This is a genomic window from Stomatobaculum longum (assembly GCA_000242235.1).
Classification (GTDB): Bacteria; Bacillota; Clostridia; order Lachnospirales; family Lachnospiraceae; genus Moryella; species Moryella longum.
In genome coordinates this window covers 430,052-487,722 of sequence record JH590861.1, presented here as the reverse complement: position 1 = coordinate 487,722, position 57,671 = coordinate 430,052, and the positions used below count along the sequence as shown (strand labels likewise).

The 57,671-nt window shown below is 55.8% G+C and carries 49 protein-coding genes (2 of these 49 running past the window's edge); 44 read left to right on the top strand and 5 right to left on the bottom strand.

The annotated features are described in order from the left end of the window. From HMPREF9623_RS02110 to HMPREF9623_RS02070, 11 genes are all read left to right on the top strand, one after another. Positions 1 to 1,479 carry the 3' portion of a KAP family P-loop NTPase fold protein gene (locus HMPREF9623_RS02110; RefSeq protein ID WP_009532243.1) on the top strand. It extends 288 nt beyond the left edge of the window, so 1,479 of the gene's 1,767 nt are visible here — the last part of the coding sequence; its start codon lies beyond the left edge, outside the window; it ends in the stop codon at positions 1,477 to 1,479. A 105-nt stretch (positions 1,480 to 1,584) separates the two neighbouring features. After that, positions 1,585 to 1,893: a hypothetical protein gene (locus tag HMPREF9623_RS02105; RefSeq protein ID WP_195891203.1), complete on the top strand. Its 309-nt coding sequence runs from the start codon at positions 1,585 to 1,587 to the stop codon at positions 1,891 to 1,893. Between the two features lie 273 nt (positions 1,894 to 2,166). After that, entirely contained in the window at positions 2,167 to 2,352 is a 186-nt protein-coding gene (locus HMPREF9623_RS12225; protein ID WP_083826742.1) for a GNAT family N-acetyltransferase, read from the top strand. A gap of 296 nt (positions 2,353 to 2,648) precedes the next feature. Next, positions 2,649 to 3,200, top strand: coding sequence for a GNAT family N-acetyltransferase (locus HMPREF9623_RS02100; protein WP_009532241.1), 552 nt, complete (start codon positions 2,649 to 2,651; stop codon positions 3,198 to 3,200). A 236-nt stretch (positions 3,201 to 3,436) separates the two neighbouring features. After that, positions 3,437 to 5,527, top strand: coding sequence for a DUF3825 domain-containing protein (locus HMPREF9623_RS02095; protein WP_009532240.1), 2,091 nt, complete (start codon positions 3,437 to 3,439; stop codon positions 5,525 to 5,527). Beyond that, complete coding sequence (locus HMPREF9623_RS11410) at positions 5,511 to 5,678, top strand: SH3 domain-containing protein (protein WP_154646087.1); 168 nt, start codon at positions 5,511 to 5,513, stop codon at positions 5,676 to 5,678. The genes HMPREF9623_RS02095 and HMPREF9623_RS11410 overlap by 17 nt, the downstream gene beginning before the upstream one ends. Positions 5,679 to 5,681: 3 nt before the next feature. Next, a complete protein-coding gene (locus HMPREF9623_RS10765) occupies positions 5,682 to 7,196 on the top strand; it encodes a tetratricopeptide repeat protein (RefSeq protein ID WP_009532239.1) in 1,515 nt (504 codons plus the stop codon). A 403-nt stretch (positions 7,197 to 7,599) separates the two neighbouring features. Continuing rightward, a complete protein-coding gene (locus HMPREF9623_RS02085) occupies positions 7,600 to 9,495 on the top strand; it encodes a DNA-directed RNA polymerase subunit alpha C-terminal domain-containing protein (RefSeq protein WP_009532238.1) in 1,896 nt (631 codons plus the stop codon). Between the two features lie 165 nt (positions 9,496 to 9,660). Next, a complete protein-coding gene (locus HMPREF9623_RS02080) occupies positions 9,661 to 11,025 on the top strand; it encodes an aldehyde dehydrogenase family protein (protein WP_009532237.1) in 1,365 nt (454 codons plus the stop codon). A gap of 199 nt (positions 11,026 to 11,224) precedes the next feature. Beyond that, positions 11,225 to 12,070: an MBL fold metallo-hydrolase gene (locus HMPREF9623_RS02075; RefSeq protein ID WP_009532236.1), complete on the top strand. Its 846-nt coding sequence runs from the start codon at positions 11,225 to 11,227 to the stop codon at positions 12,068 to 12,070. Between the two features lie 155 nt (positions 12,071 to 12,225). Next, the gene (locus HMPREF9623_RS02070) at positions 12,226 to 13,461 is read left to right on the top strand and encodes an OmpA family protein (protein ID WP_009532235.1); all 1,236 of its coding nucleotides are present in this window, start codon (positions 12,226 to 12,228) and stop codon (positions 13,459 to 13,461) included. A gap of 18 nt (positions 13,462 to 13,479) precedes the next feature. Here HMPREF9623_RS02070 and HMPREF9623_RS02065 read toward each other — a convergent pair whose 3' ends face one another. After that, positions 13,480 to 14,106: an HD domain-containing protein gene (locus HMPREF9623_RS02065; protein WP_009532234.1), complete on the bottom strand. Its 627-nt coding sequence runs from the start codon at positions 14,104 to 14,106 to the stop codon at positions 13,480 to 13,482. 217 nt (positions 14,107 to 14,323) lie between these two features. On the opposite strand from HMPREF9623_RS02065, the gene HMPREF9623_RS02060 reads away from it, so the two are divergent. Next, positions 14,324 to 15,895 (top strand): metal ABC transporter solute-binding protein, Zn/Mn family, encoded by a 1,572-nt coding sequence (locus HMPREF9623_RS02060; RefSeq protein ID WP_009532233.1) that lies wholly within the window; start codon positions 14,324 to 14,326, stop codon positions 15,893 to 15,895. Between the two features lie 87 nt (positions 15,896 to 15,982). Here HMPREF9623_RS02060 and HMPREF9623_RS02055 read toward each other — a convergent pair whose 3' ends face one another. Both HMPREF9623_RS02055 and HMPREF9623_RS02050 read right to left on the bottom strand, forming a co-directional pair. Continuing rightward, complete coding sequence (locus tag HMPREF9623_RS02055; RefSeq protein ID WP_009532232.1) at positions 15,983 to 18,118, bottom strand: glutamine synthetase III family protein; 2,136 nt, start codon at positions 18,116 to 18,118, stop codon at positions 15,983 to 15,985. Between the two features lie 124 nt (positions 18,119 to 18,242). Next, positions 18,243 to 19,295 carry a S66 family peptidase gene (locus HMPREF9623_RS02050; RefSeq protein WP_009532231.1) on the bottom strand — a complete coding sequence of 351 codons (1,053 nt, stop codon included), beginning with the start codon at positions 19,293 to 19,295 and terminating at the stop codon, positions 18,243 to 18,245. A 167-nt stretch (positions 19,296 to 19,462) separates the two neighbouring features. Between HMPREF9623_RS02050 and HMPREF9623_RS02045 the strand changes: the two genes are divergently transcribed. The 4 genes from HMPREF9623_RS02045 (at position 19,463) to HMPREF9623_RS02035 (ending at position 22,819) form a co-directional block, all read left to right on the top strand. After that, entirely contained in the window at positions 19,463 to 19,972 is a 510-nt protein-coding gene (locus tag HMPREF9623_RS02045) for an SF0329 family protein (RefSeq protein WP_009532230.1), read from the top strand. Next, positions 19,969 to 21,243, top strand: coding sequence for a 2-hydroxycarboxylate transporter family protein (locus HMPREF9623_RS02040; protein ID WP_009532229.1), 1,275 nt, complete (start codon positions 19,969 to 19,971; stop codon positions 21,241 to 21,243). Before HMPREF9623_RS02045 ends, HMPREF9623_RS02040 begins: the two co-directional genes overlap by 4 nt. Positions 21,244 to 21,390: 147 nt before the next feature. Beyond that, a complete protein-coding gene (locus HMPREF9623_RS10760) occupies positions 21,391 to 22,056 on the top strand; it encodes a hypothetical protein (protein ID WP_009532228.1) in 666 nt (221 codons plus the stop codon). Next, complete coding sequence (locus HMPREF9623_RS02035; RefSeq protein WP_154646086.1) at positions 21,986 to 22,819, top strand: SPL family radical SAM protein; 834 nt, start codon at positions 21,986 to 21,988, stop codon at positions 22,817 to 22,819. The genes HMPREF9623_RS10760 and HMPREF9623_RS02035 overlap by 71 nt, the downstream gene beginning before the upstream one ends. Before the next feature lie 6 nt (positions 22,820 to 22,825). Here HMPREF9623_RS02035 and ymfI read toward each other — a convergent pair whose 3' ends face one another. Continuing rightward, positions 22,826 to 23,593: an elongation factor P 5-aminopentanone reductase gene (gene ymfI / locus HMPREF9623_RS02030; RefSeq protein WP_009532226.1), complete on the bottom strand. Its 768-nt coding sequence runs from the start codon at positions 23,591 to 23,593 to the stop codon at positions 22,826 to 22,828. Positions 23,594 to 23,726: 133 nt separating this feature from the next. Here ymfI and trxB point away from each other — a divergent pair, with 133 nt between their 5' ends. From trxB to HMPREF9623_RS01905, 26 genes are all read left to right on the top strand, one after another. Continuing rightward, complete coding sequence (gene trxB, locus HMPREF9623_RS02025; RefSeq protein ID WP_009532225.1) at positions 23,727 to 24,647, top strand: thioredoxin-disulfide reductase; 921 nt, start codon at positions 23,727 to 23,729, stop codon at positions 24,645 to 24,647. A 17-nt stretch (positions 24,648 to 24,664) separates the two neighbouring features. Further along, positions 24,665 to 25,390, top strand: a complete 726-nt coding sequence (locus tag HMPREF9623_RS02020) for a ribonuclease domain-containing protein (protein ID WP_242822149.1) — start codon at positions 24,665 to 24,667, stop codon at positions 25,388 to 25,390. A 21-nt stretch (positions 25,391 to 25,411) separates the two neighbouring features. Beyond that, positions 25,412 to 27,130, top strand: coding sequence for a single-stranded-DNA-specific exonuclease RecJ (gene recJ, locus HMPREF9623_RS02015; RefSeq protein ID WP_009532223.1), 1,719 nt, complete (start codon positions 25,412 to 25,414; stop codon positions 27,128 to 27,130). A 45-nt stretch (positions 27,131 to 27,175) separates the two neighbouring features. Beyond that, positions 27,176 to 27,700: an adenine phosphoribosyltransferase gene (locus HMPREF9623_RS02010; protein WP_009532222.1), complete on the top strand. Its 525-nt coding sequence runs from the start codon at positions 27,176 to 27,178 to the stop codon at positions 27,698 to 27,700. A 90-nt stretch (positions 27,701 to 27,790) separates the two neighbouring features. Further along, positions 27,791 to 28,315 carry a cob(I)yrinic acid a,c-diamide adenosyltransferase gene (locus HMPREF9623_RS02005; RefSeq protein ID WP_009532221.1) on the top strand — a complete coding sequence of 175 codons (525 nt, stop codon included), beginning with the start codon at positions 27,791 to 27,793 and terminating at the stop codon, positions 28,313 to 28,315. Continuing rightward, a complete protein-coding gene (cbiD, locus tag HMPREF9623_RS02000) occupies positions 28,312 to 29,526 on the top strand; it encodes a cobalt-precorrin-5B (C(1))-methyltransferase CbiD (protein ID WP_009532220.1) in 1,215 nt (404 codons plus the stop codon). Before HMPREF9623_RS02005 ends, cbiD begins: the two co-directional genes overlap by 4 nt. Next, positions 29,523 to 31,778 (top strand): precorrin-6A reductase, encoded by a 2,256-nt coding sequence (gene cobK, locus HMPREF9623_RS10755; RefSeq protein WP_009532219.1) that lies wholly within the window; start codon positions 29,523 to 29,525, stop codon positions 31,776 to 31,778. Before cbiD ends, cobK begins: the two co-directional genes overlap by 4 nt. Then, complete coding sequence (locus tag HMPREF9623_RS01990; protein WP_009532218.1) at positions 31,766 to 33,097, top strand: cobyrinate a,c-diamide synthase; 1,332 nt, start codon at positions 31,766 to 31,768, stop codon at positions 33,095 to 33,097. Before cobK ends, HMPREF9623_RS01990 begins: the two co-directional genes overlap by 13 nt. Then, positions 33,091 to 33,636 carry a bifunctional adenosylcobinamide kinase/adenosylcobinamide-phosphate guanylyltransferase gene (locus HMPREF9623_RS01985; RefSeq protein ID WP_009532217.1) on the top strand — a complete coding sequence of 182 codons (546 nt, stop codon included), beginning with the start codon at positions 33,091 to 33,093 and terminating at the stop codon, positions 33,634 to 33,636. Before HMPREF9623_RS01990 ends, HMPREF9623_RS01985 begins: the two co-directional genes overlap by 7 nt. Continuing rightward, a complete protein-coding gene (locus HMPREF9623_RS01980) occupies positions 33,633 to 34,418 on the top strand; it encodes an adenosylcobinamide-GDP ribazoletransferase (protein ID WP_009532216.1) in 786 nt (261 codons plus the stop codon). Before HMPREF9623_RS01985 ends, HMPREF9623_RS01980 begins: the two co-directional genes overlap by 4 nt. A 90-nt stretch (positions 34,419 to 34,508) precedes the next feature. Next, positions 34,509 to 36,773, top strand: coding sequence for a RelA/SpoT family protein (locus HMPREF9623_RS01975; protein WP_009532215.1), 2,265 nt, complete (start codon positions 34,509 to 34,511; stop codon positions 36,771 to 36,773). Positions 36,774 to 36,776: 3 nt separating this feature from the next. Then, the gene (locus HMPREF9623_RS01970; protein ID WP_009532214.1) at positions 36,777 to 37,418 is read left to right on the top strand and encodes an MBL fold metallo-hydrolase; all 642 of its coding nucleotides are present in this window, start codon (positions 36,777 to 36,779) and stop codon (positions 37,416 to 37,418) included. Between the two features lie 15 nt (positions 37,419 to 37,433). Continuing rightward, positions 37,434 to 38,900, top strand: a complete 1,467-nt coding sequence (hemZ, locus tag HMPREF9623_RS01965; protein ID WP_009532213.1) for a coproporphyrinogen dehydrogenase HemZ — start codon at positions 37,434 to 37,436, stop codon at positions 38,898 to 38,900. Between the two features lie 48 nt (positions 38,901 to 38,948). Further along, positions 38,949 to 40,202 (top strand): histidine--tRNA ligase, encoded by a 1,254-nt coding sequence (gene hisS / locus HMPREF9623_RS01960; RefSeq protein ID WP_009532212.1) that lies wholly within the window; start codon positions 38,949 to 38,951, stop codon positions 40,200 to 40,202. Positions 40,203 to 40,217: 15 nt separating this feature from the next. Then, complete coding sequence (aspS, locus tag HMPREF9623_RS01955; protein WP_009532211.1) at positions 40,218 to 42,005, top strand: aspartate--tRNA ligase; 1,788 nt, start codon at positions 40,218 to 40,220, stop codon at positions 42,003 to 42,005. Beyond that, positions 42,002 to 42,691: a response regulator transcription factor gene (locus tag HMPREF9623_RS01950; RefSeq protein ID WP_009532210.1), complete on the top strand. Its 690-nt coding sequence runs from the start codon at positions 42,002 to 42,004 to the stop codon at positions 42,689 to 42,691. Before aspS ends, HMPREF9623_RS01950 begins: the two co-directional genes overlap by 4 nt. Then, the gene (locus HMPREF9623_RS01945; RefSeq protein ID WP_009532209.1) at positions 42,688 to 44,193 is read left to right on the top strand and encodes a sensor histidine kinase; all 1,506 of its coding nucleotides are present in this window, start codon (positions 42,688 to 42,690) and stop codon (positions 44,191 to 44,193) included. The genes HMPREF9623_RS01950 and HMPREF9623_RS01945 overlap by 4 nt, the downstream gene beginning before the upstream one ends. A gap of 271 nt (positions 44,194 to 44,464) precedes the next feature. After that, a complete protein-coding gene (gene nrdD / locus HMPREF9623_RS01940; protein ID WP_009532208.1) occupies positions 44,465 to 46,699 on the top strand; it encodes an anaerobic ribonucleoside-triphosphate reductase in 2,235 nt (744 codons plus the stop codon). A gap of 17 nt (positions 46,700 to 46,716) precedes the next feature. Beyond that, positions 46,717 to 47,265, top strand: a complete 549-nt coding sequence (nrdG, locus tag HMPREF9623_RS01935) for an anaerobic ribonucleoside-triphosphate reductase activating protein (protein WP_009532207.1) — start codon at positions 46,717 to 46,719, stop codon at positions 47,263 to 47,265. Between the two features lie 111 nt (positions 47,266 to 47,376). Further along, entirely contained in the window at positions 47,377 to 48,225 is an 849-nt protein-coding gene (gene metF / locus HMPREF9623_RS01930; RefSeq protein ID WP_009532206.1) for a methylenetetrahydrofolate reductase [NAD(P)H], read from the top strand. Next, on the top strand, positions 48,225 to 48,884 hold the full coding sequence (locus HMPREF9623_RS01925) for a vitamin B12 dependent-methionine synthase activation domain-containing protein (protein ID WP_009532205.1): 660 nt from the start codon (positions 48,225 to 48,227) through the stop codon (positions 48,882 to 48,884). Before metF ends, HMPREF9623_RS01925 begins: the two co-directional genes overlap by 1 nt. Positions 48,885 to 48,889: 5 nt before the next feature. Continuing rightward, positions 48,890 to 51,343 (top strand): homocysteine S-methyltransferase family protein, encoded by a 2,454-nt coding sequence (locus tag HMPREF9623_RS01920; protein WP_009532204.1) that lies wholly within the window; start codon positions 48,890 to 48,892, stop codon positions 51,341 to 51,343. Between the two features lie 274 nt (positions 51,344 to 51,617). Next, a complete protein-coding gene (locus HMPREF9623_RS01915) occupies positions 51,618 to 51,917 on the top strand; it encodes a transposase (protein WP_009532203.1) in 300 nt (99 codons plus the stop codon). A 544-nt stretch (positions 51,918 to 52,461) separates the two neighbouring features. Continuing rightward, positions 52,462 to 52,860 (top strand): integrase core domain-containing protein, encoded by a 399-nt coding sequence (locus HMPREF9623_RS12220; protein WP_408640634.1) that lies wholly within the window; start codon positions 52,462 to 52,464, stop codon positions 52,858 to 52,860. A 17-nt stretch (positions 52,861 to 52,877) separates the two neighbouring features. Continuing rightward, positions 52,878 to 54,551, top strand: coding sequence for an AIPR family protein (locus HMPREF9623_RS01910; RefSeq protein ID WP_009532202.1), 1,674 nt, complete (start codon positions 52,878 to 52,880; stop codon positions 54,549 to 54,551). 320 nt (positions 54,552 to 54,871) lie between these two features. Beyond that, entirely contained in the window at positions 54,872 to 55,417 is a 546-nt protein-coding gene (locus HMPREF9623_RS01905) for a DUF6609 family protein (protein WP_009532201.1), read from the top strand. Between the two features lie 108 nt (positions 55,418 to 55,525). Here HMPREF9623_RS01905 and upp read toward each other — a convergent pair whose 3' ends face one another. After that, positions 55,526 to 56,155, bottom strand: coding sequence for a uracil phosphoribosyltransferase (upp, locus tag HMPREF9623_RS01900; protein ID WP_009532200.1), 630 nt, complete (start codon positions 56,153 to 56,155; stop codon positions 55,526 to 55,528). Between the two features lie 132 nt (positions 56,156 to 56,287). On the opposite strand from upp, the gene HMPREF9623_RS01895 reads away from it, so the two are divergent. Beyond that, positions 56,288 to 56,719, top strand: coding sequence for a hypothetical protein (locus tag HMPREF9623_RS01895; RefSeq protein ID WP_009532199.1), 432 nt, complete (start codon positions 56,288 to 56,290; stop codon positions 56,717 to 56,719). Beyond that, positions 56,712 to 57,671, top strand: the 5' portion of a protein-coding gene (locus HMPREF9623_RS01890; RefSeq protein WP_009532198.1) for an ABC transporter permease. 9 nt of this gene lie beyond the right edge of the window; the window shows 960 of its 969 coding nt (coding positions 1-960); its start codon is at positions 56,712 to 56,714; the stop codon falls past the right edge of the window. Before HMPREF9623_RS01895 ends, HMPREF9623_RS01890 begins: the two co-directional genes overlap by 8 nt.

Below are 57,671 nucleotides of genomic sequence, written 5' to 3'. Positions count from 1 at the left end.
CTTCAGAACCAAATAGCGATAAAGGGAGACGATGAATTTAAGAAAAAAGTGGGAAAAGCGTTGAGTGATTACGCAGGAGCTTTTGATGCACTTTCCATTATACCGGTACTTGGACCTGGATTTGCCGCACTTTTCAAAACCGTTGCAATTGCGAAGGGAAATTACTTGATGCAAGAGGTTAATCTTGATAAAGCTAGGATGGATTTGGAAGATTGCCTAATTAAATTAGATAGGAAAATCATAGTAATTATTGATGATATCGATCGGCTGACAAACATACAAATTAGAGATGTGTTTCAGCTGGTTAAGCAAGTTGCAGATTTTTCGAATATTATCTACCTCCTTGCTATGGATAGAAAAATTGTTTGTCGTGCACTGAAAGAGGTTCATAATGTTGAAGGAAATGAGTACTTAGAGAAAATTATTCAGGTTTCATTTGAAATACCACCGTTACAGAAGGTGCAAATCAATGAGATCTTATTGGGAAAACTTGCTGAAATTGACGATGGTTTAGTGTGCTGCAATAAAGAAATAGACTATTTTCGAGCTATAAGACATGACTGCATAGAACCGTATATCGATACAGTGAGAGATATTAATAAGGTAGTCAATACATTTCGCTTTAGATACGGTTACTTACGAGAAGAGACTAATTATGTAGACTTGCTGGCAATCACTACACTTGAGGTAATGGAACCAGAGTTATACAAGTGGATTCATAATAATAGAGAAACTCTATGTAGTGGTATGACATATGGCTCCAAAGGAATAATCAAAAATACTACGGATTTGGAGAAACATTACAAAGGAGAGTTTGAAAATATAAGCGTGAATCCTGAAATAACAATTAGATGCCTTTCCACGTTGTTTCCTGCTTTTGAGGCAGCTCTTAATGGCGAACGTGAAGCCGCTTATTCAATCGATTATATCAGAGGAAGACAGAGAATAGCACATTATGAGAAATTTGAAATCTATTTTGCCTTTAACCTCAGTGTAATTAAGGTGACGAGAGCTGAGATTGATTTATTCATGAATAGTCTTGAGTATTCTGATTTGTGGATGGAAGTTGAAGACATATATTTAAGAGGAGATATTGATTGTTTTTTTGATGAACTCGGTCCGCTAGTTGATGAAATTCCTGAACATAGACTAAATCTTATTGCGAGTGTTCTGTTAAGACTACTGAATAAGATTGGGGGAGATTCAAAGAGTACTAAATCTGTTGAGGTTTATTCTGAGAAAGTTGGGAGTATTCTTATTGAAGTTTTGAATAGAGTTGATTGCGATGAAAATCGATGCAATATTATTGTGCGGGGAATTGAGCTGTTTGATATTTGTGGTTTTGGAGCATTATCTGTTGTAATAGATGAAATGGTGCCAATAGAAGGGGAGTTTCGAGATGAAGGACGAAATACAAATATATATAAGAGTGTCATCAACCGAGATGATTTGGGTATAATCAAGAATAAATATGTTTAGAAACTAGAAGGGTGGAGCGATTCCGAAGAACTTTTAAAAATGAATATGTTTGGGCAAGCCTACTATCTTTGGAGGAGAATAGATTACCTGAGCGCAGAAATACATATGCGAAAGTTATTAAGGAAAAATATAGTGAATTCCCTGAGATTTATCTGTGCAATAGCCAATGAATGGACTGCAACAAATGGAGAGGGATGGTGGTTTTCTCAGGAGAGCTATTCGGATTTAATATTACCCAATGTTGTATATGACTATATTGACAAGTTTGACAAGAATCAGATGACTACTTTCTCAAGAACGGAACTGCTTAAATTAGCATCATTCTATTTGAACTATAGTCGGGATGAAATGTACAAGGCAGATAAAGACGAAGCAAGAGAATTAGTTGATGAATGGTTAAGTTATCCACAGTAGATATTAATATTTCTCAAAATTTCTGCTCGTTCTCTATAAGTTGATAAACATAGTTTGGAAGCGTATGGTCGGTTAAACCTGTTGCAATTTGAGCTTAAGAGAGAATCTACCCATGATACAGACCAAGCGCCTTTCTCTTCGCCGAATCATAGCGGAAGATTGGAAGGACATTCAGTCAATACGGGTCAGTGCGGCTAAGTCTGTGTGCGCCCAATATGACAGGCCGAACGATCTGGATGATGCCTCGGTTCACACTCGAGTTGCAGGCTAGATTTGCTTGCGGAGAGTGGCGCCCACATCTTTCTGGCGGTTTGCCTGAAGAACAGGGTGATTGGTTACTTTTCCCTAAATGAACGCGGAGAGGGCTATGAACTAGGCTATTGCTTTCATTCGGATTTCCACGGAAAGGGCTATGCGAGTGAGAGCTTAAGGGCTGTGTTAAGGTTCCTGCGGGACTAGGGCGTTCTGTTTGTTGAGGCGGGGACAGCGCTCCGGAATACGCCTTCGCTGTGCCTGCTGCGTTCACTCGGCTTTGAACTCTGCGGGACAGAGCGGGTCTCCTTTTACCGTGATGCGGAAGGGAAGGATACCTTCTTTGGTGGCGGTATCTTTGTGAATCGTTTGCACCGTGATTTGCGAAAGCTAGAGCTCGAGACCCCATGGTTTCGGGTCTATTCGCATTTGCAACTTGACAAAAAACAGCCTTGGATAAGTTCTTTTCATGGATAGAGGAAGGATAAAGGGGGAAATTTAAGGTGTTTTATAAGGAAAAAGAGTTCAAGCTGAAAGATGGACGTAATGCTTTTCTTCGGAGTCCTTCGGTGGATGATGCGGAAAATATGCTTCAATTCATCATAAAGGCCTCGGGTGAGACAGATTTCCTGATGAAGTTTCCGGAGGAATTTGCCGGGTTTACGCTTGATCAGGAAAAAGCCTTTCTTCGGGCGAACTGTGATAATAAGAGTGGACTGATGATCATCTGCCTTGTAGACGGCAGGATTGCGGGAAGCTGTCAGATTTCTTTTCGTACCGGGGAAAAAGATCGTCACAGGGCTTCCGTTGCGATTGCCCTTCTGCAAGAGTTCTGGAATCTCGGAATCGGAACAAGGATGTTTGAAGAGATGTTTCAAGTAGCCGGAGAGCGTGGCAATGTCCGTCAGATTGAACTTGACTTTATAGAGGGTAACAAGAGGGCAAGGGGGTTATATGAGAAAATGGGATTTCGGATTACAGGGGTAAAGCCGGATGCCATACGCATGAAGGATGGATCGTTTGTGAATGAGTATATGATGGTGAAACGGCTATAACATGGCGGTATCTTAGTACGGTGTTTGGACATTGATTGATGAACGGCAGAGCTCGAAACCTCATGGTTTCGGGCTCTTTTCGCATTTGCAACTTGACGAAAAACGGTTGCGGAAGTATGGTAATTTATGAATATTTTATGAAAAGAAGCAGGTCTTGGTGCGGAAAAGCGGAAGCTCAAAGAGGCGAAACGCACCGCAGAGCGCGCTACTTATCGTTAGGAAGGTGGAAACACAGTATGCATCCGGAAGAAAAAAGAAGATGGGAGCCGCAAATCCGGAAGATCATTCGGGAGCGGCAGGCTTCGGCCTACAATATGGTGGACATTGCGACGCTCGAGCCGCTCTTTGCGGCAGAGGGGCTTCGCTATGCGGACTTCGGTTTTGCGAGCTTTCGGGATTTTTTGAATGAATTCCGGGCAGTTTTAAATCTGGTGGACGGAGCACCTGCGGGCGGTGGGCTTCCCGCAAAATCCTATGTGCAGCTGAAGGATTTTGATACCTCAGAAGCGACAGCGGGCCAGAAAGCGGAAGATTCCGAACAGCCGCCATGTCCTGTCTCGCCGGAAGGCCCCGCACAGCCGGAACTTTCCGCGGAGGAGAAGGCAGCGCTTGCACCGAAGATTCAAGCTGCTTTTCGAAGTGCGGTTTCCAATGAAGGGGGCTGGGTGAACCTCGCGAGTCTCGGTGCCCTGCTCAAAGAAAACGGGGCGGATGCCAAGCAGTTCGGGTTTCAGAAGATTTTTCAGTTTCTTGAGCAGTTTCCGGAACTGCTTGCGGTAAAGCGGGAGCCCACACCGAGCGGCAAGGCCTGGGTCGTCTATGCGAAGCTTCGAGATGCGGCGTCCGCGCTTTCGTCGGAAGGCGCAGGACTTACGCCTATACAGCACACGGTGCGTGCGGATGCGGTACACGCGGTCACTGAACTGTCCGTGCCGCCTGCGGGCACCCGGACAGCGAAGGCAGCCTCGGGAAGCGAAGAAGCATTGCAACCGGAACTCTCTGCGGAAGAGAAAGCGGCGCTCGGCCCGAAGGTTTGCGCGGCGGTTCAGAGTGCTGCTTCGGATGAAGCGGGTTGGGTCAACTTAGCCGGAATCGGGGAAGCGCTCAAGGGAAACGGGATTGATGTGAAGCCGCTCGGCTTTCAGAAGATTTTGCCTTTCCTCGAGCAGTTTCCGGAACTGCTTGCTGTAAAGCGGGAGCCCACGCCAAGCGGCAAGGCCTGGGTTGCCTATGCGCGGCTCAAGGTGGATGACAGAAGAGAGGGAACCGGAAAGACTGCGAGAACATCAGTCAGGCCGCAGTCGTCTTATGTTCCCGTGACAGCGCACAGAACCGTGGAGGGTAAATTCCCGACCAGAGATTCCTGGCTCTTTAACTGGGCCAGAATTCCGAATGCAAAAATCAAAGAACTCGCGGACAAGGCGCTGGAGGAAAAGTGGTATTACGGCGCGGCGAATGCCGCCGAGGCCGAGAATTACCCGATTTTAAAGAACTATCTCGCCTACACCTTCAAGCGGCTTGCAATCGAGGACAAGATTTTATTCGGGAATACCACGGATCCGGAGCACGCCGGGGAAGAGTATGCGGCGTTCAATACGGGACTGGTTGACAAAAAGTACGAGTATATCTACGCGCTCTTTAAAAAGAACACGATGACGCCGCAGCCCTACTGGTATTTGCTTGACTTTGTCGTGGCGGGAGAGCAGTCCGGAAAAACCTTGGCAAGGCTCTTTTATCCGCTGCCGAAGCGCGCCGACTATTTTGAGAACAAGTTTCAGAACATGGTCTATGACACTTCGACGCAGTTGCTCTGCGACTACACACACATCATTGCAGAGCGCATCAGCCGCTTTCCGCTTCGCTTCCTGCAGGAGAATTGCCCGCCTGATATGCTTGAAATCGACGGTGTGAAATTGGAAGAGGTCTATCCGAAGCACGCCAAGGACAGCGAGAGAAAGCGCTATTTCGAACAGCTCGGTGAGCGCATCAACAATACGCCCGTGGTGCTGAATAATTTGAAAAACCGGCTGGAGGCGGCCATTCATCTCACCCTAAAGCGTGTGGAGTGGAATTATAAAACGGCGATTCCGGTGTACTTTCCGACCAGAAATCTCTGCTCACTTTTGTTGCCGCTCTGCCTCTCGGAGGAGGGACAGGTGGATTTGGCGCTTGTGGTCGAGCATTTGCAGTCGGGTGCGTATCAGGGGCAGACCGTGTTGCCGCTTGACCTGGCTTATAACAACAGCCGTCTTCTCACCCGGCCGGACAGCGACTGGCTCCGGACCGACAGCATTCAGTCGAACGGTTCGGATGATGAAGAGGAATAAAGCGGCGAAAGAACCCGCGGTTCCCGCATCGACCGCGGAGAACACGGCGGAAAACGGTTTCTACGAGGTCATTTATAACGGCAGACGCGGCTATGCGCTGGCGCAGTATCTGAGTTACTGTGTGGTTGAAACGTCATTGAAAGGGGGATGAGAGATGAAAAAGCAAAAGCTTGCCGCTGTAGTTCTCGCAGCGGGCGTGGTTCTCGGCGCAGCGGTCTTTGCGGGGTATGAGAGCACGCGCTATACGCGGACGGTGCAGGCGGCCGAACAGGAGTGGCAGCTCGGAGACACGGAAGAAGCAATCCCGATCTATGAAAAGGCAATCCGAATGAAGCCGAAGCGGGCGGAGGCCTATCTCGCGCTCGCGGAGATTTATGAGAGGAACAAGCGGCACGCGGATGCGGTCTCGCTTTTAAAGACCGCCGGTGAGGCGATGTCCGGCAAGACTTCGAAAGATGCGACGCTCATTCAAGAGGCACTGGAACGCTACAATCCCACGGTCAAAGCATCACTTGAATCCGGCAGTTATGAGGATCCGGTGGAGCTCGAACTAACGAGTAAGGGCGTTTCGATACGCTATACCCTTTTGGAAGCGCCCGTGGGCGAGAGCGCGGAAGAGCAGGATTACGAAAAGCCGCTTCGCTTCCGCAGAAACGGAACCTATCGCCTGCAGTGCTATGCGGTCAATCAAAAGGGGGAGGCCGGTGAGCCGGTGGAGCTTAGCTACGTGATTCAGCTCGACCCGGAAAAGTATCATATGAACAGCTGGTACCAAAAGGACAACGGCTGGTACTATAACGACGATACCGGGGTGCCGGTGGTCGGCTGGAGGCAGATTGACGGCAACTGGTATCACTTTGCCGAGGACGGCAAGATGATGACGGGTTGGCTGGAACTCGGTGATAACTTCTACTACCTCGATGAGAACGGTGTCATTGCAAACGGCTGGCGCAATCTGGACGGAAAGTACTATTACTTCCTCGAGGACGGCAGCATGGCGGTGAACCGTTGGGTGGACGGGGATTATTATGTCGGCGCGGACGGCGTTATGCTGGTCTCGACAACGACCCCGGATGGCTATCAGTTGGATGAAAACGGTAAGAAGATTGAGAAGAGCCAAAACGAGAAGGCGGTAGAAGCCTACCGAAACATACTTCTCGACCGGAGTTGGAACGGCAGAAAACTGCCTGGCGGACAGTTCGCGGTTGTGGACATCAACGGCGACGGTGTTTGGGAGTTATTGACGGAGTTGGATACAGGCGGGTATGACGATGCGATTTCCCGAATCTTCTACTACACGGATCATTTAAATCAGTATGCCCTGGATGGAAGCGAGACTTGGGATTGTCTGATGCCTTCTTCACATCGGATTATAATCGGAAGAACGCGTGGGAAGAACAGTACCCGCGTGCTCGGTGTAGGGAGTGACGGGAATTTGACGGTATACGACGACTCCGATATTTTCTGGGGTTACTATGAAAATGCTGCGGATTGGGTGGGCTCGGATCAGGCAAAGAGCATGAGTCAGACAGTTGAAAAATACTATCGTGACGCATGCTACAACATACGCTTTGTTGATATCACAGAGAGTAATGTAGCGCAGTACCTGAGCGGCAACGGTCAGGAGACCGGTACGAGTTTTGCTGCAGACAACTACCTGTCTCGGTAAAGTATGAACTTGTCGAGACGCTTTGCCTGTATGTATTTTTGCATGGCCCTTGACAACGCCTGCTGTAGCGCGTAAAATAAGCTTAAATCATAAAAGTTGAGACCGATGTCTCGACAGAGTGAATAGACGAGTTAACACAGGATTCGTCTACCCATTTTTACTCTGTTGAGGCGTCGGTTTTTTGTTTTGCCTCAAATCCTGTGGCACCTTGACAAGTGAATCCGCAGCTGTTTAGAGCAAGCGCTCGGGGAAGCACGCCGGGATCTGTAATCGCAGAGAGCGTGCCAAGACGCGAAGCCTGACTGACTGCGACCAAGAAACAAAAAATACAAAAGCAAAAACAACAGCAAAGAGACAGCAAGTAGGCAAGAAACGTTTGCATACAGGAAAGTGAGGCAAAGCTATGAAGAATATGAATGATAAGGTGTTCGGTCGTCAGGAAAAGGTTTCGGTGTTTACGCCGCAGCTGCCCGTGGACGGTGAGAGTACCCCGGGTCAGGCGGCGGGTCAGGCGGCAGGGCGTTTTTTGCAGGCTTCGGCGCTGCTCCCGGCGGAGGGCTTTCTCGGGATAGAATTCAGGCCGGAGCGGGGCGTAAAGCAGGAAATTTTCCTGTTTGCGGCGCCGGATACGGCGGTGCGCGATGCGGATTACGGCTGGATTTTTGAGGATTGCGCGGAGGAGGCGCCGACGGCGTCGAAGACGCTCGAAAGCCTCTTTGCGGAGGGGCGCAAGGTATATGCGCTCGCCGAAAGCGTGAGCGGCGGAAGCATAACTTTGGATACAGAGGAGTCTTTGGAGAACGCAAGTCTCTATCGGAAGTATATGGAAGAGCGTTCCCGCGCGGATTTGACCATGCAGTTTTACAAACTCCTCATGAAAGAAGGCGGTCTGCTTCGCATGGTGGCGGGAAGCACAGAGGGAAGGGAGAATTCCGCGTGTACGCGCGGTCGCATTTTCCTGAGTTTTCCGAATGCAATCAGTCTCCGCCTTCGCACTGCGATTTCGCTCGCTTTTCCGGGAACGGTGCTCGAAGAGCTTTCGGAGCATGCGGAGACGGAAGCCTGTGTCAGCGAATCCTATCTCTTTGAGGGGCTGCTCCGTCTCTTTTTACTGCTCTCTGCCATCGAGCGGCGGCAGCAGAGACGGAATCTGGAGGAGGTTCCCGAAGAGTGGAAGGAGCAGGAAAGTTTGGAAGAGGCTGCTTCCAAGATGGAACTGCGGGGCTACTGCTACAATCCGGTTCTCATTGAGGATCTGGAACTCAGCGTGCGCAGTTATACCTGTCTCAAAAAGGCCGGTATTCTTACGGTAGAGCAGCTGAAGCGGCTCAGCGCGGATGAGCTGCGGCGCATCAGAAACATGGGGCGTAAGAGCGTGGCGGAAATTCTGGATAAGCTCGAAGAAATACGGCATCTCCCGGCGGTAAGTATCCTCCCCGAAAAGGATTACTTGGCGGAACTGGACACGCTGATCGGCTTGGAGGAGGTAAAGACACAGGTCAGAAAAATTGCGGCGTTTGCCAAAATGAAAAAGGATTTCGAGGCGCAGGGAAAGAGTAAACTCAGCCTGGCGCTCAACATGGAATTCAGTGGGAATCCTGGCACGGCAAAAACGACAGTGGCGCGCATCCTCGCCGGCGTTCTGAAGCAGATCGGCATTTTGGATAGTTCCGAACTTGTCGAGGTGGGGCGTGCCTCTCTGGTGGCAGGCTATGTGGGACAGACCGCGGAGCGAGTCCGGGATGTGTTCCGGAGCGCCAAGGGGAAGGTTCTCTTTATCGATGAGGCCTACTCCCTGGTCGAGCACTGGGAGGGTGGCTACGGCGATGAGGCAATCAATACCATTGTGCAGGAGATGGAGAACAACCGGGAGGACACGGTTGTGATTTTCGCGGGCTACCCGAAGCAGATGGAGGAGTTCTTTTCGAGAAATCCGGGGCTTCGTTCCCGCGTTCCGTTTCAGCTCAGCTTTCACGACTACGGGGTTGAGGAGCTGCTGAAAATCACTGCCCTGGAGGCAGAGCGGTACGGCTTTGCGCTTGCGCCGGAGGCGGAAGAGGCAATCCGGAAACTTGCGGCGCCGTGTGCAAAAGAACAGGGCTTCGGCAACGGCCGTTTCTGCAGAAACCTGGTCGAAAATGCACTGCTCTCCTATGCACAGCGTGTCTACGGCGCGGAGGAAGGCGATGAGACAAATGCGGCGCAGGACTTTGTATTGCGCGCGGAGGATTTCACCGCGCCGGATGTACAGGCTGCGGCAAAGAAGGCTGTTATCGGATTTCAGCCCTGCGCGGCATAAAAAAGACGCTTTGCTTTTATCGTCGGCGCTGTCATAGCCTGTTGAAAGGCGTATAATAGTTATACAGCGCTTATTCTAAGCAAAGCGAAAGCGATACAGGTATGTGATTGGGAAGAAATCCGAAAAAGGATACGGAATAGCTCGAAAGACGAAAGGAGTCAGCGCATGGGAAGCTTGGCAAAACGGATTGCCGCCCAGCGGGCATTTTTTAACCGGGACAGAACAAAACCCCTTGCGTTTCGGCTTGCGATGCTGGGACGCTTGGAAACGCGGATTCGCGAACAGGAGGATGCCATCCTCGCGGCACTCCGGCTGGATCTCTCGAAATCGCGGGCGGAGGCTTATATGACGGAGCTCGCCTTGGTCTACGGGGAGCTCCGGGAAGCGCGGCGAAAGCTGCGCATTTGGGCAAGAACAGAGCGCGTGCGGGGCAGTCTCGCAAGCTTCCCGGCAAGGAACTTTATCTACCGGGAACCCTACGGCGCAGTGCTGATACTCGCGCCCTGGAACTATCCCTTTTATTTGAGCATTGCGCCCCTCATTGCGGCGATTGCCGCGGGAAACTGCGCAATTGTAAAGTGCTCGGAAGAGAGCGTGCACACTTCGGCGCTCATACGAAAACTTCTGCGGGCGGTATTTCCCGCTTCGTTTGTATACTGCACGGCGCCGGACACGGACCATGAGGAATTGCTCCGTCAGCGCTACGACTACATCTTTTTTACCGGAAGCCCCCGTGTCGGAAAAATTGTCATGCGAGCCGCGAGCGAACATCTGACGCCTGTTACCCTGGAGCTCGGCGGCAAGAGTCCCTGCATTGTCGATGAGAGCGCGGACATAAAGCTTGCGGCGCGGCGCATTGCCTGGGGGAAATTTTTAAACGCCGGTCAGACTTGCATTGCGGTGGACTATGTTCTGGTGCAGCGCCGTGTCAAGGCTGCGCTGGTCCAAGCATTAGCGGCGGAAATCGAGCGGCGCTACCATAAGGCGGAGCAGCGGGAGAGTTATCCGAAAATCATCAACCGCAGGCACTATGAGCGTCTGGTCGGCCTGATTGCTGCGGAGAAAGAGGTAATCGGCGGGGCAATGAACGAGCGCACGGAAAAGATTGCGCCGACCCTCTTGCCGGAGGCGGATTTTGACCACACCTGTATGCAAGAAGAGATCTTCGGGCCCTTGTTGCCGATTATCGCCTATGATGAACTTGAGACGGCAATCGGGGAAATCAAGGCGCGGGAAAAGCCGCTCGCCTGCTATATCTTTACGCGGGACAAGCGGAAGGCGGAGGGGCTCATACGTAAGCTCTCCTTCGGCGGCGGCTGTGTGAACGATGTGCTATTGCAGATCGGGAACCACTGCCTGCCCTTCGGCGGTGTGGGAAACAGCGGTATGGGAGTGTACCACGGAAGATACGGCTTTGAGACCTTCAGCCATATGAAGGCGGTTGTAAAAAACACCGGCTTTCCGGATTTGCCGTTTCGCTATGCCCCTTTTGACGAGGGAAAATGGAAGCTCCTAAAGAAGTTCCTATAAGCGGATGGCGTGAACCGGGGAGTATGAGGCTTTCGTGACGGAATTATTGAAAACGGAACGATAACGGAATGATATGCGCCGGCGTTTGGAAGCGTATGCAGATAAGAAAACGCTGCGTATAGAGATGAGATAAGGTCCTTGGAATTCGAACGAACGAGCGGCGGTATGTGTTCCGCAAGAGCGGTAAAGGAGTGATGATATGTCAAAGAAGTCTACGGCGTTCCAGTACAAGTTTATGCGTTGGATGTACCGGGGTAAGGGGATTTTTAACCCTTTGAACACGGGGTGGATCGATGAGCACCTGGCCTGTGTGCGGGAGTGGATCGCCAATGTGTTTTTCTACCGAAAGGGCGACACGGTGATTATGATCGATGCGGGCTATCATTACGAGCGACTCGAAGAAAAGATGGGCTGGCTCGGCCTAAAGCCGGCGCAAATTTCAAATGTGCTGCTCACCCATCTCGACACCGACCACACGGGCGCGGTCGAGGCGGACGGCGGCGGTCTCTTTCGGAATGCGACCGTGTATCTCGGCGAGATTGAAAACCGGTACTTAACAGGAGAGCGGAAGCGCCGTGTGCTCTACCGGCTCGGCAGCTTGCCCCGCGTTCGGATTCCGAACGAAAAGGTTCTGCTTCGGGACGGACAGGTTTTCACAATCGGCGACATTCAAATTGAGTGCTTTCTGGTGCCGGGACACACCTGGGGGCATATGGTCTACTTGTTGGACGGGCGCTATCTTTTGACCGGCGATGCGATATGGCTCGGCGCGGACGGCGGTTACAGTTTCCTCGCCTCGCTCGCGGAGGATAATCGCCTCGCGGTTCGCGCCCTCGCGGCATTTGAGGCAAAGCTCCGTGCGCGGGGCTTAAGGCCTCTCGTTATCACGGGACACACGGGTTATTCGGCGGATTTGGACTTTGTGTTTGCGCACCGCGACCTCTGCTGCAAGACCTCGGACAAGCGGTATTTTAATCCCGCGGCACCCTACGATGCCTATGATGAAAGCGAGGACACGGAAGCGCGGGCGGTTGTCCCGCTGTAATCCGGCGGCGGATGCTTCCCGGGCGGACAGGTTGTGGCAGAGAAAAGCCCGCAAAACTCTAAGGAAATCGACAGATTTGCCGTCTTTGTGTGAATAGACAGCAGTTTGCGGCTCTGCTATGATAGGCGAATATCAAAGCTTAGGGAGGATCACAGATGAAGAAAACAATGCTCTGCGCGACCGTTCTGGCACTCAGCGTTGCGGCCACAGGCTGCGCATCCGGCAAAAAGACAGAGAGCAGTGCGGCGAGCACTGCGGCTGCGCAGTCCGAGGCCGCTTCGACACAGGCGGCCGGCACTGCGGCCGAGACAACAGCGGCGGCTGCTTCGGACATGGCGGTGCCGGGGTATGCGCCCGGTCAGATTCCGGAGATTCCGGCAATCGTCCTGCCGGAGCTCGGCATTTCGGAGAATCCGGCCGCAAAAATCACGCTCGACAAGACCAAGGCGCTCAGCTCGGTTCCGGGCATTACGGTCACGCCGGTCAGAGTCGAGAACGATCAGATTCAGCGCGGTTCCACGGTTATGCAGCTCGGCAGCAACGGCGAGGGGCAGTATAAAGACGGAAATTTGACCGTGCAGACCGACGGCAACGGTGCGGGGCAGTATGTCGACGCAGAGCGCGGCATCACGATTCAGCGCGACGAGGACGGTGCGGGCCAGTACCTCGACAGTAAGCTCGGCATTTCCCTCCAGGTGGATGATGACGGCGCGGGCAGCTATAAGGATGATCGCTACGGCATCTCGCTGATGGTGGATGACGACGGCGAGGGCCTGTACACAAACACGCAGAACGGGGTCACCGTCACCGCGGACGATGATGCGATGAGCTACCGCGCGGGTAAGGTGCAGATTACACAGAAGAAGGACGGATCGGGCAGCTATTCCGACGCGGAGAGCGGGCTCAAAATCGAGAACGACGGCAAGGGTAAGGCAACCGTCACCAAGGGAACGCAGAAGACAACCGTGGATGCGGCGCCGCTCGGCACATTGCCGCGCCTCCCGCGGCTCGGTGCGGTTCCCGCTGTCCCGAGTCTCGAGGCAAACAGTCTCCTGATTACCCTAGATTCCGGCGTGCTCTTCGATGTCGACAAATACGACATTCGCCCGGAGGCACAAGAGACCTTAAATCAGCTTGCCAAGCTCCTCACGGAGGCAGAGATTACGGCCTTTGAAATTGACGGTCACACGGATTCCAACGCGGACGATGTTTATAATCAGACGCTTTCCGAGAACCGCGCGAATGCGGTCAAGGAGTATTTAAAGACGCAGGGCGTGACTGCGGAAATTACAACGCAGGGCTACGGCGAGAGCCGTCCGGTCGCGACCAACGAGACCGCGGAGGGCAGGCAGCAGAACCGCCGTGTGGAGATTATCATCCCGACGGTATAAGCGGCGGATGAGAGCGGCTCAAAACCACTCATCGTAGAACTCGATGACAAAGTCCCACAGGAAGCACTCGCGTTGTTCAGCTATGGTTTTTGCGGCCTCGGTATTCATGAGGTCTTTTAACGTGAAGAGCTTTTCAAAAAAATGATGCAGAGAACTGCCTTTGTGATTGTGGTAGGCTTCGCTGCCGAGTCCTAAGGCAGGCGCTTCGGTCGGGTCAAACATGGCCCGGCCTCTGGATCCGCCGTAGGCAAAGGTTCTCGCAATGCCGATGGCGCCGAGGGCATCCAGGCGGTCGGCATCCTGTACGATTTTTCCTTCGAGGCTGTCTGGGGCAATGCTGTCCGTGCCGTGGAAGGAGACCTGGGAAATAATAGAAATGATGTTCGCTGTCATCTCTTCGGAGATGGCAGCTTTTTTCAGGATGCGGCGGGTATTCCGGTAGTCATTTCCTGAAAAGAGTTTCGGGTCATCGGCATCGTGGAGGAGAGCGGCGAGAGCCACCAGGGTCTCATCGCAGGGATACGCTTCGGCGAGACGCCGCGCGAGGCGGTACACGCGAAGTGTGTGCCAGTAGTCGTGGCCGCTCGCATCTCCCGCAAAAAGGGTCTTGATTTCTGATTGAACAATTGCAACGGATTCTGTCATAGTAACTCCTGAATTTTGAATGTCTGTCATTGTATACCGGTGGAAGCTGTGTGACAAGTGAGAATGACTGCCGTTTTGTCACAACATACGGGCAAAAATGGTTATAGAAATCTAACAGTTTTTCTTGACATTGCCTTCGTTTCGGGCTAGAATTGCAAACATATTGCAAATGGAAATAGCTTGCAAATATCAACCAAGGGGATAACAGAGGAGGCATATGAAAAAGTTCGGACAGTTTCTTTTGGTCTCCGCGCTTTCGGCAGCATTATTGGCCGGCTGTGGCGGAAGCAAGAAGGCAGAGAGCAGCACGGCGGGAAGCAGCGAGGCGAAGACAGAGAGCACGGTTGCGGGCAGTCAGAAATTAAAGGTTGTCACGACCATTTTCCCGGAGTACGACTGGGCAAAGGCAGTGCTCGGCGACAAGGCGGAGAACGCGGAGCTCACGCTGCTCTTAAAGAACGGCGTGGATTTGCACAGTTTCCAGCCGAGCGCGGAGGATATCGCAAAGATCAGCGAGGCGGATCTCTTCATCTATGTGGGCGGCGAGTCCGACGGCTGGGTTGACGATGCGCTCAAAGAGGCGAAGAACAAGAACATGAAGGTCATCAACCTCATGGAGACCCTCGGCGACAAGGCGAAGGAAGAGGAGATGAAGGAGGGCATGCAGGAGAGCGAAGACGAGCATGACCACGACCACGGCAAGGAAGTCTCTACCTTCGAGGACAGCGAGGTAAAGGACAGAACCCTCGCCGACTGGAAGGGCGACTGGCAGTCCGCTTACCCGCTCGCAAAGAGCGGTGCGCTCGATGCGGCATTCAAGGAGAAGGCCGAGAAGACCGGCAAGATGACTGCCGAGGAGTACAAGGCCTACTATACAAAGGGCTACGAGACGGACATCGCGAAGATCAACATCGACGGCGATACAATCAGCTTTACGGACGAGAGCGGCAAGACCGTGAAGTCCCCGTACAAGTATGTCGGCACTTACATCCAGAACTGGTCCACGGGCACCAAGGCTGCGATGTACCGCTTCGAGGCGGAGGATAAGAATTCCGGCGCGCCGATTTATGTGGAGTTCAATGACCACATGATTGAGCCGGCGACGGCGGAGCACTTCCACATCCGCTTTAGCAACGAGAGCTTCGATGCAATCAAGGATCCCGAGAATTCCTGGCCGACCTTCTATCCGGCGGCGCTGACGGGGGAGGAAGTCGCCGATGAGCTCGCAGGTCACGACCACCACGAGGAGACCGAGTACGACGAGCATGTCTGGCTCTCGCTGAAGAACGCGGAGCTCTATGTGAACAAGATTGCCGAGGATCTCTCCGCGCTCGACACGGCAAATGCAGAGAGTTACAAGAAGAACGCAGAGGCTTACAATAAGGAGCTTTCCGAGCTCGACACGCAGTATGCGGATGTCGTGAAGAACGCTACCAATAAGTATCTGCTCTTTGGCGACCGCTTCCCGTTCCGCTATCTCGTGGACGACTATGGTCTCGACTACAGCGCGGCGTTTGTCGGTTGCTCGGCAGATACCGAGGCGAGCTTTGAGACGGTTCGCTTCCTCGCGGACAAGGTGGACGAGAAGAAGCTCGGCAGCATCCTTGTGATTGAGAATTCCGATCAGAAGATTGCGAACACGATTCAGCAGAACACCAAGGAGAAGAACCAGAAGATTCTGGTCCTCGACTCCATGCAGTCCGTGACCGAGAAGAACATGGCGGACGGCGAGACCTACCTCGGCGTGATGAAAAAGAACCTCGAGGTCCTGAAGCAGGCGCTGCAGTAAAGCGGCTTTGCGCCCGGGAATCGGGAAACAGAACAAAAAGCGGGAGGCACCTGCAAGTTGGCAGGCGCCTCCCGCTTTTATCTATCATTACGGCTCACTGACTTCAAACAGCATGTCGCCGTAGCTCGGGAGCGGCCAGAGATCCTTGTCAATTACGGTCTCGAGCGCATCGGCGCTTTCGCGAAGAATCCGCATGTCCGTGACAATCTGCGTGTGGTAGGCTGCGGCGCGCGCAGCCGGGTCCTGAATGGAGGCGGCGAGATCGGTATCGCTCTGTAACTTCTCGCGGCTTCGCTTCATATCGCTGAGGAGCTCGCTCGCGCGGAGCAGCAAATCCTCCTGCGCGCTCACATCGGCCGCGGAGCAGGCGCTCTTCACCTGATTCACCGAGGTCGCAAGCCGGGTCACATAGTGAATCGCCGCGGGAATCAACTGCTTGCCGGAGATATTGATCATGGCGCGCGCCTCAATGTTGATGCGCTTTGCATAGTTCTCGTAGGCGACAATGCTGCGGCTCTTTAACTCGGTCTCGGAGTAGATGCCGAAGGCAGAGAAGAGTTCCACGGCCTTTTTGCTTGTGAAGGCGGGAATCGCGTCAATCGAGGATTTTAAGTTCGGGAGCCCGCGCCGCGCTGCCTCCTGTACCCACTCCTCGGAGTAGCCGTTGCCGTTGAAGACAATGCGCTGATGCGCAGTTAAGAGTTCGCGTATCAGTTCCCAAGCAGTTTCTTTGACGGAAGAGGCCTGTTCGAGGCGGTCGGCCGCGAGGCGGAACTGCTCGGCGAGTATCGTATTCAGAACAATATTGGCGCTCGCGATGCTGTCGCCAGAGCCGACCATGCGGAACTCGAACTTGTTGCCGGTGAAGGCGAAGGGCGAGGTGCGGTTTCGGTCGGTCACATCGGCGTAGAGATTCGGGAGCGTGTCGACATGGGTCTCGAGGCTCTTTCCGGAGAGCGAGCTGCTCGCTCTGCCGGTCTCGATAATCTGTGCGACAATATCCTCGAGCTGGCTGCCGAGGAAGCAGGAGATGATGGCGGGCGGCGCCTCGTCCGCGCCGAGGCGGTGGTCATTGCCGACATTTGCCGCGGAGAGACGCAGGAGGTCGGCGTGCGTATCCACGGCCGCGAGCACACAGGCGAGCGTCAGGAGAAACAGCTGATTCTCGTGCGGGCGCTTGCCGGGGTTTAAGAGGTTTAAACCGGTGTCGGTCGAGACGGACCAGTTGTTGTGCTTGCCCGAGCCGTTGACACCGGCAAAGGGCTTCTCGTGCAGCAGACATTCGAGCCCGTGGCGACCGGCCTGCTTCTGGAGGATCTCCATGGTCAGCTGGTTGTGGTCGACCGCGAGATTTGCCTCTTCAAAAATCGGCGCGAGCTCGTGCTGGCAGGGCGCGACTTCGTTGTGCTCGGTCTTTGCGCTGACGCCGAGCTTCCAGAGTTCCATGTCCACATCGCGCATAAACGCGGCGATGCGCTTCCGGAGCACGCCGAAGTAGTGGTCGTCGAGCTCCTGGCCCTTTGCGGGCATACTGCCGAAGAGCGTGCGGCCGGTGTAAATCAGATCCTTCCGCTTCAAATACTTTTCGCGGTCAATGAGGAAATATTCCTGCTCGGCGCCGACCGAGGGCTTGACCCATTTCGCGTCGTCTATGCCGAAGAGCTTTAAAATGCGAAGCGCCTCGCGGTTTAAGGCCTGCATGGAGCGGAGCAGGGGCGTCTTCTGGTCGAGCGCCTCGCCCGCGTAGGCACAGAAGGCGGTCGGGATACAGAGCGTCACGCAGTCGCCCTCTTTCCGGAGAAAGGCAGGGCTCGTGCAATCCCAGACCGTGTAGCCGCGCGCCTCAAAGGTGGCGCGGAGACCGCCGGAGGGGAAGGAAGAGGCATCGGCCTCGCTCCGGACCAGGTTTTTGCCGGAGAATTCAAGCAGGGCGCGTCCCTCGGAATCCACGCCGGAGAGGAAGCTGTCGTGCTTCTCGGCGGCGACGCCGGAGAGCGGCTGGAACCAGTGGGTGTAGTGGGTCGCGCCGTTCTCGACGGCCCATTCCTTCATCGCCTGGGCGACGGAATCCGCAATCGCGGGCTCCAGTTCGTAGCCCTCGGTCATCATTTCACGCACGCGCCGGTAGACGGCCTTCGGCAGGCGCTCCCGCATCACGCGGTCGCCGAATACATTTTCACCGAACAGTTCCGCAATGTTTGCCCTTTCGCGTTTTTCTTCCATTGGTTCCTCCTTGTATGCAAGTGAACATGTTTGCGTGACTGTACCACAGGAAAAAAGCGCTGTAAACAGAGGCAACCGAATTTCAGTAAAATGCATGGATATTTATGCGATAGATAACAGCGTTTCAGTGAAAATCGTAGGAGAGGCGGAGTGTATTTCCGCTTCGTGCGACGGTCGCAAGGGCACCGCTGACCAGCGGGAGTGCCGGCGGGAGATGTCCGAAGTCCGCATCCATGATAATCGGGACGCGGTATTTTTCGAGGCGGTGGAGGACAGCCGCGTACTGGTCGAGCCCGAAGAGCGGCTCGTCAAAGTGCAGGGGACGCCCGATCAGAAAGCCGCCGACGCGGGAGAACCAGCCGCAGTGCGCGAGCCGCCAGAGGACGCGCTCCATATCGAAGACATTGAGGTCGCAGGACTCAAAGAACCAGAGTATGGGCTCGTCCGGATAGCGCTCTAAAAATTCTTCCACGCGGTCAAAGGAGGTTCCCGCGAGCCCGCCTAGGATATCGAGGCAGCCGCCGAGTAAGCGCCCGCGGAGCGTGAGCGGCGCCTCTGTCTCCCTCAGGTCGCCGTGCGAATCCGGACAAAAGCAGCGGAGTTTGGTCTCGCGGTCTAAATGGTAAGGGAGCAGCGGGTGCTCTTCGTCGCGGAGGGCGGTATACTGCCAGCGGGGATAGTTGTCAAATGCCTTGCGCTTACCGGTGAGTAAACCGAAGGCATCGAAAAGCGCCGAGTGCCAAGGCTCCATGCCGAAGGCCGGCGCGTTCGGGCCGTAGATGGCTGCCGTATCGCAGAGGGTCGGCAGGAGGAAAGTGAGGTTTGTGTTGTCTGAAAAGCCCATAAACCACTTGGGGGAAGCGGCCGCGATGGCGGGAAAGTCGACCGCATCCAGAATGGTGCACATGAGCTCACCGCCGCCGAGTGACATAAGGATGTCGATATCTTTTCTTGTAAAAAAGTCGTTGACCTCTGCGGCGCAGGCTTCCGGCGTATTGCTGATGCCGACGCCTTCCTGCACAAAGGCATTCGGGCCGGTCACGCAGCGGTAGCCCATGGTTTCGAATTTGGCACGGGCATTCAGAAAGGCGGAGCGGTAGGGTTCCGTGACAGCACCGAAGGAAGGGGCAATAAAGCCGATGCTTCCGTTTTCGGGTAAAAAGTGGGGGTAACGCATAGAGCCTCCTAAAATACAAAGCGGATTTTGATAAAACCCGATTTTGGGTCGGACTCTATTATGCCACCGAAGCGGCTTTCTTGACAGGGAATTGCGGGGTAAATTAAGATGAGAGCATTCACATTAGAATGAGTTAGGATGAGAAATTCGGAAGCGGGAGGCATACGGTGAGCTGGAGCGGCATGAGAAGCAAATTGGAGAACGAATATTTGGCAGCGTCTCTCCGCGGGCATATTCAATATTATGCGACGAGTTACAGTCAGTGCCCGGATCATGAGGGGCGCGCGGCGATACGCCTTGACGGTAAGGAAATCATTGCTGGCTGCTATTATAACAACTGGCTGAAAGCTGCGTTATTTCCGCGGGATGCGCGCTACGAGAGGCGGATGAAAGAGGAGATGGCGTTTATGGATGACACCGCGGTACAGCTCGGCGTCTTTGACCAGCAGAGTTTCTATAGGGCCTTTTCGATGTTTGACAATCAGAGCATAGAAGAGAGTCTCGCGAGCGAAAATATGCTGGTCCGCATTTTCGCGATTCTGGACCGCAGGGTCGGAAAACGGAGACTGGAAAAAATAAGACAGGGCATCGAAGGGGAGGAGAAAACATTTCGGGAATTTTTTGCGATACGGGCAGCCGCAGAGGGAATGGCAGCGGAAGGAGAGCGTGAGGGATGAGAAAAGAAATGAAACGGGTCGCGGGACTTCCGCTGCCGCTCTACCTCATCGTGCTGGGACTGCTGTTCCTCGCGCTGCGTTGCGGCGTGATTCCGGCCGGGTTGCCGGGCGGCTTATTTTTACTTCTGGTGCTCGGCGAGGGTCTGAACGAACTCGGAAAGAGTGTGCCGCTTGTGCGAACCTATTTCGGGGGTTCGGTGGTCTGTGTGCTCGGCGGCGCGGCAATCGGGGTGAGCGGCCTTTTGCCGAAGGACAGCACAGAGATACTCGGCCGCTTTATAGAGAGCGAGGGCTTTCTGATTTTCTACATAGCGGCGCTTATTACGGGAAGTCTCTTTCAGATTGACCGGCGGCTTTTGTTTCGCGCCTCCCTCCGCATTCTGCCGACTGCGCTTGCCGGTGTCGCGGCGGGGACGGCGGTCGTGGTGCTGCTCGGTTTTTTGCAGGGTTTTTCGGTGACAGAGAGCCTGCTCTATATCGCGATTCCGATGACTTCCGGCGGGATGACCGCGGGCGCGGTGCCGCTCTCCGCAATCTATGCGGAGGCGAGCGGCATACCGGCCGGTGAGATTCTGACCAGGATTGCACCGGCTACGGTGCTCGGAAACATTGTCTCGATTCTGTTCGGCGCGCTTACGGTGCGGCTTTCGGCGCGCTTTCCGAAGCTGAGCGGCGACGGGCAGCTCCTTCGGGGGGAGGGGGCAGTGCAGAAAAAAAGTATGTCACAGGCAGACTTCGGGAGTCTGCTCGCGGGACTTCTGCTCTCGCTCGCCTTTTATACGGCAGGCGCGCTCTTACACGGCTTTATCCCGGCGCTGCCCGCCTATGCGGGCATGATACTCTGTATTATGGCGGCAAAGGGCTTTTCTGTCCTGCCGGGAGAGATGGAAGAGGCCGCGGCGGTCTGGGGACAGTTTGTGATTCGCGCTTTTACGGCGGCGGCGCTCACGGGGATAGGCATTGTACTCCTCGACTTAAACCGCCTCGCGTCAGTGCTCACGCTGCCGTATCTTTTGACCATCGTGCTCGGCGTGCTCGTAATCACGCTGACCGCGGGTTTTGTGGGCAGCAGACTCATGGGCTTTTATCCGCTCGAGGCCTCGATCGCGGCCGGCATGTGCACGACAAATATGGGCGGCTCCGGCAATGTAGCCGTGCTCTCGGCGGCGGATCGCATGTCGCTCCTGCCCTTTGCGCAGATTGTGACCAGGAGCATAGGGGCGCTCATGCTGACGCTCGGGGGGATTCTCGCCGCGATTCTGCTGCACTGAGCACTTTTTCTGCTTTTTCTTGCGCAGCCGGAGATTAGGATTGTAGCGAATGTGAAGATATGCTAAGATAAAAGGTAGCGCTGATGACGACGCGGAGTCCTTTTTAGGGCTCCGCGTTTCCGGCATAAGAGAGAGGTATCACAGACGATGAAGATTGATCCGCGCGCATTTTCGAAAGATGGGTTTTTAAAAGATCAGGATTATCTGAGCAATTTTCCGTATGGGCGTTATCCCACCTCGTTTAACGGCTGCGGCTGGGTTGCGATTTACAACGCAGAGTATGCCGCGGGACGCGGCATAGCGGTTGAGGCGGTCTATGAGGCCATGCGCCGCATTCTCCCCTATGAGGGGACACACGGCACACCGTTTCCGACCATGGTGCGCTATTTTAAAGAGAAGCACATTCCGATTGCGCGTATTTACGGGAGCGGTGAGGAACTGGTGCGCATTGTGCGGGAGAGCGCCGCGCCGCGCGGCATTCTCCGCTATATCGAGGGCAGAGAGCCGCATTATATTGCCTTTGTGCGCGTCAGCGACGAGACGCCCGCGCGCTATCGCTTTTTCAATGCGGCCGACGGCAAGGAAGATTTTGTCGAGACCATGGAATATTTTCGCAGAGAGCATTTAGGCGGCCGACGGGTGGTGCGCCTCTTGCTGCCGGGAGAGGAGAGAGAAGATGCACGAGCGCGTTGCAAAAACCATATTGTCGACGCAAAATGGTCTGAACATTTACCGAGGCGGTGTGTGCAGTATCCTGTCCTGCGACGCAAAAATAGCTTCGAGCCGCTTTCGGGAATCGGACGGGGAGCTTGAGGCGAAGGTCAACGCGCCGGAACTTCTGGAGGCGACCCTGCGGCGGAAGCAGAGCCGCTGCATGATTATGGTGGGCTCGGCGAGCGAACCCTATCCGAAAGAGGAAGAGGAGACCTTGCTCATGCGCCGCTCGCTCGAGGTCATAGACCGCATGGAGTTCGGCGTCTCGCTCCGCACCAAGTCGCTTCGCATGCTCCGGGATCTCGATATTCTGGAGAGCATCCAGCGGAAAACCCGCTGTGTGGTCGAGGTCATGCTGACCACGACGGACGAGGCACTTGCTTCGCGCCTCGAACCGGCGGAGAGCGCGGTCGGGGAGCGGCTGGAATTATTGCGGGCGCTCCGCGACGCCGGGATTCCGACGGTTGTGACACTCGGACCCGTGCTGCCTTATCTGACGGACAGCCTTGAAAATCTCGAAGCTCTGCTCGGCGACTGCGTCGAGGCGCGGGTCTACGGTGTGATTCAGAACGGGTTCGGCGTGACGCTCCGGGCGGGTTCTTCCGCCTATTTCTTTTCCTGTCTCCGGGAGCTTGACCCGGAACTGCCGGAAAAGTACGAGGCCCTGTTGCCGCCCGGCAAGCCGAGAAAGGCGGGCATGTTTCTGTCGCCGAACGCAGCGGCACTTGCCGAGTTTTTTCAAAAGAGCACGGCGGCCTGCCGACTGGTTACCGATCAGGAGGCCTTGTTTGCCTATCGCCATGCGTTTCTTGACAGGCGGGCGGGGCAACAGCTATCTCTCTTTGATCTCTTTGAGACCTGAGGCGGCTTAAAGTGCCCAGCCGCCCGAGAGGGTCAGTATGTTGCCGGTGAAATAGGCGGGCGCCGCTGCCAGCTGACAGACCAGAACAGCGACTTCTTCGGCTGTACCGAGGCGGCCTGCCGGAATCTCGTCTTCGAGGGCACGGCGTTCTTCGGCGTCGAGGCAGGCATTCATGTCCGTGTCGATTGCGCCCGGCGCAATCGCGTTGACCTGAATGTTAGATGGCGCAAGTTCTTTGGCGAGCGCCCGGGTAAAGCTGTTGACGCCGCCCTTGGCCGCGGAATAGGCGACTTCGCAGGAGGCGCCGCGGCTGCCCCAGACGGAGGACAGAAAGATCAGCTTGCCGCTGCCGGCATGCAACATGCGCGGAATCGCGAGCCTCGAGAGATAAAAGCAGGAACTTAAATCCGTGCGTATCATATGATCCCAGTCATCGGGGGTCATGTCCTGCAAGAGACCGAGGTGGGAGATGCCGGCGTTTGCAACCAGAAGGTTCGGTGCGGAAAAGTGCCGGTCAAAGTCCGTAAAGACTTCGGCGCAGGCAGCGCTGTCACTGACATCCGCGAGCCGGGTGACAACGCGCGCACCGGCCGCGCGGCAGAGTGCCGCGCAGTCCTCGAGCTTTTCCTGCTCTTTCCTAGCGAGCAAAAAGAGGTCGTAGCCGGACTGTGCAAGTTGCAGGGCAATCGCGCTGCCTATGCCGCGGGAAGCGCCGGTCAGGAGGGCTGCCGGACGGCGGGAAACGGAAGTGTTCGGGTTTGGGATTTCTGTCATACGGGGAACTCCTTTGCTTGATTCGAATGAGACCAGTGTAGCACAACGGCGGGACTTGCGCCAATTCCTAGTGCTGTGCTAGACTATGGGCGTGTAGTTCACACGCCCTTTTTATATACGAAAGTGAGGCAGTATGAGTCAGATTTACGATATGATTATCATCGGGTCCGGCCCCGCGGGACTGGCGGCGGCGGTTTACGGACAGAGAGCAAAGTTGGATTTGATTGTGATCGAAAAGCAGATGATCAGCGGCGGTCAGATTATCAATACCCTGGAAGTGGACAACTATCCGGGACTGCCGGGCATCGGCGGTTTTGAGCTCGGACAGAAGTTCCGGGAGCATGCGGAGAAGCTCGGAACCGCATTTGTGACCGATGAGGTAAAAGAGGTCCGCATCAACGAGGACGGTACCAGAACCGTGGTCGGCGCGGAGGCGGACTATACGGCGAAAACCGTCGTGATTGCGAGCGGCGCGGAGCACTCTCTCCTCGGTGTGCCGGGAGAGAAGGAGCTGACCGGCAGCGGCGTCTCTTACTGTGCGACTTGCGACGGCAATTTCTACCGGAACAAGGTCACGGCCGTGGTCGGCGGCGGCGATGTGGCGCTCGGCGATGCGCTCTATCTCGCGAGACTCTGTCGGAAGGTCTATCTGATTCACCGGCGTGACAGTTTCCGCGGCGCCAAGGTACTCGAGGACAAGGTGCGCGCGGCGGAGAATATCGAGCTGGTGCTCGACTCGACGGTCGAAGAAATCCGCGGCGAGGGACAATTAAAGTCCATCCTCGTGAAGAACAAAAAGAGCGGCGCGGAGACCGAACTTGCGATCGACGGCCTCTTTATCGCGGTCGGCATTGTCCCCGAGTCAAGGAACTTCCCCTTCCTCAAGACGGATGAGCGCGGCTATGTGCTTGCGGACGAGACCTGTGAGACCAATGTGCCCGGTGTCTACGCGGCGGGCGATGTGCGGAAGAAGCAGCTCCGCCAGGTGATTACGGCGGTTGCCGACGGCGCGAATGCCGTGGAGAGCGCCGTGCGCTATCTGACCGAACAATGAGAGCCAGGGTGATACGGGTGTTCAAACACCTGCTGGTTCTGCTCCCGGTTCTCTTTCTCTTGGTCGCCTGTGCGGCACAGGGAAGCAGCGCAGAGAGACAGACGGAGAGTCAGTCCGGGCGCACGGAAGTTAAGGCGGGAGCCGAGAGCACGCAGAAGGAAAGCGCGGAGAGTCGTTCCGCGAAGTCGAAGAAGAAACAGAAGAAGTCTAAAAAATCCAAGAAGTCTAAGAAGTCCGACAAGCGGCAGAGCGAGGGCGCGGCTTCAACAGCGTCCGAAACGCTGTCCGAAGCAGAGACAAGTGAAGCTCTTGCGGGCACAGCCGCCGAGGAGACGCGCGCCGCAAAGAAGAGTGCTTCCGAGACGCGGGCGTCGGAGCGCGGTACGGAGGCAGGAAACGGGATCAGCGAGGACGGAAGCTATACCTCTCGCGATGAGGTCGCGCTTTACCTCCATACATACGGAAAGCTCCCGAAGAATTTCATCTCGAAGAAAGAAGCCGAGGAACAGGGCTTCCGTTTCGGCGAGGGGGATTTCGGCGAGGCGTTTCCTGGTATGAGTGTCGGCGGTTCCCGTTTCGGCAATTACGACGGAAAGCTCCCGGATAAGAGCGAGCGCCGTTATTACGAGTGTGATATCGACTATACGGGCGGCAGGCGAAATGCCAAGCGTCTGGTCTACTCGAACGACGGTCTCATCTTTTACACCGAGGATCACTATAAGACGTTTACGCAGCTCTATTAGTCTATTAGATAGAGGAGAACTATGCGAGAAACCAGATGGAAGATTTACAGCAAGCGGGCCGATTTCGGAGCGATTTCGACCCGCTTTTCCGTGTCACCGATGTTGGCGCGGATTCTGATTAACCGGGGCGTCGCGGAAGAAGAAATCGGCGAATACCTGTCCGGTACTTTGGATGACATACCGCGCGGCGTGTTGCTGCCGGATATGGCGGAGAGCGTCCGCATTCTGGCGGAGAAGATACAGAGCAGAGCGCCGATTCGCATCATCGGCGATTATGACATTGACGGCGTCTGCTCGACCTACATTCTGGTACAGGGTCTGCGGGCGCTCGGCGCCGCTGCGGACTATGATATTCCGGACCGCATTGCGGACGGCTACGGGCTGAATTTGCGCCTGGTGGAGCGCGCGGTCGCGGACGGCATTGATACGATTGTGACCTGTGACAACGGCATTGCGGCGCGGCAGGAGGTTGCCGCCGCGGCGGATGCCGGGCTGACCGTGATTGTGACCGATCACCATGAGGTCGCGCACGGCGAAGACGGGGCAGAACTCTTGCCGCCGGCCGATACGGTAGTGGACCCGAAGCGCGAGGGCTCGCAGTATCCGTTTGCCTCGATTTGCGGAGCGGTGGTTGCCTGGAAACTGATTGAAGAGCTGTTTCTGTTCTTCGGGAAGCGACGGGAGGAGGCGCGCGTCTTTCTGCCCTTTGCGGCGATTGCGACGGTCGGCGATGTGATGCCGCTAAAAAAAGAGAACCGCATCATTGTGCGCGAGGGTTTAAAGGCAATCGGAAGTTGCGATAACTTGGGCCTCCGAAAGCTGATTGCGCGCTGTGGGTTGGATTCGGAGGCGCTATCCGCCTACCACATCGGCTTTGTGATCGGACCCTGCTTAAACGCGGGCGGGCGGCTTGAGAGCGCAAAACTCGGACTCTCGATGTTACTGGAGACCGGAGAGGAGAGCGCCGAAGCGGCGGCCGAGCGTCTGAAAGCGCTGAACGACCGGCGGAAGCAGATGACAGAGGAGGGCATCCGCGCGGCGTCGGCGGAGATTGACGCGCTGCCCGAACTTCCGAAAGTATTGGTGGTCTACCTGAAAGACTGCCACGAGTCGGTCGCCGGTATCATCGCGGGGCGGCTCAAGGAAAAGTATTACCGTCCGAGCTTTGTGCTGACAGACAGTCAGGAGGCCGGATTCTTGAAGGGATCCGGGCGGAGCATAGAGGGCTATCACATGTTCCGCGCGCTCGAGGAAGTGGCGCCGCTGCTCACAAAGTTCGGCGGACACCCGATGGCGGCGGGGCTCACGCTTCCGGAGACCGAACTGACGAGCTTTCGGGAGGAGCTCAATCGGAATGCGGTGCTGAGCGACGAGCAGCTCACAGAGACGCAGTGGATTGACATTGCGCTCCCCTTTGCCTATGCGAACGAGGAGCTGGTCACAGAGCTCTCGCGCATGGAGCCGTTCGGCCAGGGCAATGCGCGCCCCTGTTTCGGGCAGAAGAATGTCGGAATCCGCGCGGCGCGAGTACTCGGAAAAAACCGGAATGTCGTGAAACTTTCCCTGCAGGATGAGGCGGGAACCGTGCGGGAGGCGCTTGCCTTTACCGACGGCGATGCGTTTCTCGCAGAGATGGAGGGAAGCCGTTCAATCGCAGTCTTGTATTATCCGGAAATCAACGAATACATGGGCAGGCGGAATTTGCAACTTGTGCTGAAAGCATGGAAATTTGCACGCTGAACTGCTATAGTAAGGGCTGAAATTTGCGCATTTGGAGGAAAAGCGATGAAGACAGTGGCGGATTATATTCGCACCATTCCGGACTTCCCGGAACCCGGTGTCATGTTCCGGGATATCACGACAATTCTGCAGGATGCGGAGGGCTTGCATCTCGCGGTCGACGGCCTTCGCGAAGCGCTGCGGGGCGTTGACTACGATCTTGTTGTGGGTCCGGAATCCCGCGGCTTTATCTTCGGCGTGCCTCTCGCGTATGCGGAGTACAAACCGTTTATTCCGATCCGGAAGCAGGGAAAACTGCCGGCAGAGACCATCTCGGAGACGTATGAACTCGAGTACGGACATGCGACGATTGAAATCCACAAGGACGCAATCAAACCGGGACAGAGGGTCGTGATTGTGGACGATCTGATTGCGACCGGCGGAACGACCGAGGCCATGGTCCGCCTGATCGAGAAGCTCGGCGGCGAGGTCGTGAAAATGCTGTTCGTGATTGAGTTAAAGGGGCTGCACGGCAGAGAAAAACTGAAGGGCTATCCGGTCTTCTCGCTGGTGAGTTACGAGGGAAAGTAAGAGTAGGCGCTGTCCGTTTCGGGCAGCGCTTTTTGCAAAGAAAAGTCCGAGCGGGTGATGCGTCGGCGACGGAAAGGCGGAGAGGAAAAGATGAGAGCTTGTATCCATATTTACACCGGAGACGGCAAGGGAAAGACCAGTGCGGCCATGGGACTTGCGCTCCGCATGGCGGGACACGGAAAGCGCGTGCTTCTCGCGCAGTTTTTAAAGGACGGGAGCTCGGGGGAACTGCTTGCACTCGAAAAGCTGCCGGAACTGCACTGCCTCCGCTTGGAGGAGCACTTCGGCTTTTTCTGGACGCTCGATGACGCGGAGAAGGAAAAAGAAAGAGCGGCGGTGCAGCGCTACTTTGCGGAAATTTTAGAGGCGGTCGAGCGGGAAAAACCGGCGCTTCTGATTCTCGATGAGAGCATAGCGGCCTACCGGCTGGGCCTCATTCCGCGGGAGCGCTTTCTCGACTTTCTGGACCGTAAGCCGGAGGACCTCGAGCTCGTGTTGACCGGGCGGGATGCACCGGAGGAACTTAAGTCCCGCGCGGACTATGTTTCGGAGATTGTGAAGCGAAAGCACCCCTTTGACAAGGGAATCCCCGCCCGGGAGGGGGTGGAGTTTTGAGGAGCGAGGCACTTGAAAAAGCGCTCGCCCCCTATGCGGCGTTTGAGGACGGCAAGCGGCTCCGCGCGGGGTTCACGACGGGCACGACAGCTGCGGCGGCGGCACTGGCGGCGGCGACACTGCTTTTTTCCGGAGAGCGGTTAGAGGCGGTTTCAATCCGGACGCCGGTCGGTGCCGTGCTGCCGATTCCGATTGAATCGCTGGAGCTGGTGACGGAAGACGGCGTAATAAGTGCGGTTGCGGCCGTCCGAAAGGATGCGGGCGATGACCCCGATGTGACGGACGGACTCCTCTTTTATGCGCGCGTCGGCACGGAAGAAAGCGCGGGAACCGAGAGCTCGGAGGAAACGGAAATTCCGGTGGCGTGCCGCGCCGGGACGGGAATCGGCACGGTAACCAAGCCGGGACTCGACCAGCCGGTCGGTGAGGCGGCCATCAACCGCGTGCCGCGGAATATGATTGCGGCGGCCGTTCGAAGCGCCTATCGGGAGAGCAGTTTCAAAAGTCTCCCTGACACGGCGCGCATCGTGGTGACCCTCTCCTGCCCGGAGGGGGAGGAGAAGGCAAAGAAGACCTTTAATCCGAAACTCGGCATACAGGGCGGGCTCTCAATCCTCGGGACCGAGGGCATTGTCCGGCCGATGAGCCGGAGAGCGCTGATTGAGACCATCGTGACGGATGTAAAATTCCATTTGACCGCGCGGCCTTACTTCCTCGCGGTGCCGGGGAGCTACGGGCTTCACTTTCTGGAGGGGCATTTCGGCGTCGGGGCAGCGGACCCTGTCGTGATGAGCAATTTTATCGGCGAGACGCTCGATGCCGCGGTACAGTACGGCGCAAAGGGCGTGCTGCTCGCGGGCCATATCGGAAAATTCGTGAAACTGGCGGGCGGCATTATGAATACGCATTCGCGGGAGGCGGACTGCCGTCTCGAGCTCTTCGCGATTCATGCCTTCCGGGTCGGCGCGCCGAAAGAACTTGTGACCGCGGTTTTGCAGGCGGGGCTCACGACCGAGGCCGTGCGACTGTTGAAAGAGTCCGGCTTCCTGGAGGCGACTTCGGAGAGCCTGCTTGCGGCAATGGAGCGCGCGGTCGCCGTGCGGACTCATGGAGAGACAGAGGTCGGTATTTTATTCTATACCTTGGAGGACGGTGTACTCGCGGAGAGCGAAAACGCGCGACGCCTGATGGAGAGGAGCACGGAAACATGAAACAGGACAGTGAAAACAGAGTGCTGCTTTTTGGCGGCACGACAGAGGGAAGAGAGCTTGCGCTCTGGCTGAGAGATGCGGGCATTCCGGCGCTGAGCCATGTCGCGACGGATTACGGCGAGGCGCTGCTTCGGGAGGAAGCACTGCCCGCAGAGTACGGGCGGCTCGATGCGGCCGAAATGGAGAACCTGCTTCGGACCGGCGACTTTTTTGCGGCCCTGGATGCGACCCATCCGTTTGCGACCGAGGTATCTAAGAATATCCGTGCCGCGGCAGCGGCGGCGGGCGTCCGCTATTATCGCATTTTGCGGGGCGAGGGCAGTGCTTCGGAGGCGGAAGAGGCAGAAGAGATAGAGGCGCGGCTTCGCGCGCGCGGTTGTTTTCACCTCTTTGACAGCCAGCAAGAGGCGGCGGATTGGCTGGCGACAAAGGTGGGGGCTGTTTTTCTCGCGACCGGCAGCAAGGAGCTGAAGGCCTATGCGGCGCTGCCGCGCGAGCGGCTTACGGTCCGCATCTTGCCGGGAGAAGAAGCGCTTCGGAAGGCTGCGGAAGCCGGCATTCAGCCCGATCATATCATTGCGATGCAGGGCAGAAGCTCAGTCCGGCTGAATCAGGCCTTGTTACAGCAATACGGCGCAAAGTTTCTGGTTACAAAGCAGTCCGGGAAACCGGGGGGCTATCTTGAAAAACTGCGCGCCGCGGAGGAACTCGGCATCTGCTTTGTCGCAATCCGTCGGCCGGCAGAGCGGGAAGGATACACCCTTTCCGAAATCAAGGCGCTCCTTCGGGCGCAGTATGCGGCGTGTGTGACACCGGAGAGGAGAGAGGGCATGCAAGAAGAAAGCCGAACAGAAATCCGAAAAGAGAGCAAAGGGGAAGCCGAGCCCAAAACGGAAGCGGAACCCAAAAAGGAAACAGAACCCAAAACGAAAGGCAAGGCTGAATCGGAAGCCGAAGCGGGGAAAAAGCGGGTTACGATTGTCGGTATAGGTCCGGGCGAGACTTCACAGCTCACCTTTGCGGCCGGTCAGTGTATCGCGGAAGCCGGGTTGATGATCGGTGCGTCCCGGATGAATGCCGTCGCCGGTGCGTTTCTGCGGGAACTGGGTCTCGCGGTGCCGCCGATGGTTGCGAGCTACAAGCCGGAGGAGATTGCGCGCCTGGTCGCAGAGAGCCGGGCGGAACACATTGTGCTGCTTTGCAGCGGTGACACAGGATTTTTCTCGCTCACCAAAAAGCTGCGGCGCGCCTTGGCGGACGAAGGCCTTGGGGAGCCGGTTGTGCTGCCGGGTATTTCGTCCAAGAGCTGTCTGGCTGCGCGCCTCGGCTTTTCGGCGGAGGCAGTGTCGGATCTTCGCCTGCACGGGAAAAAGGACGCTGTGCTCCCGGTTCTCCTGCGGGCGCGGCGGGTGTTTGTCATCTTAGAGGGCAGTGCACAGCTCTCGGAGCTTAGAACACTCGCGGCAGCGCTCTGCAGGGCGGGCGCCGGGGAAGCGGAATTTCACTTCGGCGTAAATTTGTCGCTGCCGGACGAAATCCTGTTTTCCTGCAGCGCATCAGAGCTTCGCGAGGGCGCGCTCGAAGCGGAATTTGCGGCCTTGCCGCCGCACGCCCTGCTCTGCCTGTACCTTGCCCTGCCGGACAGCTGCAAGGCACGGCCGCTTGCGCCCGGCATCCCGGACGACTGTTTTCTCCGGGAGAAGACACCGCTCACCAAGCGGCAGATTCGCGCGGCCGCGATTTCGCTCCTCGGCGTACAAGAGGACAGTATCTGTTATGACATCGGGAGCGGCACAGGCGGCATGACCGCAGAACTTGCGATGGCCGCGCCGCGCGGCATTGTCTATGCCGTCGAGTGCGATGCGGCCGCCTTTTCGCTCACCGGAAAAAACATGGAGCGCTTTGCGCTCTCGCAGGTAGAGCAGGTCTTCGGACATGCGCCGGAGGCGCTCCGAGATCTCCCGGCGCCGGACTGCGTCTTTGTGGGCGGCAGCACGGGCAAAATCGGAGAAATCTTCGGAACCGTTTTTGCAAAGAATCCCGCCGCGCGCGTGGTCGCAACAGCGGTGAGTCTTGAGACTGTCTCGGAACTCTCGTCGCTCAGCGCGGCCTATGAGAGCGTGGGGTATCGGACGCAGTGCCTGCAGCTCAGCGCGGCCGAAACCAAAAAGATGGGGCGCTATCACCTCTTGTTCGGGCAGAATCCGACACTGCTCTTTCTGATAGAAGGAGACGGAACATGCAAAGACTGATGGTCGCGGCACTCACGTCCGGCGCGGGCAAGACCAGTGTCACCATGGGGCTCACGGCGCTCTGGCGGCAGGCAGGTAAGACCGTGCAGGTCTATAAGACAGGGCCGGATTACATTGACCCGCAGTTTCACACCGCAATCACCGGCCGCCCCTGCATTAACCTGGACCCGTATTTTCTGGATTCATCCGAGCTCCGCGAGACCTTTTCACGCTATCGGAGCGAGGCGGATATTCTGCTCATCGAGGCCGCGATGGGGCTCACGGACGGCATTGCCGGACAGGGGGACAGGGCCTCGGCACTCGAAGTCGCGCGGACGCTGGATGTCCCCGTGCTGTTGCTGGTCGCCCGGGGACAGGAGGGCGAGGCAGCGCGAAAAATCGAAGCGCTGACGCCGGAGGACCGCGCAAGGCTAACGGGTATACTCTTAAACGAGGGCGGCAAGGACGGCACAGCTTCCGAGACCGCGCTCCCGGCGGAGCTCGCCGGGGTCAGGGTGTACGGCTGCCTCCCGTCGCTTCGGAGCCATGAACTGAAAAGCCGTCATCTGGGCCTCGTGGTGCCGCTCGAGACCGAAGAGATTTGTCGCTTTGCGCGGCAGATGGCGGAGGCACTCCGAAAGACGCTTCCGACCGAGTTCCGGACGGGCACGGGGGCATCGGCAAAGACCTTTCGCCTCGGCATTGCGCGGGATGCGGCGTTCTCGTTTCTGTACCCGGAAAATCTGCGCGTGCTGACCGAATGCGGCGCAGAGCCGGTCTTTTTCAGCCCGCTTTCGGACCGCTCGCTGCCCGCCGGACTCTCGGGACTCTGGCTACCGGGCGGCTACCCGGAGCTCTATGCCGAGGCACTCAGCAACCAGGTCTCGCTCCGGGAGGATATCCGGGACGCCGTGCGGGGCGGGCTTCCGACGGTCGCCGAGTGCGGCGGCTTTATGTACCTGCTTGAAAGTCTCGAGGACATGAACGGCATACCGTATGAAATGGCGGGGGCGCTCACCGGCCGCGCCTTCCGGACAGAGAAGCTGCAGCGCTTCGGCTATATCGAAGTCTGGGCGGAAGAGGAGACTTTGTTGCTTGCCCCGGGCGGAAGTCTCCGCGGGCACGAGTTCCACTACTGGGATGCGACGGAGAACGGCGGGAGCTGCGTTGCGACCAAGGCAAACGGCAGTAAGTCCTGGCCCTGCGTGCGGGGAAGTGCGACGCTCTTTGCGGGCTACCCGCACCTTTACCTCGCGAACGCAGCGGGAAGAAAGGCGGCGGCGCGCTTTGCGGCTGCCTGCCGCGCCTTCCGGCGAAGCCGCGAGGAAACAACATGCTAGTGCTCTACGCAGGCGGCAGTGCGAGCGGGAAATCCGAGGCGGCGGAAGAGGCGGCCGCCGCCGCAGCGAAAGAAGCAAAGCGTCCGCTCATCTATCTCGCGACCATGGAGCGCGGCGGCAGGGAGGCGGCGGCGCGGATTGAAAAGCACCGGGCACAGCGCGCCGAAAAGGGCTTTGTGACCGTCGAAAAAGCGCGCGCGGTGCACGAACTCACGCTGCCCGCGGACGCTGTGGTTCTCTTGGAAGATCTCGGCAATCTCGTCGGGAACGAGCTTTTTTCGCCGGAGGCGGGGGAGCGAAGCGAGGAAACCGTGCTCTGTGCGCTGAACGAGAGTCTGCTTGCGCTCGAAAAAAAGTGCGGGCAACTCATTCCGGTCGGCGCCTTGCTCGCGGAAGAGCCGCGATACGGAGATCCCGATACCGAGCGCTATGTGCGCATCTTTTCCGCGCTGCAGAATGCGCTCACCGCGCGTGCGGATGCGGTGTATCTCGCGGAACTAGGAGCGGTGCGCTGTCTCAAACGGAAGGAGGGGCCATGAAATATCTCCGCGCCTTTTGCATTGCCGCGGCGATGTACTCGCGGCTTCCGGTGCCGAATGTGCGCTGGGACGAGGAGAGCAAGGCGATGGTGCTCTTTTTCTTTCCGCTGCTCGGCGTCATCGAGGGCGGGCTCTTATACGGCATCGCGCGCTTCCTGCTACTCGGCAGGGTTTCGGCGCCGCTCTCTGCCTTTCTCATGACGGCGGCACCGCTCCTCTTCACCGGCGGCATTCACTTTGACGGCTTTCTGGACACGGTCGATGCGCTCGGCTCCTGGAAGGGCAAAGCGGAAAAGCTCGCGATTCTGAAGGATGTCCACGCCGGTTCGGCCGCCGTACTGCAGGGCGGTTTGCTGCTTCTCTCTGTGTTTGCCTCCTGGGAGACTGTATTTTCGAGCGGGGCGGCGGTGCGGCTACTGCCGCAGGTCCTCTGCGGTTTTCTTCTAAGTCGCGCGCTCAGCGCACTCTCGATTTTTGTGCTCCCGAATGCGCGGGGCGCCGGTACGGTCTACGACTTTACGGCCGAGAAGCAGCGGCAGAGGGGGCTGGGCATCTCGCTTCTCTATCTGTTTCTCGGGAGTGGATTGCTCGTTCTGACAGGGACATGGCTGACAGGCTTTTTGATCCTGACGGCCGTGCTCGCCGCAGCGCTCTACAGCGCCTGCCGCGCCCGGTTCTCGTTCGGCGGTATGACCGGGGATCTCGCGGGCTTTTTGCTCACGAATTGCGAGGCCGCGGCTGTGTTTGCCGCAGCTTGCATTTCATGTTTGAACTCTTTATAATTGAAGCTTACTATATCCGAAAGCGGAAGAGCAGTTCAGAAACAGCGCCGAGGCTTTGCGCGGCGCCGGGAAAGGGGGGAACCGGACAAGATGGAAGAGCGAAACTTGAGAGAATTGGAAAATCCGGCAGAGTTTACAGACCCGGATTTACTGTATGAGGAGCTGATTGCCGCCATTGAGCGCTATCATCCCTCGGATGACACCTCGCTGATTCACCGCGCCTATATGACCGCAAAAAATGCGCATATGGATCAGAAGCGGAAGTCCGGCGAGCCCTATATTATTCACCCGCTCTGCGTCGCGATTATCTTAGCGGATTTGGAGCTTGACAAAGAGACCATTATCGCGGGTCTCCTGCACGATGTCGTCGAGGACACGATACTGACCAGAGAGCAGATTTCCCGCGTATTCGGCGAGGATGTCGCCGTGCTTGTGGACGGCGTGACCAAGCTGACCCAGATTACCTGGACCACGGACAAGCTCGACATTCAGGCGGAGAATCTCCGGAAGATGTTTCTCGCGATGTCGCAGGACATCCGCGTGATCCTGATTAAACTCGCGGACCGCCTCCACAATATGCGGACGCTCCAGCATATGCGGCCGGAAAAACAGCGCGAAAAGGCAAAAGAGACGCTTGAAATCTATGCGCCGCTCGCCGACCGTCTCGGTATCAGCCGCCTTAAGGTGGAGCTCGACGACCTTGCGCTCCGCTATCTTGAGCCGAAAGCGTACCGGGATCTCGAAGAAAAAATCGAGGAGAAGAGCCACAGCACGGAGCGCCTGCTCGAGACCATCATTGCGGAAGTGCAGGGCATCATGAACTCCTCCAAAATTCCGAGTTCGGTGATCGGGCGCAGAAAACACATCTTCTCGATTTACAAGAAGATGGTGAATCAGCACAAGACCTTTGACGAGATCTACGATCTCTTTGCGGTCCGCGTGCTCGTGCAGGATTTAAACGACTGCTATGCGGCGCTCGGTCAGCTCCATGTGCACTTTACGCCGCTCTCGGAGCGCTTCAAGGACTACATTGCGCGCCCGAAGCCGAACCGCTACCAGTCCCTGCACACGACGGTCCTGTTCCACAACGGGACGCCGTTTGAGGTGCAGATTCGCACCTATGAGATGGATAAGGTCGCAGAGTACGGTATTGCGGCGCACTGGAAGTACAAGGAGAAGGCAAAGGGCGAGAACCCGACCCTGACCGGCGGCGAGGCCGAGAAAATGCGCTGGCTCCGCCAGATTCTCGAGTGGCAGCGGGAGATGCCGGACAACAAGGAGTTTCTCTCGGACGTGAAGAACGAGCTGAACCCGTTTGCCGACATGGTCTATGCGTTTACGCCCGGCGGCGATGTGAAGACACTGCCGACCGGCTCGACGCCGATTGACTTTGCCTACTCGATCCACTCGGCAGTCGGCAACTGCATGGTCGGCGCGCGCGTCAACGGGCGCATGGTGCCGCTCGACTACCAGATTCAAAACGGCGACCGCATCGAGATTCTGACCTCCCAGAACTCGCGCGGACCGAGCCGCGACTGGCTGAAGCAGGCCAAGAGCTCGCAGGCGCGGAATAAGATTAACCAGTGGTTCAAGACCGAGCTCAAGGAAGAGAACATTGTGCGCGGCAAAGAGCTGCTCTCTGCTTATGCGAAGAGCCGCGGACAGGACTGGAATGAGTTAAACCGGCCGGAGTACCAGGAGAAGGTGCTGCGCCGCTATTCGATGCACGACTGGGATGCCGTGCTCGCGACCGTGGGACACGGCGGCCTGAAGGAAGGCCAGGTCGTGAACCGCATGATCGAGGAGCGGAAAAAGGTACTCGCGAAGCAGATCTCCGATGAGACGGTGCTCGCCAACATCGAGGCCTACAACAAGGAGAATACGGAGGCGACACTCCGGAAGTCCGGCAACGGCATTGTCGTCAAGGGCATCCACGACCTGGCCGTTCACTTCTCGCGCTGCTGCGCGCCGGTGCCGGGCGATGAGATTGTCGGCTTTGTGACGCGCGGCAGAGGCATCACAATTCACCGCACCGACTGCATCAACATTCTGTCGCTCCCGGAGGCGGAGCGCGCGCGCCTCATTCCGGCCGAGTGGCAGGTGCCGGAGGGCGAGGCGACCAAGTACCTCGCGAGTATCCGCGTCATCGCGCACAACCGCACAGGGCTTTTTGTCGACATCACCCGCGTCTTTACCGAGCGCGGCATAGACATCAAGGCGATTAACACGCGCACTTCGAAGCAGGACATCGCGACCATGAACCTGAGCTTTGACATCGGCTCGGCGGAGGAACTGCGCTCCCTGCAGGATAAGATACGGCAGTGCGAAGGCATCATTGACATTGAGAGGGTTTGAGCCATGGAAGAGAGCAGACTTTCGATTCTTTGTATGACACTGGGCATGGTGGAGACCAATTGCTATCTGATCTGGAATAAAGACAGCAAGGAGGCTCTGCTGATCGATCCCGCGGACGATGCCGCGCAGATCGAGAAAGTCATCCGGGAGCGGGACCTTTCGCTCAAGGCGCTTCTGCTGACCCACGGGCACTTTGACCATGTGCTCGCGGCGTCGGCGCTCCGGGATGCCTTTCAAGTGCCGCTCTGCGCTGCCGAGACCGAGGCAGAGACGCTACGGAATCCGGAATTAAACGGCGATGCGAGATGGCTTCGGCAGGGACTCTCGCTCAAGGCGGACCGCCTGTTTCACGACAAGGAAAAGCTTTCTTTCCTCGGCACCGAAATCGAAGTGCTCTTTACGCCGGGACACACGGCGGGCTCCTGCTGCTATTATTTTCCGGCGGAGAAGCTACTGTTCTCGGGCGATACCTTATTCGAGGGCTCGTTCGGGCGCGTCGATTTGCCGGGCGGAAATATGGCGAGCTTAAAGCGCTCGCTGGATCGCCTGTTCGAGTTGCCGGCGGACACGCTCGTGCTCCCCGGTCACATGGGACAGACCAGCATAGGCGAAGAGCGGAAGAGCAACCCGATTTTCTATTACTGAGACAGGGCAAAACAGATGATATCCTTACAATTACGGGACGTCCCCTTCGAACAGGACGTCCGGGAACTTTTCATGGCGTTTTTTCCGGGACAGAGCTTCAGTCATGTGCCGGAACAAGACGCCATGATTTCTTGTATCATGACGGCGGAAGCGGAGGCCGGGAACGAAGAGGCCGGACGCCTCGGAACCTATCATGCCACCTTGCTGACGGACCGCGGCGAGCGGCTTTCGTTTGAGAGTCCGTGGTTTTCCGAGCGCCTTACCTCCAAAAACGAATTAAAGCGGGCGCTCTACCGGACTCTTTCGGCGCTCACGGGAAAAGAACTCCCCTGGGGCACCCTGACCGGCATACGCCCGGCAAAGCTCGCTCTTAACCTGTTGCAGCGGGGCAAGACGGCAGAAGAGATTCGCGCCGAATTTAAACGCGATTTCTTTTTGAGCAATGCGAGAAATGCGCTCTGCGTGAGGACTGCGGAAAATGAGCTGCGCGCAATCCGGGGGCTCGACTTTACGACCGGCTACAGTCTCTATATCGGCATTCCGTTCTGCCCGACCACCTGCCTCTACTGTTCCTTTCCCTCCTATCCGGCGGGAAAAAACAAGGCAGCGCCCTACCTCGCGGCGCTCCGGGAGGAACTCCGTTTAACGGCGGAGATGATGGCGGGCAGGCGTCTCGACGCGGTCTATGTGGGCGGCGGCACGCCGACCAGTCTTACGGCCGAGGAGCTCCGCTCGCTGCTTCTCTTTGTGTGCGAGACCTTTGACTTCTCGGCCTGCCGGGAGTTTACGGTGGAAGCCGGGCGCCCGGACAGCATTACCCGCGAGAAACTGCTCGCGCTTCGGGAGGCCGGTGTAGACCGGATCAGCATCAACCCCCAGACCTTAAAGCAGGCGACGCTTGACTTAATCGGGCGCTTTCACACGGTCGAGCAGTTCACGGAGAGTTTTGCGCTGGCAAGAGAGCTTGGCTTTGATAACATTAACACCGATCTCATCATGGGGCTGCCGAACGAGACCGAGGCGGATGTGCGGCGCACCATGGAGGGCATATGCGCGCTGTCGCCGGACGATGTGACCATCCATAGCCTCGCCTTAAAGCGGGCGGCGCGTCTCAACACGAAGCGCGAAGACTACCGGGATGTCCGCTACGGCGATGCCAATCAGATGGTGGAACTCGCCGCCTCCTACTGCGAGGAGATGGGGCTCTCGCCCTATTACCTGTACCGGCAGAAAAATATGGCGGGCAATCTCGAAAATGTGGGGTGGTGTCGTCCCGGCAAAGAGGGACTCTATAACATTCTGATTATGGAGGAACTCGAGACCATTGTGGGCTGTGGCGCGGGTACGACAACCCGCGTGATGCGCGGCGAGGGGCAGTATGACCGCCTTGAAAATGTCAAGGATCCGGCGCTCTATGTCGAGCGCTTACCGGAACTGCTCGCAAAAAAGCAGCGCGCCCTCGCGGGAGATGTGTTAGGATAAAGGAGATAGGGTTATAACAGTCGAAGAGAAAACAAGGAGGGCAAGGCGATGAGTTTAAAAAAGCAGCCGGTCACCGGAATGAAAGATATTCTGCCGGACGAGATGACACTGCGGGATTATCTGATCGGTGTGATCAAGGAGACTTACCGGAGTTTCGGCTTTACGCCGATGGAGACCCCCTGCGTGGAGCACATAGAAAATCTGACGAGCAAGCAGGGCGGCGACAACGAGAAGCTGATTTTCAAGATTTTGAAGCGCGGCGAGAAGCTTCGTCTCGCGGACGCGGCGGGCGAAGAGGATCTCTGTGACAGCGGCCTCCGCTATGACCTGACGCTTCCGCTGACCCGCTACTATGCGAACAACGCGGCAAAGCTGCCGAGCCCCTTTAAGGCACTGCAGTGCGGTTCGGTCTGGAGAGCGGACCGCCCGCAGAAGGGCAGATACCGGCAGTTCACGCAGTGCGATATCGACATTCTCGGCGAAGAGAGCAATCTCGCGGAAATCGAGCTGATTCTCGCGATTGCGAAGACCCTGAAGAAACTCGTGCCGGAGAATGACTTTCTGGTCCGCGTGAACGACCGGAAGATACTCCGCGCGATGGTGGCCTTCGCGGGCTTCCCGGCGGGGCAGGAGGACGGCGTCTTAATCACGCTCGACAAGATGGATAAAATCGGTACCGACGGCGTGCGCGCGGAGCTCATTGAGAACGGCGCGTCCGAGGCGTCGGCAGATCAGTATCTCGGTCTGTTAAAAGACCTCGGCACCGACGCGGCAGCGGTTCGTTCTCTCGGCGAAAAGCTCGGCGATTTCCTGGAGCCCGGTACGGCGGAGGGACTCGCGGAGATCATGGAGGCTGTGCAGAGCGTGAGCTGCGGCGCGGTCAAGGTACAGTTCGATCCGACTCTGGTGCGCGGCATGGGCTATTACACCGGTACCATCTTCGAGGTTTCGATGGAAGGCTTCGGCGGTTCGGTCGCGGGCGGCGGCCGCTACGACAAGATGGTCGGCAAGTTCACGGGCACGGATGTCCCGGCCTGCGGCTTCTCAATCGGTTTTGAGCGCATCATTGCGATTCTCATGGATCAGCAGTATGTGATTCCCACGCAGAAAGAAAAGGTTGCGATTTTGCTCGACAAGAAGCTCTCTGCAGCGCGCCGCACCGAAGCGCTGCAAGAAGCCGAAGCACTCCGCGCAGAGGGAAAAGACGTGCTGGTCACGAAGATGGCAAAGAACAAGAAGTTTCAGCGGGAACAGCTCTCGCAGCAGGGCTATACCGTATTCCGGGATTATTTTGAGGCATAAGAGGGGAGATACAGTATGTCGGAGTCAATGAGAGGTTTAAAGAGAACACATCGCTGCGGGGAGGTTGTCGGCGCAACCCTCGGCAGCGAAGTCACGGTCATGGGCTGGGTGCAGCGGAGCCGCAATAAGGGCGGCGTCGTGTTCACCGATCTCCGCGACCGCAGCGGGATTCTGCAGCTTATTTTTGAGGAAGATGACTGCGGCGAAGAGGTGTTTCACAAGGCGCAGAGCTTAAAGAGCGAGTACTGCATCGCGGTCGAGGGACGCCTGGAGCGCCGCTCCGACCCGAACCCGAAGCTCCCGACCGGTGAACTCGAGGTGCGGGCCAAGACGCTCCGTATTCTCTCGGAGTCCGAGACGCCGCCCTTCCCGATCGAGGAGAACACGAAGACCAGAGAAGAGCTCCGCTTAAAGTACCGTTTCTTAGACCTTCGCCGTCCGGATTTGCAGGCGAGAATCATGCTGCGCTCGAAGATTGCGGCGGAGATTCGCCGCTTTATGACCGGCGAGGGCTTCCTCGAGATCGAGACCCCGACGCTCATTAAGTCGACGCCCGAGGGCGCGCGCGACTATCTCGTGCCGAGCCGTGTCCACCCGGGCAGCATGTACGCACTGCCGCAGTCGCCCCAGCTCTTAAAGCAGCTCCTCATGTGCTCCGGCTATGACCGTTACTTCCAGCTGGCGCGCTGCTACCGCGACGAGGACCTCCGCGCGGACCGTCAGCCGGAGTTCACGCAGGTCGATATGGAGCTCTCTTTTGTGAACGCGGACGATGTGCTCGCGGTCAACGAAAAGCTCCTGCACACGATTTTCAAGGAAGTGCTCGGCGTCGAGGTGAAGCTTCCGATTCAGCGCATGACCTGGAGAGAGGCGATGGGGCGCTACGGCTCCGATAAGCCGGATCTCCGCTTCGGCATGGAGATCACCGATGTCTCCGAGACGGTGAAGGGTTGCGAGTTCGCGGTCTTCTCGGGTGCGCTCGATGCCGGCGGCAGCGTTCGCGGCCTGAATGTCAAGGGACAGGGCCACATGCCGCGGAAAAAGATCGACGCGCTCGTCGAGTATGCGAAGGGCTACGGCGCAAAGGGTCTCGCCTATGTCGCAATCCAGGAGGACGGCAGCGTAAAGTCCTCGTTCGCAAAGTTCCTGAAGGAAGAGGAGATGCAGGCGTTAATCAAGGCAATGGGCGGCGAGAACGGCGACCTTCTGCTCTTTGCAGCGGACAAGAACAAAGTCGTCTTCGATGTGCTCGGCGCACTCCGGCTCGAGCTCGGACGGCAGCTTGAACTCTTCGATAAGAACGAGTTCCGCTTTGTCTGGATTACGGAATTCCCGCTCCTTGAGTGGTCGGAGGAGGAGCAGCGCTTCAAGGCGATGCACCATCCGTTCACGATGCCGATGGAAGAGGACTGGGATAAGATTGACAGTGATCCGGGTGCGGTTCGCGCCGAGGCCTATGACATTGTCTTAAACGGCAATGAAATCGGCGGCGGCTCGGTTCGTATTCACCGCTCGGACATCCAGGAGAAAATGTTCGAGGTTCTGGGTCTCACGAGAGAGGTCGCGGAGGAGCGCTTCGGCTTCCTGCTCGAAGCCTTCCGTTACGGCGTACCGCCGCATGCAGGCCTCGCCTACGGCCTGGACCGCCTCGCAATGCTGATGGCAGGGGCGGATACCATTCGCGACGTCATTGCCTTCCCGAAGGTCAAGGACGCCTCGGATCTCATGATGAACGCACCGGATGTGGTTGAGGAGAAGCAGATGGAAGAGCTGTCCCTCTGCTTCCGGGAGAACAAGGCGTGAGCAGCGAGAACAGAAAAATTCTGATTGCGGACGATGAGGCGCGCATGCGCGCGCTGGTCCGTGATTATCTCCGGATGAAGGGCTTTCAGGTGCTGGAGGCGGAAAACGGCAGAGAGGCGCTCGAAGTATTCCAGCGGGAACCGGACATCGCGCTGATTCTCCTCGATGTCATGATGCCGGAGATGGACGGTTTTGAGACTTTGAAAGAACTTCGACACATCTCGGATGTGCCGGTGCTCATGCTGACCGCGCGCGCCGAAGAGCAGGATGAGCTCCAGGGCTTTTCGCTCGGCGCGGATGAGTACATCGCAAAACCCTTCAGCCCGAAGGTACTGCTCGCGAGAATCGACGCGATTCTGAAGCGCACCTCCGCGGGGACGGGCGACGAGCAGCTTGAAGCGGCCGGCATCTGCCTCGACGAGCGCGCCCACGAGGTCACGGTCGACGGCAAAAAGGTGGAGCTCAGCTTCAAGGAATTTGAGCTGCTCCGCTACTTCCTCGAGAATCAGGGCATTGCGCTCTCGCGGGAAAAGATTCTGAACCATGTCTGGAATTACGACTACTTCGGCGACGCGCGCACCATCGACACGCATGTGAAGAAGCTCCGCGCGAAGATGGGAGAAAAGGGCGCGCTGATTCGGACCATCTGGGGCATGGGCTATAAGTTCGAGCCGGAGGAAGCGTGAAACACTCGATACGGCTCCGCTTCACCGCGCTGATCTTTGCGGTGCTCGCGGTGCTCATGGCAGTGCTGTTTCTCGTGAACAGCTTCGGGCTCGAGCGTTTTTACCGGCGGCAGAAGGTGCTGGATCTCGAGAACGCCTACCATACACTCGATGAAATCGCGGCGTCGAAGGGAACGGACTCTACGGAGATGGAAGAGCTGCTCCGCTATTACAGCAGCCGCTATAACATCACGGTGGCGCTCGTCGACTCGGCGAATTCAAAGCTCCTGCAGAGCACCGAAAACGGCAAAAGCCGCCTCTATCAGCGGGTACAGCGCTATCTGTTCCGGCAGGATGAGGACGGAAAGACGCTCGTCTTAAAGAAGACGGAGAGCTATACCATACTGCAGGCCTACGACGACGGCAGCCAGAGCGCGAATATCGACTGCTTTGCCTATCTCTCCGACAACCAGACCTTGCTCCTCATGACGACGCCGGTCGCCAATCTGAAGGAGAGTGTGCGGCTTGCAAACCGCTTTCTTCTTTACATGGGCGCCCTGACCCTCTTGTTCGGCGTCTTTCTGGTCTGGGGCATGACCTCCCGCATCACAGGACCCATACGCTCGCTTGCGGCGATCTCCGAGAAGCTGGGACATATGGATTTTTCGGTGCGCTACCGCGGTCAGAACGAAGATGAAATCGGCGTGCTCGGCAACAACATGAACAGCATGGCAGAGCAACTGGAAATAGCCGTTTCGGAGCTCAGGGAGGCAAACCGGAAGCTCCGCGACGACCTCGCGCATCAGGAGGAGATTGACCGGATGCGGCGGGAATTCATCGCGAATGTCTCGCATGAGCTGAAAACCCCGATCGCCCTGATACAGGGCTATGCGGAGGGGCTCGAGGACGGGCTCTGCGAAGAAAAAGAGATGCGCGAGCAGTATCTCGGCGTGATTCTCGACGAGGCGGGGCGCATGAACAAACTCGTGCGCCAGCTCCTCACACTTTCCCAGCTTGAGTCCGACAAGCTGGATCTCAATATGGAGGTCTTTGATCTCCGGGAGAGCGCGGAGAGTGTGCTCCGGAAGACCAAGGTGCTCGCCGAAGAGAGCGGGGCGAAGGTTTCGCTCGAGGCACCCGATACAGGCATTTCGGTGCGGGCGGATGCGTTTCGGATTGACGAAGTGCTGATGAACTATGTGAGCAATGCGTTCCACCATGTGGAAGAGGGCGGCGAAGTCATCGTGCGTCTTTTGCCGCGGGGGGAGCGGGTGCGCTGCGAGGTCTATAACAGCGGAAAGCGGATTCCCGAGGAGGATCTCGGCAGACTCTTTGAAAAATTCTACAAGGTCGACAAGGCACATACCCGGAAGTACGGCGGGAGCGGAATCGGGCTCTCGATCGTGCGCGCGATTATGACCCAGCACAACATGCCCTGCGGCGTCGAGAATTGTCCGTCCGGCGTGCTGTTCTGGTTTGAGCTGCCGCGTGCGGTGCAGACAAACAGCGAGGAACACAAATAAAGGGAAAAGTTTCGAAATAAGAAACTATATGTGGTAGTTCGACGAAAGGATGCGAAAAAGCTTGTGTATTTTGCCGATTGCATTTTGATTCTTGTGAACTCTGCCGATTTCCGTAGCGCGAAGGCGCGCGTTTTGGTCGGGCGTTTCAGCGCTTTGCCATGTTCCAAATTCTGCCAAAGCAAGGTAAACTATAGAAGCCCCATTTATGGGGCTTCTATTTTGTTTTAAATCCATATATAGTGTGGACCGTGTTTTTAGAGAGGAAATCGGGATGGAAACCAAGGTCAGAACCAATGTAATCAAGCGCAACGGACAGGAAGTGGAATTCGATATCACCAAGATTGTCAATGCGATCGAGGCTGCCAATCGCGAGGTGGATCCGATTCACCAGATGAATCCCTATCAGATTCAGGCCATTGCCGACAAGATTGCGGCGGAGGTCGTGAAGATTAAGCGCGCCGTCAATGTCGAGGACATTCAGGAGATGGTCGAGACCGGCATCATGGAGATGCGCGGGTTTGAGGTTGCGCAGAAGTATATCCGCTATCGCTACAAGAGAAGCCTGGCGCGCAATGCGAATACGACGGACGAGGGCATCCTCTCCCTGATCGATCAGGCGAACGAAGAGGTGAAGCAGGAGAATTCGAACAAGAATCCGGTCATCAACTCGACGCAGCGCGACTACATGGCGGGCGAAGTCTCGAAGGATCTGACGCGCCGCATTCTGCTCCCCGAGGAGATTGTGAAGGCGCACGAGGAGGGACTGATTCACTTCCACGACTCCGACTACTATGCGCAGCGCGAGCACAACTGTGACCTCATCAATCTGGAGGACATGCTGCAGAACGGCACCGTAATCAGCGAGACCATGATTGAGAAGCCGCACAGCTTCTTCACAGCCTGCAATGTCACGACCCAGATTGTCGCGCAGGTTGCTTCGAACCAGTACGGCGGCCAGTCCTTCACGCTATCGCACCTCGCGCCCTTTGTCGACGTGAGCCGTCAGAAGATTCGCAAGGCGGTCCTCGAGGAGAGAGCGCTCTGCGGCGAGCCTGCGGACGATGAGATTGTGGACCGCATCACCGAGCGGAGACTGCAGGAAGAAATCCGGAGCGGCATCCAGACTATTCAGTACCAGCTGATCACGCTGATGACCTGCAACGGCCAGGCGCCGTTTGTCACGATGTTCATGTACCTCGATGAGGTGCCGGAGGGTCGCCTTCGCGACGACCTCGCGAGCATCATCCGCGAAGTGCTGCTGCAGAGAATGCGCGGCGTGAAGAACGAGAAGGGCGTCTGGATTACTCCAGCATTCCCGAAGTTAATCTATGTGCTCGATGAGGACAATATCACCGAGGACGCGCCGTACTGGGAGCTTACCGAGCTCGCGGCGGAGTGCACCTCGAAGCGTCTCGTGCCGGATTACATCTCGGCAAAGAAGATGAAGGAGTACAAGAACGGCGATGTCTTCCCGTGCATGGGCTGCCGCTCCTTCCTGACGCCGGATCTCAAGGGGCTCGGCGAGAACGGCAAGCACAAGTACTACGGCCGCTTTAATCAGGGCGTTGTGACGATTAACCTCGTCGATGTCGCCTGCTCTTCGTACGGCGACATGGACAAGTTCTGGGAGATTCTCGAGGAGAGACTGGAGCTCTGCCACCGCGCGCTCCGCTGCCGCCACGAGAGACTGCTCGGCACGGTTTCCGATGTCGCGCCTATCCTCTGGCAGCACGGCGCACTCGCACGCTTAAAGAAGGGCGAGACCATCGACAAGCTCCTGTTTGACAACTATTCGACCATTTCGCTCGGCTATGCGGGTCTCTACGAGATGTGCATGCGGATGACGGGCAAGAGCCACACCGATGAGGAGACCGGCCGCCCGTTCGCACTCAAGGTCATGCAGCGCCTGAACGAGAAGTGCGAGGAGTGGAGAGCTGCCGAGAATATCAGCTATTCGATTTACGGCACGCCGATGGAGTCCACAACCTACAAGTTCGCAAAGTGCCTGCAGAAGCGCTTCGGCGTCATCCCGGGCGTTACGGACAAGAACTATATCACGAACAGCTATCATGTCCATGTGAGCGAGAAAGTCGATGCGTTCCAGAAGCTTTCGTTTGAGGCGGATTTCCAGAAGCTCTCGCCGGGCGGTGCGATCAGCTATGTCGAGGTGCCGAATCTGCAGAACAACATTCCGGCGGTGCTCTCGATTATGCGCTACATCTACGATCACATCATGTATGCGGAGCTCAACACGAAGAGCGATTACTGCCAGGTCTGCGGCTACGACGGCGAAATCAAGATTCGCGAGAATGAAAACGGCAAGTTGGTCTGGGAGTGCCCGAACTGCGGCAATCGTGACCAGGAGAAGCTCTTTGTCGCGCGGAGAACCTGCGGCTACATCGGCACGCAGTTCTGGAACCAGGGAAGAACGCAGGAGATTCGCGACCGCGTCCTGCATGTCTCGACCGCAAAGCGGGAGGCGGGCTGCAAGAGCGTCGCGGACTGAGACACGGAGGAGGAAGCATGAACTACGGACAGGTCTTTTATGCGGACACGGCGAACGGCATAGGCGCGCGCATCTCGCTTTTTGTGAGCGGGTGCACGCACCACTGTCCGGGGTGCTTCAATGAGGAAACCTGGGATTTTAACTTCGGAGAGCCCTTCACGAGAGAGGTCGAGGACGACATCATAGAGCACCTCCGGCCCTCCTACATTGACGGACTTTCCTTGCTCGGCGGTGAGCCGATGGAGGCGCAGAACCAGCGCGCGCTCTTGCCGTTTTTAGAGCGCGTCAAACAGGAAGTGCCGCATGCCACAATCTGGATTTACTCCGGCTATACCTTTGAGGAGCTGCTGGACAGCGAAAATCCGCGCTGTCACACCGAGGCGACTGAGCGAATTCTGGGACTCTCGGATATCCTCGTGGACGGCGAGTTTATTCTCGCGGAAAAGGATGTGAACCTTCGCTTCCGCGGCAGCAGAAACCAGCGCATTCTGGAGCTGAAAGAGAGTCTTCGGGCACATGCCCCTGTCCGCTCGCGCTATGAACAGCCGCGCAAGCGCTTGTATTAAAAGAATGAATCGATTGCGATAATATAAAGACATTAGAAAAATTGCCCTTCCCTGTGCTACAATAAAGCGATTACAGGGAGGGGTATTTTGTTATGAAAATCAGTCATTTATTTGGAAGAGAAACCCGTTACACTTTCGCTCGAAGTATTTCCGCCGAAGACCTCGGAGAAGTACGAGGCGACCGCAGAGAATGCCAAGAAGATTGCGGCGCTGCACCCGGATTTCATGTCGGTGACCTACGGCGCGGGCGGCGGCACGGGCGATTTTACGGCGGAGATTGCGGCGGAGATTCAGAACGGTTACGGTGTTCCGACGCTCGCACATCTGACCTGTGTCTCCTCCTCGCGGGAGCATGTGACCAAAATGCTTTCCCTGTACAAGGAGAAGGGCATTGAGAATATTCTGGCGCTCCGCGGCGATTTGCCGCAGGACGGCACGCGCTCAGAGGACTACCGCTATGCGGTCGAGCTGATTCGCGACATCAAGGAGAGAGAGGGCGACACCTTCTGCCTCGGCGGAGCCTGCTATCCGGAGGGACATGTGGAGTGTGCGCACAAGGAAGATGACCTTGGTTATCTCAAGGAAAAGGTCGACGCGGGACTTGACTTCCTGACGACCCAGCTTTTCTTTGACAACAATATTTTTTATAATTTCCTCTATCGCGCGAGAGAGAAGGGCATCTCTGTTCCGATTGTCGCCGGCATTATGCCGATCACCAGGGCAGAGCAGTTAAAGCGCTCGGTTGCGATGTCCGGCACGGAGGTGCCGCAGCGCTTCCGCGCGATTGTGGACCGTTTCGGCGAGCGAAAGGGCGCGATGGAGCAGGCAGGTGTCATCTATGCGGCGGAACAGATTGTCGACCTGATTGCAAACGGCGTCGGGCATATCCATGTCTACACGATGAATCGCCCGAAAATCGCAAAGGCAATCTTAGAGCAGCTCTCGGAGATTCTGGACTGATGGACGCACGCGAGTTAGAGCTCGACTACAGCGAGGTATACCGCTACTTAGGCTACCGGAAGGGCGTTCCGGAGGGCGAAGTGAGACATGTGGTCGAGCAGTGTGTGGAAGATCTGGTCAGTCAGGCAGAGCTTAAGTCGGTCGCGCGGCGTTTTCCGCTCAAGTTTCTCGGCGACAATCGCTTTCTGATCGGCGACATGGAGCTTGAGAGCCGGGCGCTCTCGAGGAACATGCGCGGCTGCGACGAGGCTTATCTCATGGCGGCGACCATAGGCTTTGCGATGGACCGGCTCGCGGCGCGCGCCGCGGCAATCGGTCGCATGAGCCGCGCGGTCATCTACCAGGCGGCGGGCGCGATGCTGATTGAGAGTTACTGCGACGCGCTGAACCGGAAACTCAAGGAAGAGGCGGCGGCCGAGGGCAAGTTCCTCCGCCCGCGCTTCTCACCGGGCTACGGCGATTTGCCGCTCGCGATTCAACCGGAGCTGTTCCGCGTGCTGGAAATTCAGAAGCACACCGGCATTACGCTGACCGAGAGCCTTTTGATGATGCCGACCAAGTCGGTCACGGCACTGATCGGCGTCTCGCCCGAGGATTCGCACTGTGTCCTGCAGGGCTGTGAGAGCTGTAGTAAGACCAATTGTAGTTTTCGGAGATGAGAGAGATGGAGAAGAGAAGTTTACGCGCCTGTCTTGGAAAAGAGTGGCTTTACTGCGACGGCGGCACAGGGTCGCTGCTACAGGAGAAGGGCTTAAAGGGCGGCGAGCTGCCAGAGCGGTGGAACCTCGAGCGCCCGGAAGATGTGATTGAAATCGCGGAATCCTACTTCCGCGCGGGCGCCGACATTGTCAATACAAATACCTTCGGCGCAAACCGCCTGCACTATCCGGACAGGGCGGAGCTCGAGCAGATTGTCCGCGCGGGTGTGCGGCATGTCCGGGAGGGACTTTCGCGCAGCGGCCGCACCGACGGTTTTGTCGCGCTGGACTTAGGACCGACCGGACGCCTCTTAAAGCCGATGGGCGATCTCGAATTCGAAACCTGCGTCGAAATTTTTGCCGAGGTGGTGCGCTGGGGCAAGGAAGAGGGCGCCGACCTCGTGCTGATTGAGACGATGTCGGATGCGATGGAGGCAAAGGCAGCCGTGCTCGCGGCCAAGGAGAATTCGGATCTGCCGGTCTTTGTCACCGTTGTCTTCGACGAAAAGGGCAAGACGCTGACCGGCGGCACAGTCGAGAGCGTCACGGCAATGCTCGAGGGACTTCGCATCGACGCACTCGGTGTGAACTGCGGCCTCGGCCCGGTGCAGCTCTATCCGATCGTAAAAGCGCTCACGGAAGTCTGCTCGATTCCGATTGTCGTGAATCCGAACGCAGGACTGCCGCACGCAAAGGACGGCAAGACCTACTACGACCTCTCGGCGGAGGAGTTCTCGGACGAGATGAAAAAGATTGCGTCGCTCGGTGTGCAGGTGCTCGGCGGCTGCTGCGGCACCACGCCGGAACACATTCGCCTGGAAATTCAGAAGACCGGGGAGTTGCCGTTTTGTGAGCCGGTGAAGAAGCACCGCGCGGTGGTCTCCTCGTTCTCGCAGACCGTCGTGCTCGGCAAGCGCCCGATTATCATCGGTGAGCGCATCAATCCGACCGGCAAGAAGCGCTTTAAAGAGGCGCTCCGAAACGGCGACATTGAATATATTCTCGAGCAGGGCATTGAACAGGAGGATGCCGGCGCCGATATGCTCGACGTGAATGTGGGTCTGCCGGAACTCAACGAGCCGGACATGATGGAGACCGTGATGACCAGACTGCAGGGCGTCACGGCGCTGCCGCTCCAGCTCGACACGACCAATTTGGAGGCACTGGAGCGCGGCCTTCGCCTCTACCACGGCAAGGCCATGATCAACTCCGTGAACGGCAAGGAAGAGAGTCTTGAGACCGTGCTCCCGCTTGTCGCGAAGTACGGCGGCGTGGTCGTCGGCCTCGCGCTCGACGAAGGCGGCATTCCCGAGGACGCGGAGGGGCGCATCCGCGTCGCAAAGAAGATTTATGCGCGCGCGGCGGCGTACGGCATTCCGCCGGAGGACATCATCATCGACGGCCTCGCGATGACCATTTCGACCGACGACAATTCTGCGAATGTGACGCTCGAGGTGCTGCGCCGCGTTCGCGACGAACTGCACGGGCACTCGATTCTCGGCGTCAGCAATATTTCCTTCGGCCTGCCGCAGCGCGAGTTAATCAACAGCTTCTTCTTTGCGCTCGCGATGAAGAGCGGCCTCTCCTGCGCGATTATCAACCCGAACAACGAGGCGATGATGGCGGCTTACCGCTCCTACTTAGCGCTCTCGGGATTCGACCGGCAGTGCCAGGGCTATATTGCGGAATATGCGGGCAAGGCCAATGTGTTTGCGGGCAAGGGCAAGGTTGTTGTCACGGCGGAAGGCGGCGAGAAGGCAAAAATCGGCAGTGCGGAACTCCCGGAGGGCATGCAGGGCTCTCCGCTCATCGACGCGATTCGCTTCGGCCTCGGCGAAAAGGCGACCGAAGAGACAAAGCGCCGCATCGCAGAGGGAGAAGCGCCGCTTGACATTGTGAACCGGGAGCTGATTCCGGCACTCGATGTGGTGGGTAAGGGCTTTGAAAAGGGCACGCTTTTCCTGCCACAGCTTCTCATGTCGGCAGAGGCAGCCAAGGCGGCTTTCGAGGTCATCAAGAGTGCGATGAGCGGCACTGCGCGGAAAGAGCGCGGCAGCGTGATTCTCGCGACCGTGAAGGGCGATATTCACGACATCGGCAAGAACATCGTGAAAGTGCTCATGGAGAACTACGGCTACAAAGTCTACGATCTCGGCCGCGATGTGCCGGCGGAAACCATAGTCGAGACCGCAGTCGCGCATGACGTGAAGCTGATCGGCTTGAGCGCGCTGATGACGACAACCGTTGTCAACATGGAAGATGCAATCAAGCTGATTCGCGAGAGGAAACCGGACGCAAAGGTCGTGGTCGGCGGCGCCGTCATGACCAAGGAGTACGCGGACGATATCGGCGCGGACTGCTACGCGAAGGAAGCCATGGATACCGTGCGCTACGCGGACACGCTGTTCCCGGAGGCGTAACGAAAGAGCGAGACAGAAATAGGCGAACGCCCAAATGTATTTTAGCTTAGTAAGTAAACGGCAAAATCTACGTCAGTGTAGACTATGCCGTTTTTCTTTCCTACTAGATAATGTAGATGCGCTTCTATAGTTTCGAGGATAATAATCGTATGTTTTTCGTTCTTGTGGTGGGGCTTACTTTGATTGTAGTGGTACAATGAATTTGTGTAGTGGTACATTAAATTTGTAACACCTCTGCCTGATAGATTATAATGTTAGCAGAGGAGAAAAGCACATGACTCGAATATCAGACGAAACCAGACGAAAAGTTGTCTGTGCGCACATACAGGACGGGCGCACGATTGCCAGCCTTGTAGCTGAGTGCGGCATATCCAGATCCACTGTTTTCAACTGGGTACGTTTGTATCGCGAAGAATGCCAAAACAATGATGAAGAGAAGTCCCAGTTGGAAATGATGGAAGAACTTCGTCGTCTCCGGCGTGAAAAAGCCGAATTAGAAAAGGAGAACAGCTTCTTAAAAAAACAGTGGCATTCTTCACGAAGGGAATCGATTAGTGGTATATCGTTTACTTGATAAGTATAAGCAGGAGTTCGAATTAAGTTGGATTATTAAAAAGCCGCACATTCATCCAAACGCATATTACAGCTACCTAAGAAATACGAAAGCGGATTATCTCGCTCAAGAAACTCATTGTTGTCACCGGATTCGAGCACCTTACCATGATTCTCATGGTTTTATGGAACTCCGTAAGATGAGGGCGTTTCTGCAAAGGTAAGGAATCTCATTGAGCAAAATAATGGTTCACAAGTACATGAATTCTGAACTATAACTACGCTCGATTTGTCGCCGAAAGAGACCCGCATACCATCGGGGATTAGTTCATAAAATTTTTTTAATCTATTAAAGCGAAGTTTTTCGCCTAAGCAGCCGAATCGTGTTTGGTGCACTGACTTCACATATATGACACTGACAAATTGAACCGTGCATTATAATTGTTCCATTATTGATTTATACGACAGAAGTGTTGTTGCCAGTGAAAACAGTTTTTTATCACGAGTTCCATGACCGTGCGCACGTTTGAACAAGCGTTGTCGGGTTCAAAGGCCATCTCACAAAAATTGATTTTGCACTTGGATCAAGGAAGTCAGTTTGCTTCCGCAGAGGTTTTGTACAGCATTGCCGAAAGCTTGAGATTTCTCAAAGCATGAGCCGTGCGTGCTGTCCGTATGACAATGTACCGATGGAACGGTATTACAATATCTTAAAGACTGAATTGATTTATCAGTATCGTTTCGAAAATGCAGCAGAACTGGATTGTGTCGTTTCAGAGCTTGCTTGCGATTGGTACAATCAGGTACGCCCACGCATGTATAACGGGTATCTGACTCAGTTTAAAAAGAGAGAAGAGTGTACCTTTAAACTGTGGTGTTACAAAAAGAGCAGACCATTACACACAGATAGATACTATAGCGTTTTAACCTGTTTCCATGGTTGCTTTTATATCAATAAGGATTAAATGGAGGTGCTTACTATATGCCTAATAATGTCAAGATGATTCGAATTCAGTCGAAACTTGATGAATTATTTTCTGATATGATTGACGTTTCTGATGCTAAAAATGATGAAGATAGGCGGAATAAGCTTAATTCTCGAGCAATTGCAGCATTTGCAATAGTAATGCGATGTGGCATTGATTTTGAGTCTGCTGCTAAGGCCATTACAGATGGTTACTGTGATATGGGTATTGATGCTGTTTATAATGATTCAGTGCAGAAAAAGTTAGTTCTAGTACAGAGCAAATGGCGTAAAGATGGTAATGGAGGTATATCGCAAGAAGAAGTGAACACTTTTGTTTCTGGGATTGAGAGGCTTATTAACCTTGAATTAAATGGATGCAATAAAAAGTTGGAAGCAAAAACATCGGAAATTTCTGCGGCCATTTCTGATATTGATTATCAAATTGAAATGATATTTTGTCATACAGGTAGCAAAAAAATGAATGCTTATGTTCGTCGACCTATAGATACTTTGATTAAACGAGTCAATGGTGATGATGGTGAAACAGAATTGCTTGTATTTGTAGAAAACAAGTTGCAGGATATATATTACTATCTCACTAAAGGGCAGAATGCTGATAATATCGTGATCGATGATTTTCCCTTGTATAATTGGGGAACTATTGATGGGCCATATAAAGCATTCTATGGAACAATACCAGTTGCTGCTATAGGCAAGTGGTTTGCACAATATGGAAATAAACTCTTTGCAAAGAACATACGTTTTTACAAGGGAAGTACAGAGGTTAATCAAGGAATAAAAGAGGTTCTGAGAAATGAACCTGAAAAGTTTTTTTATTATAACAATGGGATTAAAGTGCTCTGTAAAAAGATAACGAAGAAAGCACTATATGGCGCGGATCGTAATGTGGGTATGTTCGCACTGGAAGGAGTTTCATTAGTAAATGGTGCTCAAACAGCTGGTACTATAGGTGCTATCTATGCAGAAGCGCCTGAGTTACTTAGTTCTGCGAGGGTTTATATTCAAATAATAGATTTGGGAGAAGCCAATGAAGATCAGGCTATAAAAATCACAAAACTATCAAATACCCAGAATAAGATTGAAGGCAAGGATTTTGCATCGCTAGATCCTAACCAAGAACGACTTCGTCTGGAGTTGAGTCTTGAAGGGATTCAGTATTTATATAAATCTGGCGCGAAACTTGATTCACCGGAACGACAAATTTCTTTGGATGAAGCCATAGTGGCACAAGCGTGTTCCTTGGATGATCTTTCGATAACTGCACTTGCTAAAAGGAACGTAGGTGCATTAACAGAAAATATTGAAAAAACACCTTACAAACTTCTGTTCAATGATTCTACTGATAGTTTTTCGTTATACAATAATGTTCTAGTCCTGCGAGCTGTTGAAGATTGTATTTCTAAAAATGAACCGAATGTTACCGGTAGGAAACGTTTGGTACTAGTTCATGGAAATAGATATTTATTGCATATTATACTTGGTAGAGTCCAGCAGACAGAGGGGTTCACAACGCGTTATATGGATGCTGAGGAAACAGCTAAAATTATATCGCCGATTTTTCTTGAAGTATGGGAAGAAGTGTATGACGCAATGGAAAAGCACTTTTCAGAAGCATATCCAGCACATGTTTTTAAAAATGTTGGACGTTTAAAAGTAATAGAATCATAACGACTTCTTATATAAGTTCAGTCGGTTTCACCTTATGTAAATGGTGCTGGTAAACGTTAGCACACAAACTCTTGAAAAGTGTTTTAGAATTTCGACTATGAGTTAAAGTTTTTGGCGTTCAACCGAGGTAACCTTGAAGGATCCTTCAAACACACACCATTTTTCACTTATCATCACCAGGATTTATCACTGAAAATATTTTTTGGTAAATCTCTATAGTGAAGTTCTCTAAGACGGTTTCGTTTTGTTAGTTAGACGGGAAGCGGAAAATGACGGATCGCGCACTGTGAATTTTCTAAGGAACAGAGAGGAGAGAGGGAATGTCATTTTTGCATCCGAGGGGAGAGATACTCGCATTCAATCATAAGAGAGCCTGCGGCCTTTGGTTGATTGCGGTGTCCCTGGTCATTTTTGCGGCCGCACTGATCGGCGGAAAGCAACGCATCAATATGACGGTGTTCAGCCTGGGCTATATCGCAGCGTTTCTTTCGATCAATGCCAATCAAAGTTTGCAGCGGCGCTTTTCCGAGGGTCCCTCGAGTCCGTTTCAAAGAAAAGCGGAGTTTTACGCAGTCATTTCGCTGTTTGTGCTGATGTCTTTGTTCGGCGGACCGTATTTCGCGGACGAGAACTGGAGACGCATCTGGCTCGGCGCCTTTCTGGCCACCGCGCTTCATTTTCTGCCCTTTTATTATGTGCACGGAAAATCGATGCTTGTTCTGAGTCTTGTTTCCACCGTGAATGTCGCGCTCGGCTATGCCTTTCCGGAACTTCCGCTGGTCTGTACCGCCTATGCGGATGCTGCAATCAAGCTCGGTTTCGGCGTGTATCTCTTTTGCTTCTCGAAGCCATCGAAGCAAAACTAAAGTGACGGGACCAAAAGAGTCGGTAAAGAGGAAAGGGCGAATCAAAGGAAGGGAATACAAAAAGGCAGAGCGAATTCGCCCTGCCTTTTTTCGTTTGGTGCACCGAATTTACTTCGTGCCGAAGATGCGGTCGCCCGCGTCGCCGAGACCCGGGAGAATGTAGGCGTGCTCGTTCAGCTGACGGTCTAAGTGGCCCACATAAATCTGAATATCGGGGTGCTCTTTCCGAAGGCGTTCCAATCCCTCCGGTGCTGCGATGATGCACATGAACTTAATCTTCTTGCCGCCGTGCTGCTTAATCATGCGGATGGCGTCGCAGGCGGAACCGCCGGTCGCGAGCATGGGGTCGGTGACCACGATGGTGCGCTCCTCAATCGGCGTCGGGAGCTTACAGTAATACTCGACCGGCTCGTGGGTATCCGGATCGCGGTACAGGCCGATGTGGCCCACCTTGGCGGTCGGAACCAGCGCCTGAATGCCGTTCACCATACCGAGACCCGCGCGGAGAATCGGCACAACGGCCATCTTCCGGCCCGCAATGACCGGAGAGAGCGTGCGCTCCAGCGGCGTCTCGACCTCGATGTCCTCGGTTGCCAAATCGGCGAGCGCCTCATAGCCCATCAGCATGCCGATTTCTTCGACGAGGTTGCGGAACTCGTTCGTGCCCGTTGTCTTGTCGCGCAGTCGCGTGATTTTATGCTGCACCAGCGGGTGCTTGTTGATAAATACTTCGCCCATGTAAGACCTCCTGTCATGGCTCTCCAAATTGTTCCGAAACCGGAACACTTCCGGTTATTTTAGCACGGCATACAAGCGGTGACAATGAGAGTTCCCCTGTGCTATACTGAAATGCAACGAACGGAGGTTTTTATGCTGCGCGAAGACAAGATACGTCTGATGCACAAGATTGCACAATACGAAAAGAGCGCGGAAGAGTACGAGCGCCCCGCAAAAGAGTACTTTCGCGGCGATTATCTCAGCATGCATCTTTTGCAGTCATTTTTCAGCTATACGCTGAGCTATCTTCTGATTCTGGGTGTCTTTTTGCTCTATTTTCTGGAGCGCATTCTGAACGCGGTCAATGTCTCGATTGTGCTGCGCTTTGTGCTGCGCTGCGTCGTGATTTATGCCGTGGGTCTTCTGCTTTTCGAGCTCGTGACCTATTTTGTGTTTCGGCGGCGCTATGAGGAGTCGGCGGCGCGGCGCGAAGAGCATCTGCGCTGCCTAAAGCGCCTGAAAAAACGCTATGACACCGAAGAGAGAATCAAGGAACTCGAGAAGGAGGAGAGCGCGAATGCTTAATCTGATTCTGTTTCGCGAAAAGCTTCGCGCGTTTTACGCGCGACACGGGAATGTCATCATTCCTGTATTGCATTTTGCCGTGGCGTTGCTCGCCCTCGTTCTGCTGAACAACGGCATGGGGTATGAGAGACGGCTCCGCGCGCCGATTGTGGTGATATTGCTCTCGCTGATTTCCGCCTTTCTCCCCTGGGGCGGCATCTGTGTGCTACTCGGCATTTGTGTGCTGCTCAATATTTTTGCGGTCTCCGCAGAGTTCGCGCTGATTACGCTCGCCTTCCTGTTGGTCGTCGCGCTGCTCTACTACGGATTCTCGCCGCGGGACAGCATCATCCTCATTCTGACGCCGGTACTGTTTGAATTAAAAATCCCCTATGTACTGCCCATTCTGGTGGGACTCGGAGGCTCGGCGTTTTCGCTGATTCCGCTCTCCGGCGGCATAGTCCTCTCATATATTTTGAATTATGTGCACAACAATGCGGCGCCGCTCACCAACGGCGAGTCGGTGGATGTCGCGCAGAAGTACCTGCAGATGCTGAACGGGGTGCTGCTTGACAAGACCATGTTGCTCTACCTGCTCGCGTTCTCGCTGTCGCTGCTTGTCGTCTGGTGTGTGCACCGCCTGTCGGTGAACAATGCCTGGGACCTCGGGATTCTCGCGGGCATTCTCACGATGCTCTTTGTGTTTTTCCTTGGCAACTTCTGGTACAGCGTCGGCGTCAAGATTATTCCGCTGCTCGCGGGACTGCTGCTTTCCGGCGTGCTCGCGGAGATTTACCGCTTCCTAGTGTTCCATGTCGATTACTCCAGGACGGAATATTCACAGTTTGAGGATGACGACTACTATTACTATGTAAAGGCAGTGCCGAAGATTACGGTCGCGGCGCCGGAACCCAAGACACAGACCATCAATACGCCCAAGCGGCCGCGGAAGAGTGCGGACGAGGGCGAGACA

What these genes read in the sequence shown, in the direction of transcription:
- HMPREF9623_RS02105 (WP_195891203.1), top strand. Translation starts at nt 1,585, where the DNA reads ATGCGAAAGTTATTAAGGAAAAATATAGTGAATTCCCTGAGATTTATC.
- HMPREF9623_RS02010 (WP_009532222.1), top strand. Translation starts at nt 27,176, where the DNA reads ATGAAGACAGTGGCGGATTATATTCGCACCATTCCGGACTTCCCGGAA.
- HMPREF9623_RS10760 (WP_009532228.1), top strand. Translation starts at nt 21,391, where the DNA reads ATGAAGATTGATCCGCGCGCATTTTCGAAAGATGGGTTTTTAAAAGAT.
- upp (WP_009532200.1), bottom strand. Translation starts at nt 56,155, where the DNA reads ATGGGCGAAGTATTTATCAACAAGCACCCGCTGGTGCAGCATAAAATC.
- HMPREF9623_RS01925 (WP_009532205.1), top strand. Translation starts at nt 48,225, where the DNA reads ATGGACGCACGCGAGTTAGAGCTCGACTACAGCGAGGTATACCGCTAC.
- HMPREF9623_RS01905 (WP_009532201.1), top strand. Translation starts at nt 54,872, where the DNA reads ATGTCATTTTTGCATCCGAGGGGAGAGATACTCGCATTCAATCATAAG.
- HMPREF9623_RS02065 (WP_009532234.1), bottom strand. Translation starts at nt 14,106, where the DNA reads ATGACAGAATCCGTTGCAATTGTTCAATCAGAAATCAAGACCCTTTTT.
- cobK (WP_009532219.1), top strand. Translation starts at nt 29,523, where the DNA reads ATGAAACAGGACAGTGAAAACAGAGTGCTGCTTTTTGGCGGCACGACA.
- HMPREF9623_RS02070 (WP_009532235.1), top strand. Translation starts at nt 12,226, where the DNA reads ATGAAGAAAACAATGCTCTGCGCGACCGTTCTGGCACTCAGCGTTGCG.
- aspS (WP_009532211.1), top strand. Translation starts at nt 40,218, where the DNA reads ATGTCGGAGTCAATGAGAGGTTTAAAGAGAACACATCGCTGCGGGGAG.
- HMPREF9623_RS02085 (WP_009532238.1), top strand. Translation starts at nt 7,600, where the DNA reads ATGAAGAATATGAATGATAAGGTGTTCGGTCGTCAGGAAAAGGTTTCG.
- HMPREF9623_RS02055 (WP_009532232.1), bottom strand. Translation starts at nt 18,118, where the DNA reads ATGGAAGAAAAACGCGAAAGGGCAAACATTGCGGAACTGTTCGGTGAA.
- recJ (WP_009532223.1), top strand. Translation starts at nt 25,412, where the DNA reads ATGCGAGAAACCAGATGGAAGATTTACAGCAAGCGGGCCGATTTCGGA.
- HMPREF9623_RS02075 (WP_009532236.1), top strand. Translation starts at nt 11,225, where the DNA reads ATGTCAAAGAAGTCTACGGCGTTCCAGTACAAGTTTATGCGTTGGATG.
- hisS (WP_009532212.1), top strand. Translation starts at nt 38,949, where the DNA reads ATGAGTTTAAAAAAGCAGCCGGTCACCGGAATGAAAGATATTCTGCCG.
- hemZ (WP_009532213.1), top strand. Translation starts at nt 37,434, where the DNA reads ATGATATCCTTACAATTACGGGACGTCCCCTTCGAACAGGACGTCCGG.
- HMPREF9623_RS02050 (WP_009532231.1), bottom strand. Translation starts at nt 19,295, where the DNA reads ATGCGTTACCCCCACTTTTTACCCGAAAACGGAAGCATCGGCTTTATT.
- HMPREF9623_RS02005 (WP_009532221.1), top strand. Translation starts at nt 27,791, where the DNA reads ATGAGAGCTTGTATCCATATTTACACCGGAGACGGCAAGGGAAAGACC.
- HMPREF9623_RS01990 (WP_009532218.1), top strand. Translation starts at nt 31,766, where the DNA reads ATGCAAAGACTGATGGTCGCGGCACTCACGTCCGGCGCGGGCAAGACC.
- HMPREF9623_RS11410 (WP_154646087.1), top strand. Translation starts at nt 5,511, where the DNA reads ATGATGAAGAGGAATAAAGCGGCGAAAGAACCCGCGGTTCCCGCATCG.
- HMPREF9623_RS02060 (WP_009532233.1), top strand. Translation starts at nt 14,324, where the DNA reads ATGAAAAAGTTCGGACAGTTTCTTTTGGTCTCCGCGCTTTCGGCAGCA.
- HMPREF9623_RS02080 (WP_009532237.1), top strand. Translation starts at nt 9,661, where the DNA reads ATGGGAAGCTTGGCAAAACGGATTGCCGCCCAGCGGGCATTTTTTAAC.
- nrdG (WP_009532207.1), top strand. Translation starts at nt 46,717, where the DNA reads ATGAACTACGGACAGGTCTTTTATGCGGACACGGCGAACGGCATAGGC.
- HMPREF9623_RS10765 (WP_009532239.1), top strand. Translation starts at nt 5,682, where the DNA reads ATGAAAAAGCAAAAGCTTGCCGCTGTAGTTCTCGCAGCGGGCGTGGTT.
- HMPREF9623_RS01975 (WP_009532215.1), top strand. Translation starts at nt 34,509, where the DNA reads ATGGAAGAGCGAAACTTGAGAGAATTGGAAAATCCGGCAGAGTTTACA.
- nrdD (WP_009532208.1), top strand. Translation starts at nt 44,465, where the DNA reads ATGGAAACCAAGGTCAGAACCAATGTAATCAAGCGCAACGGACAGGAA.
- HMPREF9623_RS01910 (WP_009532202.1), top strand. Translation starts at nt 52,878, where the DNA reads ATGCCTAATAATGTCAAGATGATTCGAATTCAGTCGAAACTTGATGAA.
- HMPREF9623_RS01980 (WP_009532216.1), top strand. Translation starts at nt 33,633, where the DNA reads ATGAAATATCTCCGCGCCTTTTGCATTGCCGCGGCGATGTACTCGCGG.
- HMPREF9623_RS02040 (WP_009532229.1), top strand. Translation starts at nt 19,969, where the DNA reads ATGAGAAAAGAAATGAAACGGGTCGCGGGACTTCCGCTGCCGCTCTAC.
- HMPREF9623_RS02095 (WP_009532240.1), top strand. Translation starts at nt 3,437, where the DNA reads ATGCATCCGGAAGAAAAAAGAAGATGGGAGCCGCAAATCCGGAAGATC.
- ymfI (WP_009532226.1), bottom strand. Translation starts at nt 23,593, where the DNA reads ATGACAGAAATCCCAAACCCGAACACTTCCGTTTCCCGCCGTCCGGCA.
- HMPREF9623_RS01970 (WP_009532214.1), top strand. Translation starts at nt 36,777, where the DNA reads ATGGAAGAGAGCAGACTTTCGATTCTTTGTATGACACTGGGCATGGTG.
- HMPREF9623_RS01985 (WP_009532217.1), top strand. Translation starts at nt 33,091, where the DNA reads ATGCTAGTGCTCTACGCAGGCGGCAGTGCGAGCGGGAAATCCGAGGCG.
- HMPREF9623_RS01915 (WP_009532203.1), top strand. Translation starts at nt 51,618, where the DNA reads ATGACTCGAATATCAGACGAAACCAGACGAAAAGTTGTCTGTGCGCAC.
- trxB (WP_009532225.1), top strand. Translation starts at nt 23,727, where the DNA reads ATGAGTCAGATTTACGATATGATTATCATCGGGTCCGGCCCCGCGGGA.
- HMPREF9623_RS01920 (WP_009532204.1), top strand. Translation starts at nt 48,890, where the DNA reads ATGGAGAAGAGAAGTTTACGCGCCTGTCTTGGAAAAGAGTGGCTTTAC.
- HMPREF9623_RS01895 (WP_009532199.1), top strand. Translation starts at nt 56,288, where the DNA reads ATGCTGCGCGAAGACAAGATACGTCTGATGCACAAGATTGCACAATAC.